The 57,671-nt window shown below is 37.8% G+C and carries 61 protein-coding genes, 1 tRNA gene, 1 other RNA gene and 1 other annotated feature (2 of these 64 cut by a window edge); of the genes, 8 read left to right on the top strand and 55 right to left on the bottom strand.

Going from position 1 to position 57,671, the window contains the following annotated elements:
- From ispE to metG, 9 genes are all read right to left on the bottom strand, one after another.
- Positions 1–809, bottom strand: partial view of a 4-(cytidine 5'-diphospho)-2-C-methyl-D-erythritol kinase gene (gene ispE, locus EDC24_RS12035; RefSeq protein WP_124222934.1) — the 5' portion only. It extends 40 nt beyond the left edge of the window; the window shows 809 of its 849 coding nt (coding positions 1–809); it begins with the start codon at positions 807–809; its stop codon lies off the left edge, out of view.
- A gap of 124 nt (positions 810–933) precedes the next feature.
- Positions 934–1,116 (bottom strand): small, acid-soluble spore protein, alpha/beta type, encoded by a 183-nt coding sequence (locus EDC24_RS12030; RefSeq protein ID WP_124222932.1) that lies wholly within the window; start codon positions 1,114–1,116, stop codon positions 934–936.
- Between the two features lie 106 nt (positions 1,117–1,222).
- Positions 1,223–1,477 (bottom strand): biofilm formation stimulator Veg, encoded by a 255-nt coding sequence (veg, locus tag EDC24_RS12025; RefSeq protein WP_054754934.1) that lies wholly within the window; start codon positions 1,475–1,477, stop codon positions 1,223–1,225.
- Between the two features lie 199 nt (positions 1,478–1,676).
- Positions 1,677–2,567 carry a sporulation peptidase YabG gene (gene yabG / locus EDC24_RS12020; RefSeq protein ID WP_124222930.1) on the bottom strand — a complete coding sequence of 297 codons (891 nt, stop codon included), beginning with the start codon at positions 2,565–2,567 and terminating at the stop codon, positions 1,677–1,679.
- Positions 2,568–2,630: 63 nt separating this feature from the next.
- Entirely contained in the window at positions 2,631–3,512 is an 882-nt protein-coding gene (rsmA, locus tag EDC24_RS12015; protein WP_124222929.1) for a 16S rRNA (adenine(1518)-N(6)/adenine(1519)-N(6))-dimethyltransferase RsmA, read from the bottom strand.
- Positions 3,509–4,063 carry a ribonuclease M5 gene (rnmV, locus tag EDC24_RS12010; protein WP_124222927.1) on the bottom strand — a complete coding sequence of 185 codons (555 nt, stop codon included), beginning with the start codon at positions 4,061–4,063 and terminating at the stop codon, positions 3,509–3,511. Before rnmV ends, rsmA begins: the two co-directional genes overlap by 4 nt.
- Positions 4,064–4,311: 248 nt before the next feature.
- Positions 4,312–5,520: a G5 and 3D domain-containing protein gene (locus tag EDC24_RS12005; protein WP_124222925.1), complete on the bottom strand. Its 1,209-nt coding sequence runs from the start codon at positions 5,518–5,520 to the stop codon at positions 4,312–4,314.
- Positions 5,521–5,746: 226 nt separating this feature from the next.
- Positions 5,747–6,514, bottom strand: coding sequence for a TatD family hydrolase (locus EDC24_RS12000; RefSeq protein ID WP_124222923.1), 768 nt, complete (start codon positions 6,512–6,514; stop codon positions 5,747–5,749).
- A gap of 93 nt (positions 6,515–6,607) precedes the next feature.
- Entirely contained in the window at positions 6,608–8,566 is a 1,959-nt protein-coding gene (gene metG, locus EDC24_RS11995; RefSeq protein WP_124222921.1) for a methionine--tRNA ligase, read from the bottom strand.
- A gap of 266 nt (positions 8,567–8,832) precedes the next feature.
- Between metG and EDC24_RS11990 the strand changes: the two genes are divergently transcribed.
- Complete coding sequence (locus EDC24_RS11990) at positions 8,833–9,111, top strand: transition state genes transcriptional regulator AbrB (RefSeq protein WP_124222919.1); 279 nt, start codon at positions 8,833–8,835, stop codon at positions 9,109–9,111.
- A gap of 38 nt (positions 9,112–9,149) precedes the next feature.
- On the opposite strand, the gene rsmI is transcribed toward EDC24_RS11990, so the two are convergent.
- The 15 genes from rsmI to ffs form a co-directional block, all read right to left on the bottom strand.
- Positions 9,150–10,025, bottom strand: coding sequence for a 16S rRNA (cytidine(1402)-2'-O)-methyltransferase (gene rsmI / locus EDC24_RS11985; RefSeq protein WP_124222917.1), 876 nt, complete (start codon positions 10,023–10,025; stop codon positions 9,150–9,152).
- Positions 9,994–10,782 (bottom strand): tRNA1(Val) (adenine(37)-N6)-methyltransferase, encoded by a 789-nt coding sequence (locus tag EDC24_RS11980; protein WP_124222915.1) that lies wholly within the window; start codon positions 10,780–10,782, stop codon positions 9,994–9,996. The genes rsmI and EDC24_RS11980 overlap by 32 nt, the downstream gene beginning before the upstream one ends.
- A gap of 76 nt (positions 10,783–10,858) precedes the next feature.
- Positions 10,859–11,197 (bottom strand): initiation-control protein YabA, encoded by a 339-nt coding sequence (locus tag EDC24_RS11975; protein WP_425455190.1) that lies wholly within the window; start codon positions 11,195–11,197, stop codon positions 10,859–10,861.
- A 28-nt stretch (positions 11,198–11,225) separates the two neighbouring features.
- Entirely contained in the window at positions 11,226–12,053 is an 828-nt protein-coding gene (locus EDC24_RS11970; RefSeq protein ID WP_124222913.1) for a PSP1 domain-containing protein, read from the bottom strand.
- A gap of 10 nt (positions 12,054–12,063) precedes the next feature.
- On the bottom strand, positions 12,064–13,056 hold the full coding sequence (gene holB / locus EDC24_RS11965; protein WP_124222911.1) for a DNA polymerase III subunit delta': 993 nt from the start codon (positions 13,054–13,056) through the stop codon (positions 12,064–12,066).
- 20 nt (positions 13,057–13,076) lie between these two features.
- The gene (locus tag EDC24_RS11960) at positions 13,077–13,517 is read right to left on the bottom strand and encodes a YaaR family protein (RefSeq protein WP_124222909.1); all 441 of its coding nucleotides are present in this window, start codon (positions 13,515–13,517) and stop codon (positions 13,077–13,079) included.
- Positions 13,518–13,545: 28 nt separating this feature from the next.
- On the bottom strand, positions 13,546–13,875 hold the full coding sequence (locus EDC24_RS11955) for a cyclic-di-AMP receptor (RefSeq protein ID WP_124222907.1): 330 nt from the start codon (positions 13,873–13,875) through the stop codon (positions 13,546–13,548).
- 77 nt (positions 13,876–13,952) lie between these two features.
- Positions 13,953–14,579: a dTMP kinase gene (gene tmk / locus EDC24_RS11950; protein ID WP_124222905.1), complete on the bottom strand. Its 627-nt coding sequence runs from the start codon at positions 14,577–14,579 to the stop codon at positions 13,953–13,955.
- 12 nt (positions 14,580–14,591) lie between these two features.
- Positions 14,592–16,007 carry an aminotransferase class I/II-fold pyridoxal phosphate-dependent enzyme gene (locus EDC24_RS11945; RefSeq protein WP_124222903.1) on the bottom strand — a complete coding sequence of 472 codons (1,416 nt, stop codon included), beginning with the start codon at positions 16,005–16,007 and terminating at the stop codon, positions 14,592–14,594.
- Between the two features lie 66 nt (positions 16,008–16,073).
- Complete coding sequence (locus tag EDC24_RS11940) at positions 16,074–16,265, bottom strand: sigma factor G inhibitor Gin (RefSeq protein ID WP_245998154.1); 192 nt, start codon at positions 16,263–16,265, stop codon at positions 16,074–16,076.
- 135 nt (positions 16,266–16,400) lie between these two features.
- Positions 16,401–16,667: a pro-sigmaK processing inhibitor BofA family protein gene (locus tag EDC24_RS11935; RefSeq protein WP_124222901.1), complete on the bottom strand. Its 267-nt coding sequence runs from the start codon at positions 16,665–16,667 to the stop codon at positions 16,401–16,403.
- 78 nt (positions 16,668–16,745) lie between these two features.
- A complete protein-coding gene (gene recR / locus EDC24_RS11930) occupies positions 16,746–17,342 on the bottom strand; it encodes a recombination mediator RecR (RefSeq protein ID WP_124222899.1) in 597 nt (198 codons plus the stop codon).
- A gap of 12 nt (positions 17,343–17,354) precedes the next feature.
- Entirely contained in the window at positions 17,355–17,672 is a 318-nt protein-coding gene (locus tag EDC24_RS11925) for a YbaB/EbfC family nucleoid-associated protein (RefSeq protein WP_124222897.1), read from the bottom strand.
- Positions 17,673–17,702: 30 nt separating this feature from the next.
- Complete coding sequence (gene dnaX / locus EDC24_RS11920) at positions 17,703–19,403, bottom strand: DNA polymerase III subunit gamma/tau (RefSeq protein ID WP_124222895.1); 1,701 nt, start codon at positions 19,401–19,403, stop codon at positions 17,703–17,705.
- Positions 19,404–19,535: 132 nt separating this feature from the next.
- Positions 19,536–19,803: signal recognition particle sRNA large type (gene ffs, locus EDC24_RS11915), an RNA gene on the bottom strand.
- A 251-nt stretch (positions 19,804–20,054) separates the two neighbouring features.
- On the opposite strand from ffs, the gene EDC24_RS11910 reads away from it, so the two are divergent.
- Positions 20,055–21,707, top strand: coding sequence for a BCCT family transporter (locus tag EDC24_RS11910; RefSeq protein ID WP_124222893.1), 1,653 nt, complete (start codon positions 20,055–20,057; stop codon positions 21,705–21,707).
- A gap of 40 nt (positions 21,708–21,747) precedes the next feature.
- Here the strand turns inward: EDC24_RS11910 and tadA are convergent, their stop codons facing one another.
- Complete coding sequence (gene tadA, locus EDC24_RS11905; protein WP_124222891.1) at positions 21,748–22,197, bottom strand: tRNA adenosine(34) deaminase TadA; 450 nt, start codon at positions 22,195–22,197, stop codon at positions 21,748–21,750.
- A 106-nt stretch (positions 22,198–22,303) separates the two neighbouring features.
- Here tadA and EDC24_RS11900 point away from each other — a divergent pair, with 106 nt between their 5' ends.
- Positions 22,304–23,587, top strand: a complete 1,284-nt coding sequence (locus EDC24_RS11900) for a glycoside hydrolase family 18 protein (protein ID WP_124222889.1) — start codon at positions 22,304–22,306, stop codon at positions 23,585–23,587.
- A 44-nt stretch (positions 23,588–23,631) separates the two neighbouring features.
- Here the strand turns inward: EDC24_RS11900 and EDC24_RS11895 are convergent, their stop codons facing one another.
- The 6 genes from EDC24_RS11895 to acsA all read right to left on the bottom strand — a co-directional run bounded on the left by EDC24_RS11895 (position 23,632) and on the right by acsA (position 30,524).
- Positions 23,632–24,387, bottom strand: a complete 756-nt coding sequence (locus EDC24_RS11895) for a DUF3891 family protein (protein WP_170158576.1) — start codon at positions 24,385–24,387, stop codon at positions 23,632–23,634.
- A gap of 100 nt (positions 24,388–24,487) precedes the next feature.
- Positions 24,488–25,006, bottom strand: coding sequence for a type 1 glutamine amidotransferase domain-containing protein (locus tag EDC24_RS11890; protein WP_124222886.1), 519 nt, complete (start codon positions 25,004–25,006; stop codon positions 24,488–24,490).
- Positions 25,007–25,075: 69 nt separating this feature from the next.
- A complete protein-coding gene (locus EDC24_RS11885; RefSeq protein ID WP_124222884.1) occupies positions 25,076–26,383 on the bottom strand; it encodes a lysine N(6)-hydroxylase/L-ornithine N(5)-oxygenase family protein in 1,308 nt (435 codons plus the stop codon).
- A gap of 22 nt (positions 26,384–26,405) precedes the next feature.
- Positions 26,406–27,731, bottom strand: a complete 1,326-nt coding sequence (locus tag EDC24_RS11880; protein ID WP_124222882.1) for a purine/pyrimidine permease — start codon at positions 27,729–27,731, stop codon at positions 26,406–26,408.
- Between the two features lie 34 nt (positions 27,732–27,765).
- Positions 27,766–28,677, bottom strand: coding sequence for a hypothetical protein (locus EDC24_RS11875; RefSeq protein WP_124222880.1), 912 nt, complete (start codon positions 28,675–28,677; stop codon positions 27,766–27,768).
- Between the two features lie 128 nt (positions 28,678–28,805).
- Complete coding sequence (gene acsA, locus EDC24_RS11870) at positions 28,806–30,524, bottom strand: acetate--CoA ligase (RefSeq protein ID WP_124222878.1); 1,719 nt, start codon at positions 30,522–30,524, stop codon at positions 28,806–28,808.
- A gap of 290 nt (positions 30,525–30,814) precedes the next feature.
- Between acsA and EDC24_RS11865 the strand changes: the two genes are divergently transcribed.
- From EDC24_RS11865 to EDC24_RS11855, 3 genes are read left to right on the top strand one after another with little or no spacing between them, the layout of a single operon-like run.
- Positions 30,815–31,765, top strand: coding sequence for a S66 peptidase family protein (locus EDC24_RS11865; protein ID WP_124222876.1), 951 nt, complete (start codon positions 30,815–30,817; stop codon positions 31,763–31,765).
- The gene (locus EDC24_RS11860) at positions 31,762–32,856 is read left to right on the top strand and encodes a dipeptide epimerase (RefSeq protein ID WP_124222874.1); all 1,095 of its coding nucleotides are present in this window, start codon (positions 31,762–31,764) and stop codon (positions 32,854–32,856) included. The genes EDC24_RS11865 and EDC24_RS11860 overlap by 4 nt, the downstream gene beginning before the upstream one ends.
- Positions 32,849–33,733: a C40 family peptidase gene (locus tag EDC24_RS11855; RefSeq protein WP_245998151.1), complete on the top strand. Its 885-nt coding sequence runs from the start codon at positions 32,849–32,851 to the stop codon at positions 33,731–33,733. Before EDC24_RS11860 ends, EDC24_RS11855 begins: the two co-directional genes overlap by 8 nt.
- Here EDC24_RS11855 and EDC24_RS11850 read toward each other — a convergent pair.
- The 9 genes from EDC24_RS11850 to EDC24_RS11810 all read right to left on the bottom strand — a co-directional run bounded on the left by EDC24_RS11850 (position 33,730) and on the right by EDC24_RS11810 (position 39,908).
- Positions 33,730–34,086 carry a YidH family protein gene (locus EDC24_RS11850; protein WP_124222872.1) on the bottom strand — a complete coding sequence of 119 codons (357 nt, stop codon included), beginning with the start codon at positions 34,084–34,086 and terminating at the stop codon, positions 33,730–33,732. The two genes, EDC24_RS11855 and EDC24_RS11850, sit on opposite strands and share 4 nt — an antisense overlap.
- 49 nt (positions 34,087–34,135) lie before the next feature.
- The gene (locus EDC24_RS11845) at positions 34,136–35,794 is read right to left on the bottom strand and encodes a SulP family inorganic anion transporter (RefSeq protein WP_124222870.1); all 1,659 of its coding nucleotides are present in this window, start codon (positions 35,792–35,794) and stop codon (positions 34,136–34,138) included.
- Between the two features lie 85 nt (positions 35,795–35,879).
- Entirely contained in the window at positions 35,880–37,010 is a 1,131-nt protein-coding gene (locus tag EDC24_RS11840) for an MBL fold metallo-hydrolase (RefSeq protein ID WP_124222868.1), read from the bottom strand.
- Positions 37,011–37,090: 80 nt separating this feature from the next.
- A complete protein-coding gene (locus EDC24_RS11835) occupies positions 37,091–37,660 on the bottom strand; it encodes a sulfurtransferase TusA family protein (protein WP_124222866.1) in 570 nt (189 codons plus the stop codon).
- Between the two features lie 18 nt (positions 37,661–37,678).
- On the bottom strand, positions 37,679–37,978 hold the full coding sequence (locus tag EDC24_RS11830) for a rhodanese-like domain-containing protein (RefSeq protein ID WP_124223003.1): 300 nt from the start codon (positions 37,976–37,978) through the stop codon (positions 37,679–37,681).
- An 18-nt stretch (positions 37,979–37,996) separates the two neighbouring features.
- The gene (locus EDC24_RS11825; protein ID WP_124222864.1) at positions 37,997–38,476 is read right to left on the bottom strand and encodes a DsrE/DsrF/DrsH-like family protein; all 480 of its coding nucleotides are present in this window, start codon (positions 38,474–38,476) and stop codon (positions 37,997–37,999) included.
- Between the two features lie 107 nt (positions 38,477–38,583).
- Positions 38,584–38,811, bottom strand: coding sequence for a sulfurtransferase TusA family protein (locus EDC24_RS11820; RefSeq protein ID WP_124222862.1), 228 nt, complete (start codon positions 38,809–38,811; stop codon positions 38,584–38,586).
- 104 nt (positions 38,812–38,915) lie between these two features.
- A complete protein-coding gene (locus tag EDC24_RS11815) occupies positions 38,916–39,176 on the bottom strand; it encodes a metal-sensitive transcriptional regulator (protein ID WP_124222860.1) in 261 nt (86 codons plus the stop codon).
- A gap of 150 nt (positions 39,177–39,326) precedes the next feature.
- The gene (locus EDC24_RS11810) at positions 39,327–39,908 is read right to left on the bottom strand and encodes a CotY/CotZ family spore coat protein (RefSeq protein WP_124222858.1); all 582 of its coding nucleotides are present in this window, start codon (positions 39,906–39,908) and stop codon (positions 39,327–39,329) included.
- Positions 39,909–40,077: 169 nt separating this feature from the next.
- Here EDC24_RS11810 and EDC24_RS11805 point away from each other — a divergent pair, with 169 nt between their 5' ends.
- Positions 40,078–40,725: a deoxynucleoside kinase gene (locus EDC24_RS11805; RefSeq protein ID WP_124222856.1), complete on the top strand. Its 648-nt coding sequence runs from the start codon at positions 40,078–40,080 to the stop codon at positions 40,723–40,725.
- On the top strand, positions 40,722–41,393 hold the full coding sequence (locus EDC24_RS11800; RefSeq protein WP_124222854.1) for a deoxynucleoside kinase: 672 nt from the start codon (positions 40,722–40,724) through the stop codon (positions 41,391–41,393). The genes EDC24_RS11805 and EDC24_RS11800 overlap by 4 nt, the downstream gene beginning before the upstream one ends.
- 36 nt (positions 41,394–41,429) lie before the next feature.
- Here EDC24_RS11800 and EDC24_RS11795 read toward each other — a convergent pair whose 3' ends face one another.
- The 15 genes from EDC24_RS11795 to dnaA form a co-directional block, all read right to left on the bottom strand.
- Positions 41,430–41,858 carry a bactofilin family protein gene (locus EDC24_RS11795; protein WP_124222852.1) on the bottom strand — a complete coding sequence of 143 codons (429 nt, stop codon included), beginning with the start codon at positions 41,856–41,858 and terminating at the stop codon, positions 41,430–41,432.
- Positions 41,859–41,873: 15 nt separating this feature from the next.
- Positions 41,874–42,812, bottom strand: coding sequence for a M23 family metallopeptidase (locus EDC24_RS11790; RefSeq protein ID WP_124222850.1), 939 nt, complete (start codon positions 42,810–42,812; stop codon positions 41,874–41,876).
- Between the two features lie 464 nt (positions 42,813–43,276).
- Positions 43,277–43,369: transfer RNA gene (locus tag EDC24_RS11785), tRNA-Ser, on the bottom strand.
- 140 nt (positions 43,370–43,509) lie between these two features.
- Positions 43,510–44,787 carry a serine--tRNA ligase gene (gene serS / locus EDC24_RS11780; protein ID WP_124222848.1) on the bottom strand — a complete coding sequence of 426 codons (1,278 nt, stop codon included), beginning with the start codon at positions 44,785–44,787 and terminating at the stop codon, positions 43,510–43,512.
- Between the two features lie 50 nt (positions 44,788–44,837).
- Positions 44,838–45,052 (bottom strand) — a binding site (T-box leader).
- A 27-nt stretch (positions 45,053–45,079) separates the two neighbouring features.
- A complete protein-coding gene (gene pdxT, locus EDC24_RS11775; RefSeq protein ID WP_124222846.1) occupies positions 45,080–45,673 on the bottom strand; it encodes a pyridoxal 5'-phosphate synthase glutaminase subunit PdxT in 594 nt (197 codons plus the stop codon).
- Between the two features lie 12 nt (positions 45,674–45,685).
- On the bottom strand, positions 45,686–46,570 hold the full coding sequence (pdxS, locus tag EDC24_RS11770; protein WP_124222844.1) for a pyridoxal 5'-phosphate synthase lyase subunit PdxS: 885 nt from the start codon (positions 46,568–46,570) through the stop codon (positions 45,686–45,688).
- A gap of 24 nt (positions 46,571–46,594) precedes the next feature.
- Entirely contained in the window at positions 46,595–47,914 is a 1,320-nt protein-coding gene (locus EDC24_RS11765) for a serine hydrolase (RefSeq protein ID WP_124222842.1), read from the bottom strand.
- 181 nt (positions 47,915–48,095) lie between these two features.
- Positions 48,096–49,202 carry an HD-GYP domain-containing protein gene (locus EDC24_RS11760; protein WP_124222840.1) on the bottom strand — a complete coding sequence of 369 codons (1,107 nt, stop codon included), beginning with the start codon at positions 49,200–49,202 and terminating at the stop codon, positions 48,096–48,098.
- Between the two features lie 104 nt (positions 49,203–49,306).
- The gene (gyrA, locus tag EDC24_RS11755) at positions 49,307–51,772 is read right to left on the bottom strand and encodes a DNA gyrase subunit A (RefSeq protein ID WP_124223001.1); all 2,466 of its coding nucleotides are present in this window, start codon (positions 51,770–51,772) and stop codon (positions 49,307–49,309) included.
- Between the two features lie 118 nt (positions 51,773–51,890).
- The gene (gene gyrB, locus EDC24_RS11750; RefSeq protein WP_124222999.1) at positions 51,891–53,810 is read right to left on the bottom strand and encodes a DNA topoisomerase (ATP-hydrolyzing) subunit B; all 1,920 of its coding nucleotides are present in this window, start codon (positions 53,808–53,810) and stop codon (positions 51,891–51,893) included.
- Between the two features lie 50 nt (positions 53,811–53,860).
- Positions 53,861–54,151, bottom strand: coding sequence for an extracellular matrix regulator RemB (remB, locus tag EDC24_RS11745; RefSeq protein ID WP_124222838.1), 291 nt, complete (start codon positions 54,149–54,151; stop codon positions 53,861–53,863).
- An 8-nt stretch (positions 54,152–54,159) separates the two neighbouring features.
- A complete protein-coding gene (gene recF / locus EDC24_RS11740) occupies positions 54,160–55,278 on the bottom strand; it encodes a DNA replication/repair protein RecF (RefSeq protein WP_124222836.1) in 1,119 nt (372 codons plus the stop codon).
- A gap of 18 nt (positions 55,279–55,296) precedes the next feature.
- A complete protein-coding gene (gene yaaA / locus EDC24_RS11735; RefSeq protein WP_124222834.1) occupies positions 55,297–55,521 on the bottom strand; it encodes a S4 domain-containing protein YaaA in 225 nt (74 codons plus the stop codon).
- A 121-nt stretch (positions 55,522–55,642) separates the two neighbouring features.
- Positions 55,643–56,785 (bottom strand): DNA polymerase III subunit beta, encoded by a 1,143-nt coding sequence (dnaN, locus tag EDC24_RS11730; RefSeq protein WP_124222832.1) that lies wholly within the window; start codon positions 56,783–56,785, stop codon positions 55,643–55,645.
- 175 nt (positions 56,786–56,960) lie between these two features.
- On the bottom strand, positions 56,961–57,671 hold the 3' portion of the coding sequence (gene dnaA, locus EDC24_RS11725) for a chromosomal replication initiator protein DnaA (RefSeq protein WP_124222830.1). It continues 636 nt past the right edge of the window; the window shows 711 of its 1,347 coding nt (coding positions 637–1,347); the start codon falls outside the window, past its right edge; it ends in the stop codon at positions 56,961–56,963.

Genomic DNA, 57,671 nt, shown 5'->3' with positions numbered 1-57,671 from the left:
CCTCTTAAGCTGTTATAGACTCTGTCAGCTTTTTCTTTTCGTGATACCAAGGCAAATACTGTCGGACCGCTTCCACTCATTAAAACACCGTCCGCGCCAGTTTTTTGCATACGCTCCTTGATTTGTCTAACCCTCGAATGCATGTCCATGGTTATAGGTTCTAATACATTCCCTAATTGTTGACACATGTTATAAAAGTCTTGTTTTTTAAGGCTTTGAACTAAAGCCTCATTATTAGGATGTGTCATGTTTTGTAAATTAACTTTTCCATAAACATCTTTTGTCGACACCCCGACATCTGGTTTTGCTAATACAACCCAGCAAGGAGGCGGCGAAGGAAGATGCGTGAGCTTCTCACCACGTCCTTTAGCAATGGCCGTCCCTCCCATGACACAGAATGGGACATCTGAGCCAATTTCAGCTCCAATCTCCTGTAGGTCTTCAAGGCTTAAACCTAGGTCAAAAAGTCGGTTTACACCTCTTAGCGTCGCAGCAGCATCACTACTTCCACCAGCTAAGCCAGCAGCAACTGGAATATGTTTATCCAGAAAAATGCGAATGCCTTTCTGAATATTAAAGCGTTCCTTGAGGAGCGTTGCTGCTTGATAAGCTAAATTACGTTTGTCATTAGGTACGAAACGGTTTTCTGAAGCAATTTCTACACGATTTCCATTTATGATTTCAAAAGACAACCGATCTGCTAAATCAATTGTTGTCATAACCATCTCAACCTCATGATAACCATCATCGCGCTTATGTAAAACATCTAAGGTCAAATTAATTTTGGCTGGTGCCTTTTCGTAAATCATCTGCTTCACCTTCTTCAAGTTTTCTCTCAAATTGTATCACAATACACCGCTTCCATAAATAATCCCTTTTATAACCAACAAAAGGTAGTTCAATGGTTTATTTATACTAAAAAAGGATAGGCCATTAAGACCTATCCTTGTTCTGCATTTGCTCTTGTGCCATCTCTACAGCCCTTTTGACCATATTTCCAGCATCTCGAGACTTAATGCCACCCCATCCTTCTTTTTGTACCGTGTCGTAAAAACCTAATTCCTTTGCGATCTCTTCCTTAAAACGATCTGACATAATGCCTCTTCGTCTTCCCATCGGAAATCACAACTCCTTTGTCGTGTTTTACGACACTCTTAGTATATGTAGTTGCTGCAAAAGAATAATGGAAATGGATGGGGAAATTGTTTTTAAATGCTATGGGTTATGCCATCTTGGTGACTTCGTCTGTGAAGGTAATTTCAACTGTTTCAGTTAACACATCTGTGTAACTGTAAGAAACTCTTTCGAAGTTGTGCTCTTCTTGGTCGAGCTCAACAATAAAAACGGAAGGATACGTTTCAGCTAAAACACCTGAACGTTCAATCGTTTTACGACGTCCTCCGTTAGCTTTAAGCGTTAAACGCTCACCTATTCTGTGATCCAATACTTGTTTAATTTCAGCCAATGTTTTTCCCATTAGACTCCACCTCACTAAGAATAATATACCACACCAACGGCCAAAAAGTCAAATAAAGATAAATATTATAACAACTGCCATGAGTGCATGTCAACAAAATTTTAATCTTTTTTTAATTTTACCTAGTTTTCTAAAATCATACATCTATTTTCCAGAAACTTTCCCGCCATATTGGTGTATAAAAAGCACTTACTATAGTCTATTCATCTTTTGTTTTTTCGTTAGTTTTTGGTAATTCCTTCATGTAAGGTAGCCCAACTCGAAATAACCCCTTTGTTTCAATGCCTCCGATGCCTTTTTCACGAGTGATGGTTTTGTTAAGCACATCAAAAATATCTACTTTTTCTAAAAATGGTGTATAGCCCACTTTCGCTACGACATAAACCGGATCTAACGCGTGAATATTAACCCTCGTTGGTGAACTGGCAAAATTCGCTCCTGCTTTAATTAGGGATTCGAAATGCGATTGACAAGCGCCCGCAAAAATCACTAGTTGGTCTAGGTTAGCTTCAATTTTCCTTGCTTCTCTTACAGCCTCCACAAAATATTTGCTATTACGATAAGCTCTAATATCGGATTCAGTACCTTTTTGTTTTGAATAAGAATCATGACCTGTGATCACTAAAATATCTGGTTGAACTTTTTGCATTAACGGTTTGATTTTCTCAGGCATCTCTGATTCTTCAACATACATACCATGTACTTGTAGCCCTAATCTTTTATACAACTGTATACATTTCTTCAAAAACAGTGAATCACCGTCGATGTGCAATACTTTCGGGCAAATTCGAAACTGAGAAATGGATTGTTCTTTCTCAGACGTAGGCTGTGAATAATCACGAAATGAGCGCAAATAATAATCTTGACGAAACATTCGATAGGATAAGTCTTCTTCCATTTTCATTTCTTTGCGTCTTAGGAAACGATCGCTCTCATTAACCAGCTTTAAATCACTTAATGGCGCGTCCGCTCTAAGACGAAAATCTTCGCCAAACAAAATGGCGTGCTTTTGATCAACTCGCTGAATGCGAAATAATAAATCGTGATCGTATGAATGTCTAGTTACAACATCACCTTTTTGCCACTTCATAAAAAGAATCCCCTTCTCAATATCCTTCTCTTATACGATATTGAAAAAGGGGATGAAATGTGCCTATTCAGTTTGAATTAAATCATGGCAAGCGTTAGCTAATACAGCAAATTCATCAATAGATAGCGACTCTCCTCTGCGAGAGGGTTCAATGCCTGATTTTTCAAACCACTGTTGAATCATATCTTTGGAAAACCGGTCTATAAATGCGCGTTGCAAATTATTTTTTATCGTTTTTCGACGCTGGCCAAAGCTGGCTTGGACAATTTCAAAAAATAACGCTTCGTCTTTAACGTTGGCTAGCGGCTGATCGCGTTTAATTAATCGTAAAATAGCCGAGTCTACATTCGGTTGCGGGATAAAACACGTCTTAGGGACAGTCATGACCACTTTTGAATCGGTATAATATTGGACCGCAATCGATAATGAACCGTATTCTTTCGTATTAGGAGATGCCGCCATCCGGTCGGCGACTTCTCTTTGCATCATAACCGTCATAGAATGAATCGGTAATGGCTCTCTTAATAACTTCATTAAAATAGGTGTCGTAATATAGTACGGTAAATTGGCAACTACTTTAACAGAATTTCCCTCTTCAACATGCTTGTTCAAAAACGGTAAAAGATTAGCCTCTAAAATATCTTGGTGAAAAACTTCGACGTTGTCATATGGATTTAACGTATCATCTAATACGTCAATAAAACGTTGATCAATCTCAAACGCCAACACCTGCTTAGCTTTCAAAGCCAATTGCTCCGTTAATGCACCGATTCCAGGACCGATTTCAACAGCAACCGTATGTTCATCAATCCCTGCTTGGTCAACGATTTTTTTTAAAATATTAGCATCAATAATAAAATTTTGACCTAAACTTTTCTTAAACCCTAATTCATACTGCTTCATAATCTCGCGTGTTCTAGATAACGTTGCAATCGGCTTACTCACTTGGGTTCCTCCTTTAAGATTTCCTCCATAGCATTAATAAACGTTTGTTCCTCTATTTGAAACATATGTAGACGTTTCGATAGCTGTTTAGCATTAGCATAACCAATATTTAAACGTTCGCCTAGCTTCTCACGTCTATCCTTGGCCTTCGCACCACCGATCAGGCCATAATGTAATAATAAAGGTTGCCAGTCAGTCGTCTGCTCAGAGTCATCCGAAAGATGATACACCTGTTGAAGTGCTTCTCGAATATCTTGAACAGAAGCATGTTCAATTCCAACACCATTTTTACCTAACGCTTTTCGTTTAGGCAAAAAAGCATGCTTGCAGCCTGGAACATGCTCATCAATTAAACGCCTCAACCGCTCACCAGGATAATCTGGGTCGGTAAACACAATGACACCACGTTTGTCTTTGGCATGGCGAATTTGGTTATAGACGGATGTATTAATCGCTGAACCATTTGTTTCAATTGTATCAGCCTCAACCGCAAGCTTAATCCGAGCCGTATCATCACGACCCTCAACTACAATAACTTCTTGAATTTTCATTATTATATACTCCTAATAAGGTGAGAATAAAGTGCTCAGTTGTTGTTTAGTGATGAGCGAAGATGGCGACTCCTGCGGGAACAGCACGAGCCGAAAATCACGCAAAGCGAAACGGCAGTGAGCTTTGGGAAGTTGAGGCCGTGCCCGCGGAAAGCGCCACCGAAAGCGAATCACTATACAACAACGGGTTTTAACAAACAAAAATTAAGGATAATCCTTAGTATAGCAGGATTATCCTTAAAGTTTAATTATCCTTCTTTAAGCATTCTTACTTGGACGGATCGGTAACCCCAATTCCAAGCTTCTTGTTTGGAATCTACTAATATATCAATCTTCTTACCTTTAATGGCACCACCTGTATCTTTAGCAATAGCTTTAAAAGTATTATTACCAACTTTAACTTCTACGATTGAATCCAAAGGAATAACACTCGGGTCAACTGCTATAATGCGCATGCCATTATAATAAATCGTGTTAGAAACATCGACACCCGTAGCAGTACTTCCTGTGCAACCATCACAGAAAGCTGTATACTTGGTAGAAGTGAAATTCATCCATTCACCCTTAGAATCGACTAAGGTCACTGGAGCTTTTGTTCCAACAGCGACTACTTGGTTAACACTGTCTTCAACCACTTCTTCATCGACAAGCTCTCTTGAGACAACTTCGCCATTTTCCTTGGTCACTTCATACGTTTCAACTTTTTTACCTTCTTTACCAGACTTAACGACTTCCTGGTTTCCTCTTAACAAGTCAGAATCATTTTCTCTAACTGTTTCATAAGGTATTTCTACTTCTTCTGTAACTTTTTCCTTTGTTACACGTACTATATCTATAGAGCTTTGATTTTGAACTGAGTCATCTAATTCGGCATTGATTTGATCATGATCGCTCAGTTCAATGTTTAAATCCTTTAATAATTCACCGACACTTTGGTTCGTGACCATAGCTGTATGCTCTTCTCCGCCATCGTTCACGGTGACTTCAAAAGCTCGGTCAATGTCAATTTTTAAACCGTCTTTAATCTCAGCATTTAAATCTACTGACACTTGGTCATGGTCTGATAAGTCAATTGACTCTTCTTCTAAAAAATCTTTTACTTGTTCTTGAGTCGTGTAATACGTCTCTTCTTGATCGTCAATTGCTACATTGACTTCTTGTGCCTCTTTATACTCAATGACCATTCCATCTGTCAATTCATCTTCAAGACTGACAGACAATTCATCATGTTTAGATACATCTATTCCTAACTCATCCATTAACTCATTAACATTATTAGCAGCTGTTGTTTTCTCAACTTCTTCACCGTTTTGTACGACTGTAACTTCTGCTGTGATCGTCTCGTATGCTATGTAACTCGTTATGCCGACTAAAACGACTGCAGTTAACAAGATTAATAGAGTCTTTTTAATGTCAAACCGCTTCTTCACTGGGTTCGCACCCCCTGTGACGCTCATAATTAAGCCTCCTTATCTAGGTTTTGATTATATGGACGTTTGTCCTGAAAGTCAATTCATACCCAACTATTTTCATAGATTCTGTAGCTACATCCCTTGATACATCAGGCTTAAGGCGGAATATTAAGAAAATATTACAAAAAACACGCGTTAGGTATGTATCAGCATTGTAGTCAAACGATGCCTCTTTTATACCTACGCGTGTAAAAAATATTTATGTCCACATCTAACTAATTGAGAATACTTTTTTAGCATTTTGAGTCGTATGACTCGCCACTTCCTCTAAAGAAATACCTTTTAGCTCAGCAATTTTTTCAGCTACTAATTTGACATATGCTGGTTCGTTGCGTTTTCCTCGATTTGGGTGAGGGGCTAAAAATGGACAATCCGTCTCAATTAACAGTCGATCTAAAGGTACTTCTTCAGCAACGACTTTAGGATCTTTGGCATTTTTAAACGTCACAGGTCCACCTAAGGAGATGTAAAAACCGAGGTCTAAACACTCCTTCGCATAATCTACAACATCATTATAACAATGCATGATGCCGCCACATTCCTCTGCATGTTCTTCTTTTAAAATTTGGACAATGTCTTCCGTTGCTTCTCGATTGTGAATAATGATCGGCATATTTACTTTTTTAGCTAGTTGAATTTGTTTACGAAAGACTTCTTTTTGAACATCATGGGGTGATTTATCCCAGTGATAGTCCAGGCCCATCTCACCAATAGCAACTACTTTTGGATGGTCGCTTAACTCTTCAATCCAATCTAAGTCCTCATCGGTCATATCAATCGCGTCTACCGGGTGCCAGCCAACAGCGGCATAAATAAAATCATATTGCTCTGCAATTTCAAGCGCAAGCGGAATCGTTTTACGGTCAAAGCCAACGACAACCATTTGAGTTACGCCTGTATCAAGCGCACGTTGAATAACTTCGTCTCGGTCCTCCATAAATTGATCTGCATTTAAATGGACGTGTGTATCAAATAACATTATGTTCACTCCTATATCCTTTGAGTATCTACAGGTTTTTCAGCAGGTTTTCTGAATAAAAAGGGACGAATAAATCCGCCCCCTGTTTAATGTCTATTTAACTTTTGAACCATTTGGTAAGGTTTGATCGACTGATGTTAATGATAGGTTACCTTCATCATCTTCAGCTGCTAACACCATACCTTGGGATAATTCGCCACGTAATTTAGCTGGCTTAAGGTTTGCTACTAGCACGACTTTACGTCCAACTAACTCTTCTGGCGTATAATGTTCTGCAATTCCAGAGATGACTTGTCGTTTTTCATCCCCAACATCTAATTGAAGTTTTAACAGTTTATCTGCTTTCTTAACTTTTTCCACTTTTACTACTTCAGCTACACGAAGGTCTACTTTAAAGAAATCATCGATTGTAATTTCTTCAGACTCTTCTTCTTTTGATTCTTCTTCCTCAGCCTTAGGTTTAGCGTTTTTAGTCATCATATCTTTGATCGCTTGAACTTCTTCATCTGTATCCAAACGAGGGAAGATTGGTTTACCTTTCTTAACGACTTTTCCATTCTCAATGACACCAAATTGATTTAAGCTTTCCCATGTTTGTAGCTGTTCATCTTGAATACCTAACTGTTCAAAAATCTTATTCGGTGTAGACGTTAGGAATGGTTGTAACATAATCGCGATTTGACGTAAGGATTCAACTAGGTGAGCCATGACGTTTCCAAGACGTGCTTTCTTAGATTCATCTTTTGCCAACACCCAAGGTTCATTTTCATCAATATATTTATTCGTTCGACTGACGAACTGCCATAGCGTTGATAACGCAACTGAGAATTGCATATGTTCCATCGCTTCTGCAACCTCATCACGTGTTTGCGCAGCTAACTGTTTAAGATTCTCATCGTATTCTGTTTCATTCGGCTTAATTGCTGGGATCTCCCCGTCAAAATATTTATTAATCATCGCAACTGTACGGTTCAGCAAGTTCCCTAAGTCATTCGCCAAGTCATAATTGGTACGTTCAACAAAGGCTTCAGGTGTGAAAACCCCGTCAGAACCGAATGGCACTTCACGTAAAAGGTAATAACGTAAAGCATCTAACCCATAGCGGTCGATTAAATCAACCGGATCCACTACATTACCTTTCGACTTCGACATTTTACCGTCTTTCATAAGTAGCCAACCGTGAGCAAACACTTTCTTAGGTAACGGTAAGTCTAATGCCATTAACATAATTGGCCAATAAATCGTATGAAAGCGAACGATTTCTTTACCTACTAAATGTACGTCAGCTGGCCAGTATTTCTGGTAAAACTCATCATTGTCTGTGTTGTAACCTAATGCCGTTATATAGTTTGTTAAAGCATCAATCCATATATAAATCACATGTTTAGGATCTCCAGGAACTTTTATTCCCCATTCAACTGTTGTACGCGAAACAGCTAAATCTTCAAGCCCTGGACGAATAAAGTTATTCAACATTTCGTTTTTACGCGCTTCCGGTTGAATAAACTCAGGATTTTCATCGTAAAACTCAACTAACCGATCCACGTATTTGCTCATTTTAAAGAAATAAGATTCTTCTTTAACCTTTTCAACTGGACGTCCACAATCCGGGCAATTGCCGTCTTCTAATTGTCGGTCCGTGAAGAACGACTCACACGGTGTACAATACCAGCCCTCATACTCATCAAGATAAATATCTCCTTGTTTGACTAACCGATCAAAAATCTTTTCAACAACCTGTTTATGACGATCTTGCGTTGTACGAATGAAATCATCATGAGAGATGTCTAACTTATCCCACAATTGTTGGATACCAGTTACAATGTTATCCACGTACTCCTTAGGTGTAACACCATCCTCTTCTGCTTTCCGCTGAATCTTCTGACCGTGTTCGTCTGTTCCTGTGAGATACATGACATCGTAGCCTCTTAATCGTTTATAACGTGCCATTGCGTCTCCTGCAACAGTCGTATAAGCATGACCAATGTGTAAGTTTCCACTAGGATAATAAATAGGTGTAGTGATATAAAACGTGTTCTTCTCTTCGGGCATTTTGTGTGACCTCCTTAAAAATATTTAGTATGTATTTATTTTTTATTTTTCAGATATTTGGTAAACTATTGTATAGATGCTAGATACTATTGTAACTATTTCATTTTATTATTTCCATAACAAAGAAAAAATTCAACTGTTGCTGCTTTTAAAAACAGATATAGATACTTGACAGTAATGGAATTTTTTTGATTGACTTCCAAATTAAACAATGGTAATCTATCATCGAAAAGATAGCGAAACTATGATCGAGAGGAGAGAAAAAGATGAAATCTACTGGCATTGTAAGAAAGGTAGACGAACTGGGGAGAGTCGTTATTCCGATTGAATTACGTCGTACACTAGATATTAACGTCAAAGATTCCCTAGAAATCTATGTTGATGACGACAAAATTGTCCTCAAAAAGTACAAGCCTTACATGGCATGCGACATTACAGGTGAAATTTCTGATAATAACGAACCTGTAGGTGAAGGCAATATTGTTTTAAGTAAGGAAGGCGCACAACAATTAGTTGAAGAAATACAAAAGAAATTCAACTTATAAATGATTAAACCAGGTTACAGCTTTAGGCTGTAACCTTTTTATTTTTGGTGAAAACGTTGATATAGATCATTCTTAGACTCCCCACGTTCTTTTGCAACCATTTTAATGGCATCTTTCGTTGACTGACCTTGATCTAAGTAATGCTGGACATGCTCATGTAACGTTAAATCATGCCACCAAGCACTTTCTTCATTCTCAAACTCTTTCATACCTTCTACAATGATGCAGAACTCCCCTCGCAATTCCGCTTCATTCGATTGCATGTACGCATAAACTTCATCTAATGTTCCGTATATATATTCCTCAAACTTCTTCGTCAACTCTCTAGCTAGCGTTACCATTCGCTCTTTCGAATATACTTGATGTAAATTTTCTAAGGTTTGTTTAATCCGGTGTGGCGATTCATAAAAAATTAATGTGTGATCAACGTGACCTAGTTTCTCTAATTCTGCAATCATGTCTTTTTTCTTCCGAGGTAAAAACCCATAAAACGTAAACGTTTCAGATGGAAGGCCTGAACCGACTAAAGCGGTTAAAGCTGCATTCGCCCCTGGTAGTACGGTAACATCGATTCCTTCTTCTCTTGTCCGTCTAACGAGCTCGTAACCAGGGTCTGATACAATTGGCATGCCCGCATCGCTGACTAATGCGACGGATTTTCCTTCTTTTAAGTTTTCAATCAACGATTCTTCTCGTTGGTACTTGTTATGTTCATGATAGCTTACTAACGGCTTTTCGATGTGAAAATGCTGAAGTAACTTTTTCGTTTGCCGAGTATCCTCACACGCGACTAGGTCGACCAATTCTAACGTCTTAACGGCTCTAAACGTCATATCATCTAAGTTGCCAATAGGTGTAGGTACGATATATAACTTAGGCTCATCAGAGTCGAAACTTTTTTGAATTTGGACCATGCAAACGACTCCCTTCTTCGCCATATAAGATCTTGGCGACTTTCTCTGTATAGTTACCATCCTCATCATGTATATAAATCGGCGGCAACACTTTCATCTCTGGGCTTCCGTCACGGATAAACTCGATTAAGACAATATTCGCCTCACGTCCTTCTTTCGGATGGACAAGTTGCATCCGCTTCGGTTCAAGCTTATACTTTCTAGCCGCTTCAAAAATCTCCGCTAATCGGTTTGGTCGATGAACGATGGATACTTTGCCACCTGACTTCACTAGCTCACTACAAGACTTTAAAACATCATCTAACGTACAGTAAATTTCGTGCCTAGCGATAGCCAAGTGTTCATTATTATTTCGCTTGTCTAAATCAATCGTTTTAAAATATGGCGGATTACACGTTACTAAATCAAAGCGGTGATACCCCATTTTCTTTGCAAGTCCGATTAAATCTTCATTTAGCATTGTAATTTGGTCTTCTAATTGGTTGAGCTTCACATTGCGAACAGCCATATCATAGAGTCGTTCTTGCAATTCAACCCCGGTCATCGGGACTCTTGATTGTTTCGATAAAAATAAAGGAATAACGCCATTACCGGTGCATAAGTCTAAGATTTTTCCACGATTAATCGGTAAATATGTAAAATGTGCCAGTAATACCGCATCGATCGAGAAGGAAAACACAGACTGACTTTGAATAATTCTCCTTTTATGATCCGCTAATAAATAATCAATACGCTCATCATCTTTTAACTGAACCATTATCTTTTTCCCTTTCAAACTAAATTTAGACAAAAATGAAACACACCGTTAACCCGGTGCGTTTCCCCTTTCTTTCTTATCCAAAAAACTTTAAACAAAAGATGCAATCTTCTTCTTCTCTCGGCGTACCAAAATAAACATGGCAAATATGAAAGCCTTCTTCATATATACGTGCCAGGTTATCATAACCTTCTCCAACTGAGGATTGGCCATCTCCTTTTTGATCATCATTCGTTTTAATCTCTTGCTTCTTTTCTTCTGGAGTTAAATTGTCTAGCCGCTGACGTAAATGATGATTTTCATGTGCTAACTGATGATTTTCCTCAACTAGTTGGACTAAATCTTTTTTCAACGTCCCAAAATCTTCTTGGAGATCTTGAAAACGTTTTTCTAAATATGAAAAGCGTTCTAACATTTCTTTTTTATTCACGTCATCCACCTCGTTATTCTGTGGCTGGCACGGAAATGGCTCCTTCATCAATAAGCTCATCTAATGTGTATTCCACAACACGTTCAGGCTCTTCTAATTCAATTTGAACTAATTTCTCTAACATATTAAGTCCTACCACTTTACCTTTGCCACTAGAAGTCGTCACAGTATCACCGATGTCTGGTAGTTCACGTTTTGCATCTTCATACATATCATTCTCATATTTAAGGCAATACATTAAGCGACCACAAAGACCTGAGATCTTCGCTGGGTTTAAGGATAAATTTTGATCCTTTGCCATTTTAATTGAAACAGGTTCAAAATCGCCTAGGAAAGTCGAGCAGCATAACATACGACCACAAGGACCAATACCGCCTAACATTTTCGCTTCGTCTCGAACTCCAATTTGTCTAAGCTCTATACGTGTTTTAAATATCGCAGCTAAATCTTTTACTAAATCACGGAAATCGACTCGACCATCTGCCGTGAAATAGAAAATGATTTTATTTCGATCAAACGTGAATTCAGCTTCAACTAAATTCATATCAAGATCATGTTCTTTAATCTTCTCCACGCAAACACGATAAGCTTCTTCTGTTTTCTCTTTATTTTCCGTTACCGTAAGCTTATCTTTTTCATCTGCTAGACGAATAACTTTCTTAAGCGGAAGAACGACATCTTCTTCATCCACCTGCTTATTGGCAATGACAACTTTGCCGAACTCAATGCCACGGACTGTTTCCACAATGACATAGTCTTCAGTTGTCATCTTAGTATCTCCTGGATCAAAGTAATATATTTTACCCGCTTGTTTAAAGCGGACACCAATAATTTCTACCAAAACGTTCACCTCACCTTTGTAACTGAAGTATTAAGTATTCCATTGCCAATGTCGGATGTACGTTTTGTGCTAGTTTTCGTTTTGTGTTTAAAATTTCATAAATAAGTGTCTTGGCTTCCGACAACGATACGACATAATGGAATTGTTCCAATCGGTCCATTTGATCCGTTAAGACAATGGACTCATTTTTATCAAGATGGAGCGACACCAAATCTTGAAACCAGATTAGTAACAAATCTAACCCGAAATCTAGCTGTTCTCGCCCCTGAAAATGTTTTAAGTACATCTGATGTAAATAAAGATATCCATCTTCACTTGGATTCATGACCTTATCCATTAATTGTATCACTATTTTTCGTGCTTCGGCAAACCAATCATCTTCGTTTAATTCGAGAGATTGTTGGACGTCTAATTTCATCGATGCAAACATATTAGCAGTCGATTCAGGTAATCCTTGATTCAGCAGCTGCTCGTATAATTTCTGGTTCGATAAAGTATGAAACTGAATCCGTTGACACCTTGATACAATCGTATCCAACATTTGACTAATATGTTCCGTTATTAAAATAGCCACCGTCTCACGGCTCGGCTCTTCTAAAAACTTAAGAAGTCGATTTGCTGCATTAATGGTCATCTTTTCCGCTTCACGAACGACATAAACTTTTTTGTTCGATTCAAGACCTGTATACGTGAACTCTTTCTGCAAATACTCAATTTGTTCTTTTTTAATCGATTGCCCCTCCGGTTCAATCCAATGAAGGTCTGGATGATTCCCAGACTCAATTCGTTTACACGTAGGACACGCATTGCATGACTCTGCCGAAGTGTCATGGAGCTCTTCACAAAAATAACGTTTCGCAAACAAAAGACTGGCCTCTTGCTTGCCAGTCCCAGGTGGCCCATGAAATAAATAGGCGTGTGCGATTCGTTGTCTTGTAATACTATTGTTTAACATTTTTACAGCGACTGGTTGGGATTGTTTTAACTCCGTCCACGAGGTCATCTTCGTTCACCCTATCTATATTAAGCCTTTAAATTAAGTAATAAACCTTTGATTTCTCCGATTACACCTAGAACATCAATAGAAGACTTTTGTTCATCTAAGACATCGTCCGTCAGTTGAATTAATTTCTCATCTACTTGTTTGACAAGCATATGCTTTCTATGATCACCATTTAAATTCCAACTTCGAGACTGCTCAAGGTCAAGTCCATATTGAACAGCCTCGTCCACAAACTGTTGAACCATTTTCTTATAGCGTGCCAAATCCTTAAACGACCGGACACGCGCTACTTTTTCGCCTTGAAGCTGTAAGTTATTTAATAACTTATTTAGCTGGGCTTCCTGCATCTTATGCTTTTCTTGGCTCACGGCATGTTGAAAAGAATTAGCTTTCCCGTTATTCGATTGTGCGTTTGTTTTGGTTGGGTCAACTTGAGTTTTTAAATCTTGACTAATTTTCATCTGCCGTGCACCTCGCTTTAGTTAGATCTTAGAAATGATGAAAAGCTTCGACTGGTAAAACAAAGACTGTCGCACCGCCAACTTCAACTTTAACTGGCTTCGGAATATAAGAATCCGCATTACCACCCATTGGTGAGATTGGAGCTACCATTTGTTCACGTTTACTACAATTATCCTGGATGATTTCTAAGCAAGGGTCTACCTCTTCATCGTCAACACCAATCATCAACGTTGTATTTCCTTCCTTTAGAAAACCTCCACTGGATGCTAATTTCGTAGTCTTAAAATCATGTTCAGTTAAAGCATCCTGTAAACGTGTGACATCTTTATCTTGTACGACTGCAAGGATTAGTTTCATCCTTTTCCTCCTTCAAACGTTCTTTAATACTATTATAACAAGTTGTCAGAAGATTTAGCAGTATTTTAATCAGGAAATTACGATAAATATGATTGAACTAAATCTAAGCACTCCTGTTGAACATCTTCTTGTGGCTTCTCAGCACTGATTGTTCGGATGCGATCTGGAAACCTGTTTTTAAGCATTTGATAAGCATCTGCTACTTTTCTATGAAAATTGATGTTCTCTAAATCCAATCGATTTTGCTCGCGACCTTTATGGTCATCAATCCGTCTTAAGCCGACTTCTGGATCTAATTCAAATAATACTGTTACATCTGGCATGCAATTTTCAATCGCAAATTCATTAACTTGATAAACTTCATCAATGCCCAAACCGCGCGCATACCCTTGGTAAGCCAAACTACTGTCAATAAAACGGTCACACAAAACAATTTTCCCTTCATTTAAGGCCGGGATTACCCGCTCCACTAAATGCTGTCTCCTCGCTGCAGCATAAAGCAAAGCTTCTGTTCGACCATCCATTGCCGTATGTTCAGGATTTAATATAACCTCGCGAATTTTCTCAGAAATTTCAATGCCTCCGGGTTCACGAGTATGTATGACATCATAACCCTGCCGATGAAGTTCTTCGTAAATATAGTTTAGAACAGTCGTCTTACCTGCTCCCTCCACACCTTCAAACGTAATAAATCGTCCACTCAATGCGATAACTCCTCACTCGATATAAATTTCAATTCCTTCTTTTAAATTTCTACCATTATATTGAATTGATGCATGATATTTTTGAGCTTGTTCAATAGCCTTAAGGTGATCTTCCTCAATACGTTCACCTTTTATTAATACTGGAATACCAGGTGGGTAAGGGGTTATCGATTGGGCTGCTAGTTTTCCAACCGCTTCTTCCCATGTTGCCCACGAAGTTTTAAAACGCTTTAAGTCTTGATAACTATATTCTAATGATTGCTTACTTAAGATTTTAACACTTGTCATTGTATCATGTTTATCTATGGTTTCGATTAGTAAAAGTGAATCTTTTAATGAAAGAATCCAATCCAAATTTGGCTTTTTCAACCTAAGCCCCACCATCAAAAGTAATTGATGCTGTTCGACCATCTCTGGAAAAACCCTATGATCATGTAAAGCTTTCTCTACTTGTTTTATATGATTTGGAGTAGAACTCAAGGTGATTTTTAATGGGTCATCAACACCTTTTAAAATTGGCATCACTTTAACACTAGGAAGGTTATTTAATGCCTCCCTGATGGACTCGATATGTTTAACAACCGTCTTAAAATCATCTCCTGACAGTTCACTAACATATTGTCTAGCTAAATCTAAGGATGCCATGATTGGATACGATGGACTACTTGATTGCAACATTTGCAGGAAATGTTTAACTGTTTCATATGAAACATGCTCGTTATTCATATGTAAAAAGGACCCCATTGTCATCGCAGGGAGCGTCTTATGCGCTGAATGAACGACCAGGTCAGCCCCTAATTCTAATGCCGATTGAGGAAATTGATCCGATAATGGAAAGTGAGCTCCGTGCGCTTCGTCCACTAAAACAGCCATTCCAACTTGATGCGCTTTTGAAATAATTGGTTCTATTTCATACGTTGTTCCAAAATAATCAGGATATGATAAAAAAACCGCCTTTGCATGAGGATGATTTTCGATGACGTTAGCCACAACGTCTGAATCAAGATAGGAAAACCGCTCTGTTCGCTCATCATAGTTTGGCGATACAAAAATCGGTTTTGCTCCAGCTAGCTCTAAAGCATTAAACACCGATTTATGGCTATTGCGTTGAACAATAATCTCATCACCTGGCTGACACACACTCATCACCATAGCCAAATTACCAACTGTCGACCCATTCACTAAGAAAAAAGTATATTGTGTTTGATACAACTCAGATGCGAGTTGCTCTGCCTGCAAAATAACCCCCTCTGGTTGATGGAGGTCATCTAAATGAGGTAATTCGGTTAAATCATAAGATAATAGGTTTGAAAAACTTGATTCTGAAAAGACCGAACCATTTTTATGCCCAGGTACATGAAATGAAATAGGATTTTGTTGAACATGTTTTCTTAAGGCTTCAAACAATGGCGCTTTTCGTTGATCCATCTATATTCTCCTTAAACTATGTATTGATTTCATTTTATCACACAAAAAAAGAGCGCACTTGACGCTCTAATGAGTTAATAGATTTGAGATATAGCTTCGCTTTAAACGTTCCACATAATATTGGTAGTGCTCATCTCCTGGTTCCGTCTCTAACATTTCTTTCTCACAACTTGTACAAATAAATGAAATTAATAAATAAATGCCTTCTTCTTTCCATTCCTCACAAATTTTACACTGTTTCATAGATTTAGATTGCACTCATCCCACCTCCATCAACTAGGATGGACTAATTAATCTAGTTTTATACTATAAATCTATGAAATTTTCATTGTGAATATAAGGTTTTACGAACATAAATAAAGCCAAGCTGTCTTAGCTTGGCGTCGTAACTTTTTAAGGAATGATGAGGAAATGTATGAGCACTAGGGCCCCTACCCCAAATAAACCAAGAAATCCTGCAATTGCAGATGTAATTAAGTTAATCGGAATGTGTAATCCAAACATCGAACCAAAAACATTAGCAAAAAAGATAAATAATGCCCCAATAACAAGTTTAATGACTCCTACAGATGTTAACTTCATAATCTTTAACGGTGGGCCAAAGAATAGTAACAATACTAACACAGCCACAAAAGCTAAAATGACGACTAATGGATCCATACTAGAATCTCCTTTCGCTTGTCCTACTTTACCCTATGCATTTAATAGTTAAAGTAGAACTAAGAAAAAAGAGATTTTCTATAAATCACGTCGACCCTCTAATGCCTTAGATAATGTCACTTCATCCGCATACTCTAAATCACCGCCAACAGGAAGACCGTGGGCAATGCGCGAGATTTTTATACCGGATGGTTTAACTAAACGCGATATATACATCGCTGTTGCCTCACCTTCGACATTTGGGTTCGTTGCTAGGATTAGTTCTTCTACTTCTTCATCTTTTAATCGTTCGATTAGCGATGGCACATTAATATCTTCAGGACCAATGCCGTCCATCGGTGAAATGGCACCATGAAGGACATGATACTTCCCTTGATAGTCTTTCATTTTCTCCATCGCAATAACGTCCTTAGGGTCTTGAACCACACAAATGACCGTGCCGTCTCGTTCCTGATCTTCGCATATACGACAAGGGTCTTTATCGGTTATGTGACCACAAACACTACAGTGCGTTAGCTCACGCTTAGCGTTTGCTAAGTTCTTCGCAAAATCTAGCACGTCATCTTCTTTCATATTCAGCACAAAAAAAGCCAGGCGCACTGCCGTTTTTGGCCCTATTCCTGGCAATTTTGTAAAACTGTCTACCAGTTTGGAGATCGGTTCTGGATAGTACATGATGCAAGCCTCCTAGAAACCTGGTATATTCATCCCTTGCGTGAATTTACCCATTTTATCATTCGTCGTTTGGTCTACTTGACCAAGTACATCATTTGTCGCTGCAAGGATTAAATCTTGTAGCATATCAACATCATCTGGGTCGACGACTTCTTCATTAATTTCAACGTCTGTAATTTCTTTCTTTCCATTAGCAACTACTTTCACCATGCCACCGCCGGCTGTTGCTTCAAACGTCATTTCATGAAGCTCTTCTTGAGCCTTCATCATTTTCTTTTGCATCTTTTGCATTTCTTTCATCATATTATTCATGTTACCCATGCCTTTCATTGTGCATCCTCCTCTTATTAGTCAAAATAATTACTCTTTAATTTCTAACAATTCATCGCCAACTAATTTTCTCGCCTCAGATACTAATGGTTCTTCTTCCTGTTTAGCTTCTTCTTCTTGTTCTTGAGAACCTTCATCAGACGACTCTTGTTGATTTAAGAAATCTTCCCGAATGGATTGCCACTCACTATCAGGGATTGGAATGATCGTTAATTTAGTACCAATATATTCAGCTAAAGCTGTTTCGATCATCTCCTGGTTTTCTAAAACTAGGGAACAATGAATTTCATATTTAAATGATAAAATTAATGATTTTGGCGAAGCTGCTCTAGGCGTGCTATCTACTAACTTTGCACGAGCAGGTGGACTTGTTTTCTTTAAACCTTCTAAGAAATTTGGCCAGTTCGCCTTAACATTCTTAATATCATCTTTCGTAGCCTCAGCTAGGGTGTAGCGCACTTTCTCATAAGGTATTTTATAACGATTACTTCGTGATTGAGGTGCTTTTCGTTTCGGTTGATCGTCTTGATTTTGAGTCGGAACACCTTGTTGTTTTAACTGATTCAACTCTTTTTCAAGTTGAGCTATTTGCTGAACCAATTCATGAGACACAGAAGCCTGACCTTCTGTATGGTCTTGTTGGTCTTGAATCTCTTGTATATTAAGTAAAGCTATTTCTAATAACACCTTCGGACTATTGGTCCATTTCATATCTTGTTGCGTTTCATTTAAGATATCAATGGCTTTTTCAAGCCAATGACTTGTTAGATTTTGTGCCACTTCCTTAAAATGCTCATCCGGAATCGCCCGAACAAGAGTATCTTCCATGTTTTCTGAACTGGAATACATATATAAATCACGTAAGAAATGGATGAAATCAAACACAAATCGATTTGGGTCTTTACCCTCTAACATGCTTTCTTCTAGATCGTTCAGTGCTTCTTTAACTTCGCCATTTCTCAGTGCTTCAACCATCTTTAATAATCTTTCCTGAGGAATCGAACCTGTAACAGCTAATACATCTTCCATTTCAATTTTGGCATCATCACTATACGCAATCGTCTGATCTAATAAGCTTAGCGCATCACGCATACCGCCTTCAGCTGTTAAAGACACGTGAATTAATGCATGTTCGTCATACTCAATGTTTTCCTCATCTAAAATATGTTTAATCCGATCGACGATAATTTGGTGCGTAATACGTTTAAAATCAAACCGCTGACAACGTGAGATAATCGTTAATGGGATTTTATGAGGCTCCGTTGTTGCTAATATAAAAATAACATGCCTCGGAGGTTCTTCTAACGTTTTAAGAAGGGCGTTAAAAGCACCTTGGGACAACATATGAACCTCATCTATAATATAAACCTTATAATCCACAGCACTCGGTGCATACTTCACTTTATCACGAATCTCTCGGATGTCATCTACACCATTGTTAGACGCCGCGTCAATTTCGATAATATCTGAAATAGACCCATCCTGAATGCCAAGACAAGCATCACATTCACCACATGGCTCTTTTACAGGAGCATGTTTACAGTTAATCGCTTTAGCAAAAATTTTAGCCGCACTTGTTTTCCCCGTCCCGCGAGGCCCTGAGAATAAATAAGCATGGGCGACTTTTTGTTGTTCCATTGCATTTTGCAAAGTTCGTGTAATATGTACTTGTCCAACGACATCCTCAAACTTTTGCGGACGCCATACTCGGTACAATGCTTGATAGGCCATGGACACACTTCTCCTTTTGGTTTTCTTCTCTATTATAACCGATTCAGAAGTGGGATTTCAAAACTAATTATGTAAGATCATGACTTGGATTGAATGAGAGAGAAGTAATTAGGGGTTGGGGAAATATGTAAACTGCGCACCTACCCTCGATGAAGTGATTCATAAGCGGTACGTAAGTTCACAGCTCGGTCTAGGTTGCCCTACGACACACCGGAATGACCGCTTACTGCTGCTTCCTTCCGGACCTGACAGGGTTCACGGGTTCCCGTTGCATAGGACCCAAACGTCAACACTGCTTACTTACGGCAGTCCTTAAAATCACTTCACCTCAGATAGGATTTCAGCCCCACTATAGCGGATTGTGGGTTACAGGGCACCGCTACCTCCCCACCTAGCACAGCAATTACAAGTATACGAGGTTTTTTTCTAAAATGCAATAATTGAATCATTCCATATTCTGTAACTTATTTAAATGTTTATTTAACCCTTAATAGGGTAAGTGACTTATGTATGTCAAACTTTAACTTGAAATCATCATCAATATTCGTTACATTGGCTTATGGCTTGTTTTTTGGAGAGCTGGCTTATGATGTTCAATTTAGTTAATCACAAATTGTCCGAATAAAAACAATATACGAAAGGGAGAGTGTTATGAAGGATCAAAGAAAGGGGATTCAGACTTTTGGTAAAGCTGTCAAAACCCCTGCGTTCGTTGGATCTTTAATTATAGCAGGTATATTTCTTATTTTTGGTACCATTTGGAACTCTACATTTAGTAAGTACGTTAATATAACATACGATTGGATTGTAGCAAACTTGGGGTGGTCATTCATCTTAGGTGCAACAGCCTTCTTAATTGTTGCCATTTACTTAATGATTAGTCCACTCGGCGAAATCAAGCTAGGTGATGATGATGAAAACCCAGCTTACTCAACTCCTGCTTGGTTTGCGATGTTATTCAGTGCTGGTATGGGAATCGGACTATTATTCTGGGGTGTTTCAGAGCCAGTATCTCACTTTATGACTCCTCCAGTTGGAGACGCTGAAACAGCTGGAGCCGTTCACACCGCAATGCAATATTCCTTTTTCCATTGGGGATTACACCCGTGGGCCATTTATGCAGTCGTAGCTGCAGCATTAGCCTATTTCTCATATCGTAAAAACTTACCGATGTTATTAAGCTCAACTTTAGAACCTTTACTTGGTCGAGATAATTTATTCGGTTTTTGGGGTAACACGGTTAATATTATTGGTGTTATTTCAACACTTTTTGGTATTTCGACTTCACTAGGTTTAGGCGTTATGCAAATCGGTGGAGGGTTTGAAATATTATTCGGTATACCAAATAATACAGGTCTTTGGTTAATAATTATCGTTGTTATAACTGGCTTAGCTATTATTTCGACAACTTCAGGTATAGATAAAGGGATTAAATGGTTAAGTCAAGGTAACTTAGGTGTTGCCGGGTTATTAATGTTGTTTGTGTTAGTTTTAGGCCCAACTTTATTCATCCTAGAATTATTCACACATTCAACAGGGTCTTACATTCAAAACTTCTTTAACATGTCTCTAGGTATGGATGCTGCTGGTGAACATGCTGAAGACTGGTATGATGGATGGACCATCTTCTATTGGGCTTGGTGGATTGCATGGGCTCCATTCGTTGGTTCATTTATCGCGCGTGTATCTAGAGGACGTACAATTCGTAGCTTTACAGTTGGTGTTTTATTAGTTCCGACCGCTGTAAGTATGGTTTGGTTCAGTATCTTCGGTGGTGCTGGTCTATTTAACCAATTCCTTGGTGATGGTGGTATCTATAATGCAATGTTGAATCAGGATGGAACAATTGACGAAGCGAAAGGGTTCTTCGCTATGCTAGAAATGTTCCCATTCTCTGAGGTACTAATTGTGATTGCGATGATTTCATTAACCATCTTCTTCATTACATCTTCTGACTCCGGTACTTATGTAATCGGAATGTTTACGTCAAGAGGTAATGAGAACCCACCACTTGGATTACGCATCATCTGGGGTCTTATTGAAGGTGGATTCGCAGCTGTTCTATTAATGGCTGGCGGTTTAGCGGCTCTACAAACTGCATCCATTATTGGAGGCTTCCCATTCATGATCATAATGTTCATCATGATTTACTGCCTCATTTGGTCGCTGCGTAAAGAAGTACGCGATGGGTCTTTGCCTCAGGAACGTGCTAGAATCTATGCCGCTTTAGAAGATTTACGAGAAGAAAAGAAAATTCGTAAAGGTATCATTCAAGAACAAAATCCTAATAATAAGGACCAATAGAACCTCATAATAAAAGCTCCCACCAATGTTGGTGGGAGCTTTACTTTTGCCTTAACCGTTTGAAGAAGTCTTTCAACAATTTGGCACATTGATCTTCTAATACACCTCTAATAACAGATGCCTGGTGATTAAATCGTGATTCATCTAACAAATTCAATAATGTTCCTGCACAACCTGCCTTGGGGTCACTTGCGCCATATACAACTTCTGGTATTCGTGATTGGACGATAGCACCAGCACACATCGGACATGGTTCAAGCGTGACATACAGCGTACAATCTTCTAATCGCCAGCTTCCTACAACTTGATTAGCCTCTTGAATGGCTAACATTTCCGCATGGGAATCACTCTTTTGCGAGGTCTCACGTTGATTAAACCCTCTAGCTATGATTTCCCCATTTAAAACAATCACAGCCCCTATTGGCACTTCATTCATTTCTTCAGCTTTTTTAGCTTCTAAAATAGCTTCGTTCATAAACTCCTCATGCATAACAGTCACCTCTTATCACCTGTATCATACCATAATTATGGAGGCATAAGCCTAATACACCTTACATATGGTGTATATAGGAGATTTTAGAAAGGAGTGCACATCATTGATTATCCACACCGTACAACAAGGCGATTCCGTTTACTCTATTGCCAATCAATATCAAACAACTATTGACGAACTCGTTCAAATTAATGGCTTAGATCGTCCAGAAGATCTCGTCATCGGGCAAACTCTAGTAATTCCAACCAACACATATACCGTTCAAAGCGGAGATAGTTTATACCAGATCGCCAATCGTTTTGGAGTTACGTATCAAGAACTTGCACAATTCAATAACCTCAACATTAACACACCACTACAAATAGGTCAGGTGCTTCAAATACCACAGCCGTCAAAAACGGATATCACCAGTAACGCTTATATTGAACCAATCGGAGATACCGTTAGTCAACAACTTCAACAGTCAGCAAGAGCCAGGTCACCTTATTTAACGTACCTTGCCCCGTTCAGCTATGAGATCAATCGTGACGGTTCAATCGTACGACCGCCTTTAGATGATTTTGCGTCCATTGCGGCAGAAAACAATACCGCTTTGATGCTTGTCGTGACAAATATTGAAGATGGAGAGTTCAGTGAAGAACTTGGCCGATTAATTATGACGGATGAAAACGTTCAAAACAGATTACTTGATGAAATTATTCAAGAAGCTAACGAAATCGGTTACCAAGATGTTCATTTTGACTTTGAATTTTTACCGTCTGACACACGTGAAAACTATAATCAGTTTCTACGAAAAGCAAAGGAACGTTTAAGTGCTGAAAATTTAATGTTATCTACTGCGCTTGCTCCTAAAACAAGTGCTGAGCAGACAGGTCAGTGGTACGAAGCACATGATTATCAAGCCCATGGTGAAATTGTTGATTTTGTTGTGTTGATGACATATGAATGGGGTTATAGTTACGGGCCACCAATGGCGGTATCCCCAATTGAGCCCGTGCGTGGTGTCGTCGAATACGCATTAACTGAAATGCCAGCAAATAAAATTTTATTAGGGCAAAACCTTTATGGCTACGACTGGACACTTCCATTTGAAGAAGGTGGTGACCCGGCAGAAGCTCTAAGTCCAAATCAGGCTATTCAGCGAGCAAGGGAAAACAATCAATCGATTGAATTTGACGAAGAAGCCCAAGCACCGTTTTATAACTACTGGGATGAAAACGGTAATCAGCATGAAGTATGGTTTGAAGATGCACGGTCAATTAAGGCCAAATTTGATCTAATCCGTGAGTACGGGCTGCGTGGCATAAGTTACTGGAAATTAGGTCTCGCATTCCCTCAAAATTGGTATATGTTAAACGACCAGTTCAACATCCGTAAAATAAGTTAAAAAAGTGTCCCATCGTCATGTTGAATGACTTTGGGACACTCCTATTAAACACGATTAATGAACACCTTTCGCTCTTTCCATTCCGCTTGGTTATATGATTTAATTAAACCTTGATCCTCAACCTCTTCCTTCGTAAGCTCACGGTACGGAACCGTCACTTGAAAAGACTCGTTAAACGGAAACGGTTCTACTAAGATTTCATGTTCATTTTTCCAGTGTGCCTGTATTTTTTGACCAAGGTGATTAAAATCTTGCCTAAATCCATCCTTAAACATAAAGTGTTCATCTTCTTTTGGAACACCCGGTTTATTGAGACAAATGTATAATGATAAGTCATCACAAAACTGCAGAAGTTTGTAATGATAATCGATATCCTGCTTATTCAAAAGATGTTCTTCCAATTTATATTGCCTGTCAATTTCCCGGGAAATGAAACGAGAAATATCTGGATCTGTCGAATTTTGGTTAAAGAAAGACAGGAAATGTAGGCTGTTTAAGTAGCCTGCATAGGCTGACATGTCCTCAACTTCATTTATTCCCCGAGCATAAGCTTCTATCTTAGGCTTCATTGGGTAATCCATAAATGAGTGTGGCATCCCCTTTTCATCATTCCAAAGGGGTTCTTGATCTAAAGGAATCCAAGCCCGGTCATGCTCCTCAATCGCTAATTTTATAGAGGGATAACAGGTATCTTTATGCAATTCAGAATCGTTCCAATAAGGGACAAATTGACCGCTTAATTTAGAGTGATTATACTGTGTGAAAAGTTGAAATCGTTCGTGATGATTCGAAACAATCATTCTCATCATCCTTTTATGTGATAATAGTTATTATATTACCATGTAGATTAATTCATGAAAATAAAAGGCCCAAACACATTGGTTTGAGCCTTAACGATTATTATTTTTCTAACACTCGTAGTGTTTCTTTATTAAAGGCTGGTAGATCATCTGGTGTTCGACTTGTAATTAATTGGTCGTGACATGAGACCACTTCTTGATCTTTATAATTTACACCGGCGTTTTCCATATCAACCTGTATGGATTTAAACCCTGTCGCCATTCTGCCATCTAATGTTTTGGCTGTAATTAACAACTGTGGTCCATGGCAAATCGCAAAAACCGGTTTATCTTCTTCCATGAAGTGTTTGGCAAACCAAACAAAGCGTTCATCCGCACGTAATATATCAGGTGAAAATCCACCTGGAATAAATAATGCATCAAATTCTTCTGGCTGAACTTCATCTATACTTGCATCAATCTCGACATCCGCTTCACCTTGTTTTCCAGTAACAACTTTTCCTTTTTCCTTTTCAATCGTAATGACTTGATGCCCTGCTTCTCGGTAAGCGTTGGCAGGTTCTGTGTACTCACTATCTTCAAACATATCTGTTAATAAGCATGCGATTTTTTTACTCATGAAGAACGCCTCCTTTAATGAATCGTCTTACATAATTAAACATTCCCTTTGCACAAATCTTTAAACACACTATGATTTCATAGAAAATTGTTGAAAGATCTGTTTGCGATTGGTATTAAAGCGTTCCTCGCCTATTAAGTCATTTATAATCTCCATATTTCGCTGTACAGCTAAACCTAAATTAGTCGCTGCCGTTCCATGAGAATGCTCGAGGTTCGTTACGACATAAAACTTATTTTCCTTTGGTTCTTTAAACGTCAATTCATAGTTTCGTTTTACTTTAAATAACTTTTCGTCTTCCCACTCAATCTCATCTTTAAAACGCGATAAAAACCAGTCAGGAATATTCGGTTTATAGCCTGTTGCTAAAATGACCTTTTCTGTTTGATAATCAAAGTTCTCTTCTTTTTGCCATTGATGGCACTTAAGAGTATAGCCTTCGTCAGCTTTTTCGATCTGTCGAACCTCTGTTAATGGCTGAATCGTCACACGTGGGTCTTCTCCACCCACAGAATAATGATACAGCATATCATAAATCCCATTTAATGTACTGTAATCAATTCCATTTCGAAGTGGATCCAAAGTTTCTAAAGCTTCTTTGCGCTTTTCTAATGGCAGATTGTGAAAGTAATTCACATAATCAGGCGCAAAAAACTCTTGCCCAACCTTGGCCGCTTCTAATTGAAAAATCCCTTCGGACCTAGTTAACCACGTCAAATGAAATTCTTGGTCTTCACGTTCTTCTAATAAATCATAGAAAATCTCAGCAGCACTCTGACCCGAGCCAACAATAGTGATGTGATCAGATTTTTTAAGAGCTTCTTTTTCATACAAATAACGACTCGTATGAAGGATATCTTCATTCGGAAACCCTTGCATACTATCTAAGATTAATGGCTCACTCCCCGTCGCCATGACGACATGTTTTGCATAATAAGATTCTGTTTTATGCGTATCGGTGTCTAATATCACTAATTCGTAATAAGGTTCCGGTTCGTCATGCTCCACCACATCAACAACTTCTTTTCCGAAATAGAGTCCACTGATTTGATCCGTTGCCCACTGAAGATAATCATTGTATTCATTTCGTGGGATTTCAAGTTTTTGAAAAAAGAAAAATTTATATAGTCGATCAAAATGTTTTAAGTAGTTTAAATAACTATAATGACTCGTTGGATCAGCAAACGTCACTAAGTCTGCCATGAATGGCACTTGAAGGTCAGCACCTTCAATCAACATCCCTGGATGCCACTCCATTTTCGGCGTCTGATCAAAGAAGATCCGATCGATGTCTTTCATGTCTTCTGTTAAAGCCGCCAAACTTAAGTTATATGGCCCAATCCCAATTCCGATAAAATCGTATATCTTCTGATCCAAACCCATCACCCTCTTTACAAACTTATTCCTTATTATGTGCGGTTCCTGAATTTCTATCTTGATTTTTCCATAATTGTTCTAATAACACAGCCAATACGGTACCCACTAATAAACCATTACTAATCACTTGTCTTAACGTTCCTGGAAGCTGTGAAAATGCTTCTGAAGGAATAAACATTAAGCCTGACCCTAATAGTAATGAAATTGTGATGATAGATAACCTGCGATGATCTAAACCATCAGCAAATAAGTTACGTAATCCTAATCCCATCAGTTGAACAAATGTTGCAAGAAGCGCAGCATTCGCAATTGGCGATGGTATTCCAGCCAAGAACGCAATAATAGGCGGGAAAAAGGCTACGATTACAAGTAATAATGAAGCCCACATAAACGGACTTTTCCTTTTCTCACCTGTTAACTGAATAAATCCGGCAGAGGATGCTAATGGTACAACGGCAACGCCTGAGAATACACCTGAAATACCATGGTTCATCCCAAGCATAAAGGTGCCACGATTCATTTGAGAAATTGAAAAGCGCGAATGACCATCAATCACTTCGGTTGCTGCTGAAAGTGATGCCACAACGTTCGATAATAAAATCAATGCTGTTAACACAGCTACAGGTACAACACTCCAGTCAAATTTTGGCGTTCCCCAAGCAAACCATTCAGGCATCGAGATCCACTGACTGGTCGTCACATTTTCAGGTATATCAATGAATAGTGCGTATAATAGCCACCCTATACCGATTCCTAATAAAACAGCGTAGCTTTTAACCCAGCCACTGAAAAAATTAGAAAACCACAAGACGGAAGTAAACGTTAACAAAGCAACGAGGAACCCATCCATTTGGGCAACCTTAACATCTTCAGATAACCCAAACATTCCTTGAAGAAAAGTTCCACTTAGCTGAAATGTGAGTAATGTAAGAAAAACGCCCGTCACTAACGGTGTAAAATATGATATAACTTTACCTGCTACTTTAAATACCCCAAATATCATTAATAAAACACCAGTTAAGATCATAGCCATCTCAAGAAGTCTCAAAGCTTCAACTCCAGCAGACCCTGCAGTTCCTATACTAGCCGCAAACACCGCAAACGTGCTCACCCAAAGCCCAGCTGGTCCGTCAACTATAGGTAGCTTATGACCTAACCAGCCTTGCAAGAAACAGGCTATACCAATTATAAAGAACGTTCGCTGCATAAGAAGTGTAATTTCCATAACATCCATATGAAAAATAGAACCAATGACGATTGGAATTGCAACGGCATTCGCTAATAAAAATATAAACCATTGTAAAATTGATAACATATGATCACTGCTTTCTTTCTTGTTGTTTAACATACTAAAACACCCTTAATTTAAAGGGTGTTCTAAATTATAGACCTTTTTCTTGTTCTTCGGTTCCAGTTGGATAAACATTGAACGACTCTTGATAATTCAAATAACGCTCATATGCTTGGTCATAATTATCCATCATTTTATCATAGTATTCATTAGAATAATCAATATAATGTTTCAAATCAGCTTCTTTTGATTCAATGATTTCTAAGTAAATATCATGTTCAGTTGATGAGGCAGTATCCTCAGCCAATTGCTTAAATTCTTCAATTTCCGTTTCCAGTTCTGATATAGTCTGATTCGTCTCAACATACCTTTTTTCACTTAAAACGGCTTCTTTCTCATCGGCAAGGAAATACCCTCTCTTTAACAGACCATATTTGAACTCTTTTTTAGTTTCAGCCAATTCTTCATCAACTTCGAAATCATCTAATTCCTGAACTAATTGATCATTTTGGACTTCAAGTTCTTCAAAAACCAACTTGGCTTCATCTAAATAAACACCATTTTCAAGGTAATCATTAATATGATCTTCTAGTTTTTGGCTTTTTAAATAGACGATATTTAAATTTGTCGCACTACGATTTAATTCATCTAACTTTGATTCAATGGAAGTTAGCCCTAAATCCTCTAGACGTTTCTTTTCTCTTAATAGCACTGTATATTTATTTTCTTGATTAAGGGTATGAAGTGAACTCTCAAACGTATTTTGATCAACAAGAGATTTATAATAATTGATGGTTACATCGATCTCTGCATCCTCTTTAATCAAACCTCTTTCTACCTTCTTTATGTATTCATCACTTGCTTGTTTGATTTCTAGAAAATCTTCGTTGTATTGAGTGGCTAAATGATTTTGTTTGACGTTATACGTAACGGAATAAATAATAGCCATTAGTAGAATTAAACTTATGATATATACGATAAATTTCTGCCTGACTGATGCCACATAATCCCCCTCACTCAAAATGAAAGTTTTACTTATTTTACTATAAATTGGTTTTGTTTGCTATATTCTAAAATTAATATACTTGAGCATAAAAATCCCAACGACTTTAAAGTCGTTGGGATTTTCTATTATTCTTCTAATGTTGACGTATCGCCTTCTGGAAGGCCTAATTCGCGTGCTTTAAGCAAGCGACGCATAATCTTACCACTACGCGTTTTTGGAATAGCTTTCGTGACTGAAATTTCACGAGGTGCGGCGTGAGCGGCTAATCCTGTCTTAACAAACTGACGAATTTCCTCTAGCAATTCATCCGATTCTTCATATCCTTCATTTAAGGAGATGAAAGCTTTAATGATTTCGCCACGTTCTGGGTCAGGCTTACCAATAACACCAGCCTCAGATACCGCTTCGTGCTCGATTAATTTACTTTCAACTTCAAACGGTCCAACACGTTCGCCTGAAGTGTTAATGACATCATCTAAACGCCCTTGGAACCAGAAGTAGCCATCTTCATCACGGTAGGCACTATCTCCTGAAACATACCAACCATTTAAGAAGTAGCTTTCAAACTTCTCAGGGCGTTTCCAAATTGCGCGCATCATCGATGGCCAACCTTTTTTAATCGCAAGGTTCCCCATACGATTTGGCGGTAGTTCATTACCTTGATCGTCTACAATGGATGCTTCAATACCTGGGATCGGTTTACCCATTGAACCAGGACGAATGTCCATAGTTGGATAGTTACAAATTAATTGCGCACCCGTCTCTGTCATCCACCATGTATCATGAATGCGAAGATCGAACGCATCTAAGCCCCAGTAAACAACCTCAGGGTTTAACGGTTCACCAACACTTAAAACATGGCGAAGAGAGGATAAATCATGTTTTTTCGGAATTTCTGCACCTGCACTCATTAATTTACGGAAGGCTGTTGGCGCAGAATACCATACCGATACATTGTACTTATCTAAAGCTCCATACCAAGCATCTGGCGTAAAACGTCCACCGACAACAACGTTTGTGACACCAGCTAACCATGGCGCAAAAACACCATAACTCGTTCCTGTTACCCAGCCTGGATCCGCTGTACACCAGTAAACATCTTCTTCTTTTAGATCCAAGACCCATTTGCCTGTTTGATAATGTTGGATCATTGCATTATGCACGTGGTAAACCCCTTTAGGCTTCCCCGTCGAACCTGATGTATAGTGAATGACCATGCCATCTTCTAAATCAACCCACTCGATGTCAAAGTCTTCACTTGCTGAATCCATCTCTTTGAAATAATCAATATACCCATCTTGAATATCGCTAGAGTCACCGACTAACACGACTTTCTTTAAGTCAGGTAATTGATCTTCCGGTACTCGGTGAAGCAAATCAGGCGTTGTAATTAACATAACCGCTTCACTATCTTCTAAACGGTCATGAACCGCTTGCTCCATAAAAGCTTCAAATAATGGACCTGCAATCGCGCCGACTTTTAGAATTCCTAAAAAGCTAGCATAGAACTCAGGCGATCTCGGCATGAATAAAAATACGCGGTCACCTTTCTCAATACCTTGATTTTTCAATACGTTAGCAAACTGGTTACTTTGTTTACTTAGTTCTTCAAAAGTTAATTTTTCTTCACGATCTGGCGATGCATAATGTAGTGCTACCTGATCTTTTTTATTCGGGTTCTCAGCATGACGGTCAACGACTTCGTATGCCATGTTGACTTTTCCTGTTTCGTACCAAGAGAAAGCTTTTTTGGCTTCTTCCCAGTTGAAGTTTTGATAAGTCTGTTCGTAGTTGTCCAAGTTGTGTTTTCCGCTTGATGCCTGTAGTTCTTTTACCTCTGTCATATGATCACCTCAACTATTTATTTTCACCTTGATTACAAGGCTTTTTAAAACTTTGATATATCTCTAAACTCGGCTTAAGTCCAAGCTTAGTATCACTCTTTCACTCAAAAAGTAATTAAAGTTTGAAAATTCTGTTACTGTATATTGTAAATGAGAAAGCGCTTTTTTAAAAGTATTTTGCCATAATAGAATTTTCCAAACTGCTTACATAAAACTCATAAATCCCATAAGGCAGGAATATAAAAAGATAGAGTCATCTTTCTACAACTATATGAACATACTGTGTAATTATGATTAAGGGAGCGGATAATATGTTACCCCAAGCACTTCAACCAGGTGATCAAATCGGAATCGTAGCTCCTGCAAGTCCTCCTAATCTTTCCCATTTAAATTCATCACTAACTTTTTTCAAAAAATTGAACTTAAAAGTTAAATTAGCACCAAACCTCAAATGTGTCGATGGGTATTTGGCAGGCTCTGATGAAGTGCGGATAAGTGATCTGCATATGATGTTTGAAGACCCTGACATAAAAGCAATATTTTGTGCCTGTGGCGGTTATGGCACCAGTCGTCTAGTTTCAAATCTTGATTACAATCTTATATCCCAAAACCCGAAAATATTTTGGGGATATAGCGATATTACCTACCTCCATACAGCTATCAGGCAACAAACTGGCCTTATCACCTTCCACGGCCCTATGCCCGCTTCAGACATTGGAAAATCTAACTTCAACCCTCAATCAGAGCTGTTTTTTAAACAACTTTTTCTACCTACCAATGTGACTTATGATGAATCGATTAGTCCACTTACTGTGATTCATGAAGGCGAAGCAACCGGCGAACTCGTTGGCGGTAATCTATCGCTAATCGTAAGCTCGCTTGGCACACCATATGAAATTAATACCCAAAATAAACTTCTCCTAATCGAAGATGTGGATGAACCACCATACCGGATTGATTCCTACCTATCACAGTTAAAACATGCCGAAAAATTACAAGTAGCTAATGGAATTGTGATTGGTGATTTTCACAACTGTACACCTAAAGACCAACGTCCTTCGTGGTCTTTAACTGAAGTTTTTCAAGATTATTTTCAAGAGATAGGAATTCCTGTTTTAAAAGGTTTTAAAATCGGCCATTGTCAGCCTCATATATCAATTCCGCTTGGCACTAAAGCTATTCTATCAACTCACACCAAATCACTAATAGTGCAACCTGGCGTTAAGGAGGGCCAAGTATGAACATAAAATCCCTAGAGAGTTACAAACATACCGTTCCGTTAAAAAAACCATTTAAAACAGCATTACGGACCGTTATGAATCTAGAGACGATCATCGTCCATATGACACTTGAAGATGGAACAGTTGGCTACGGAGAAGCTGTTCCTACACCAGTCATTACAGGGGAGACAATCGAAAGTATTGAATCTAGTATCCTTCATATCTTAAAACCTCAAATCATTGGCCAGTCTATTACAGAATACGAACAACTTTTTACAAGGTTAAACAAAAGTCTAGTCAACAATACGAGCGCCAAAGCCGCAGTTGATATGGCGATCTATGATTGTGTGAGCCAACTAGCTAACCTTCCATTAATAGAATTTCTCGGAGGAAAGAAAAAATCGATTCGAACCGATTTTACCGTTAGTATTAAGCCCCCTAATGATATGGCACACGATGCCCAACAACTAGTTCAAGATGGATTTCAATCGCTTAAAATTAAAGTAGGGCAAGGCCAAATCCAACAGGATATCGAACGTCTTAAAGCCATTCGGGAGTCAGTTGGAGAACATATCATCTTACGACTAGATGCAAATCAGGGCTGGAATGTAAAAGATGCGATTTACGCTATAAATGAAATGGAAAGGTTAGGGCTTAATATAGAGTTAGTCGAACAACCCGTTATGGCAAACGATCTTAAAGGACTTCAGCAAGTAACTCAACATACCCACACACCCATCATGGCAGATGAAAGTGTTTTCTCATTGTACGATGCTAGACTAGTCTTAGAACAACGAGCAGCGGATTTAATTAACTTGAAATTAATGAAAACTGGTGGCATTCATGAAGCTCTTAAAATTATTCATTTGGCAGAAGCTTTTAATGTGGAGTGTATGATTGGCAGTATGATTGAAACCAAACTCGGCATTACAGCAGCTGCCCATTTAGCCTCTAGTCAACCAAATGTTACGCGCTATGATTTTGATGCACCTCTTATGCTTAAGTACGATTTAATAGAGGGCGGAATTCAGTATCAGCAAGACAAAATCATTTTTTCAAATGACGTCGGTTTAGGCATTAATAATATTAAAAGGGGGAGTCAATTTGTCTGAGTTTATGTGGGTGGTCGATGTGCCAGTCGCAACGATTTGGACCTCACCTCAGTCACCTAGAGACATTGACTACCCTGGTTTAACTAATCCCCTGCACATCGAATTATGGTATAAAATTTTAAACCACAACTTAAGACTTGAATTAAGTGATAAGCAATTAACACAATCACAGGCTTTATTAGGTGAAGAGGTCATCATCGATAATTTTGAAAAGGAATGGGCACACATAATAGCGGTTAATCAACCTACCCGAAAAGACCCAAGAGGTTATCCAGGATGGATTCCCATTCAACAAATCACACAAGTTGAAAAAAATGAGTGGAGAACAAAGCAACAAGTGGTGGTTATAAAACCACAAGCGACGTTGTATAACAAAGACAAACAGCCGCTTATGAAACTGAGCTTTGCCACTACCCTTCCGTTTATTAAAGATTCAATCAATCTAGTAGAAGTTAAACTTCCAAATGCGATAGGTTACTTATCTAAAGATGATGTAACAATTAACCGCGAAAATTTAGATATAATTGACTTGGGGATGCAATTTATAGGACTGCCTTATTTTTGGGGCGGGATGAGTTCCTATGGTTATGATTGCTCTGGCTTTACTTACAGTATACATAAAGCTGCCGGAGTCATAATACCACGGGATGCATCAGATCAAATTAAACAAGGTAAGCGTATATCACTTAAACATATCTCTCAAGGGGATTTATTGTTTTTTCAAAATAAAAAAGGCAACGTACACCACGTTGGATTATATGTAGGAGAGGGGAGAATGCTGCATTCCCCTCATACAGGAAAATCTTTAGAAATTATTAAGATAGATAAAACTAAATACGAACAAGAATTATGTGCGGTTAGAAGGTATTTGGATTAGTAGACTAAAAAGTATAAGAAAAACAATACAATAATAAAAAACGTAAAGATCGAAACCATCCATACCACTCGGTTTGAAGGTTGAAATGTTTGTTCATTAATCTGTTTTTTCTTAATTAAATAACTAATCGTCGCAAATACAATAATAATTAACCCTAATATGACAGAAAATATACCGATTAGTTCAGCAATTTGATCCGATATCATAGACGTGGAATTGGTTGAGAAGTGTATGTTTACAATCAGAAAGCCAATACCAATCATTGCTAAGGCGGTTCTAATCCATGCTAAATACGTTCGTTCATTAGCTAAGTGTTGTTGAATATATTTAGAATCAATGGTCGTCTTAGCCATACAGTTGCACCTTCCTCCTTAAAGAAATAGAAATAGAGACATGACGTCTCTATTTCTCTGTTTCCACAATTTCTTTAATTGAATCATATTTAATACGGTCACCATATTTTGCTCTCCAGCCAGATTTATCAGTTAAATCACGAACTGGCCCTTTCATATTTGCTATAACAATGGTAACACCGTAATCATCATATTCTTGGATAATACGATCCAGTTCATCTACTGCGACAGCGTCCATATCGTTGACACTTGAAAAATCTAGGGCGATTCGTTTTATATCATTATGCTTATCGATTAATTTTCCAAGTTGATCTTCTAAGAACGCGATATTTGCGAAATATAAGGACGCATCCACTCGGAAGATAATCGTATCACCATAAGTTTTTGCATTAGGGAAACGATCGACATTTCGGTAAATACCTTTATCTTCTAAATAGCCTAGTTCAGCTACATGAGGATAAGCACTTCGCCATATAAATACTAATAGTGAGAAGGCAATACCGACAACAATTCCTGTTTCAATAGAAGTGGCTAGTGTTGCAATAAATGTTACGAGTAATGTCCAACCATCAATTTTCTTTACCTTAAACAAATGAACGGCTTCTTTATAATCAATTAAGCCATACACCGCAACCATAATAATCGCCGCTAATACGGATTGTGGTAAATAGTAGAACCAGTCTGTAAAGAATAGTAAAGTAATAATAATTAGGACAGCTGTGATGACTGCTGCAAAGCCTGTTCTCGCACCCGCTTGGTAATTAACGGCTGACCTTGAAAATCCACCGGTTACCGGATAAGCCGAGAAGAAAGAACCGACAATATTAGCTGCACCTAAACCATTTAGCTCTTGGTTGGAATTAATTTTGTAGCCTTCTTTAGCTGCTATAGCTTTTGCAACGGCTACAGATTCCATGAAGCCAACAAATGTAATAGTTAAAGCAACAGGTAATAATTCTGAAATTGAATTCCAATCAAATGCAGGTAACGATACAGTCGGGATACCAGATGGTACTTCACCAACGATCCCAACACCTCGATCTTGTAAATCAAATAAATAAACGACTAAACTACTTGCTACAACAACTACTAAAGGTCCTGGAATCTTTGGGACATATTTTTTAAAGATAATTAATGTAATAATACTTGCTATACCAATTGTTAGTGTATAGTAATTAATATTTGGAATACTTAAGAAAGCATTGTATAAAATTTCAAAAACGTTTCCTTTTTCAATATTGGTACCTAGTAAATTTTTTAACTGAGATAAACCAATAATAATCGCCGCTGCTGATGTAAAACCACTAATTACAGCGTGCGATAAAAAGTTGACTAAAAACCCTAACTTAAATAAACCTAACGCAAGTTGTAGGACACCTACCATTAAAGCTAATAGTAATGCATAGGAAACAAATTGATCAGATCCAGGCTCAGCTAACTGTGATACCCCTGAAAAAACCAGTAATGATACCATAGCCACGGGTCCCACAGCTAACTGTCTTGAAGATCCTAAAAATGCATATATAATTAACGGAATCGTTGAAGCATAAAGTCCAATTACTGGTGGTAAACCTGCTAACATAGCATAGGCCATGCCTTGAGGGATTAACATAATTGCTACAATTATTCCGGCAATCATATCTCCTTTAAAGTCCATACGATTATAATTTTTTAACCAATCAACTGCTGGAAAATAATCTTTTAACATCTTTTCACCCCTCTTGATGCCTATCACCATAATAAGAAGGAGCAATAATTGCTCCTTCTTATTATGGTGATTTAAAAATTAATTATTACTTAACTGCACAACGGTTAGGGCCAATTTCCATTTCACGTTTCTTTTCAGTTTCTGGTGAAATTTTACCCATATTTGTTTCACGGATTTCTTGATAAGCGTTTGGTTGTGGTGGTAAGTTTTCCGTAACCATACGACGAAATTCTTGTTCATCCTCAACATTTAGTCCGTGGTTATCTTGATAAAGTTCACCTAGTTTTTTGCCAACTGAACCGTCTTCGTTTAATTCATCATTTGTCATATAGTGTGCTGGTAGAACGATCAATTCATCTGATAATTCTTTATAACGTTTGTATAATGTTTCGCGTAAGTCACCAACCCAATCGTCCGCAAGGCCTGCTAAGTCAGGACGTCCGATTGAATCAACGAATAAGATGTCACCTGACATTAGATATTGGTCGTCTACGATGAATGATGTTGAACCGATTGTGTGACCTGGTGAATATAGTGCTTGAACACTGATTTTAGAAGAACCAATGTGTACATCTTCACCGTCTTCTAATGGTTTGTAGTCAAATTGTAATTCAGTTGCATCTTTTGGAGGTAACCAATAAGTTGCACCTGTTTTCTCAGCAATTTCACGGCCACCTGAGATGTGGTCTGCGTGTAAGTGCGTATCAAATGCATGTGTGATTTTTGCACCTTTTTCTTCAGCAAAGTTAATGAAGACATCTGCCATACGAACAGCGTCAATAGTTGCTGCTTCACCATCAGAGATGACCATATAAGATAGGCAACCTTTACCTAGGCGTACGAACTGATAAAGCTCACCGCCGTCTTTTAAGTCTGCTACTTTAACTGGCTCTAGGTGTTCACTCCAAGCCTTCATACCGCCTTCTACTGAATAAACATTGTCAAAACCAGCTTCAACTAATTGTTCCGCAACAAATTCTGAAGATCCACCTTTTGCACAAACTACCGCTACATCACGATCTGTAGGAACTTGATCTTGAATTGGTTCAATGCCTTCAATTAAATCGAAGTACGGAACGTTTAAATAATTAAAGTTTTCACCTTCAACTTTCCAATCTTGGAAAGCATCTTCGTTACGAACGTCTAATACGAATAAATCTTCATTATTTACTACTCGCTTTGCAATTTCCTGAACATTCATTGTTTTAACTGACATCTTTCTATACCCCCTGTGGTATTATTTTTATGGTAATAAAAGAACTTGGAAATCGGACCAAGTCCTCTTTATCGGCATGTTTACTGACTATTAACGTCTCCATCCCATTCGCTCATACCAGGGACAACGTTATAAACGTTTTCGAATCCTTTTTCGCTTAATAATTTTGCAGCCATATCACTACGATTACCTGTACGGCAAACAACGTAAATTTCGTCATCTTGATTAAGTTCAGATACACGATCCTCTAATTCACCGAATGGAATTGAAATTGCATTTGGAATGTGACCAAAAGCGTACTCTGCTGATTCACGTACGTCTAAAACTGTCACTTGATCTGAATCAAGCTTTTGCTTTAATTCATCATTGTTAACTTTTTGATCAAATGATACATCTTCTTCAGTTTCACCTTCAGATGCCTTACGAACATAGTGTCTTAAAACGTCATCTTCTTCAACAGTACCTAAATACTGATGACCACTACGCTCTGCCCAAGCTTTTAAGTCTGCTTTAGAACCTTGGTCAGTCGCTTCAACTAATAACACTTTTCCGCCTTCAATATTTTCAATTTCTTTACGTGTTTTCACAATCGGCATTGGACACGCCAAGCCTTTTGCATCTAAGACGTGATCTGCTTTAATATCAGTCATTAGAATCCCTCCGTTTTATTATTTTTCAACAGGGCCTACCCAATCAAGCATGCCGCCCGTCATGTTGGTGACATCAAAACCGCGACCTTCGAGATATTGTGTCGCTTTTCCACTACGGCCACCTGAACGACAAACCATGATATATTCTTTTCCTTGATCTAATTCATTTTCGCGAAATTCAATTAAACCAAGTGGAATGTTTTTCGCACCAGGAATTTTTCCTTCTGCTACTTCATCCGTTTCGCGAACATCAATAATGTTTAGCTCTTTGCCATTCTCTAATTTTTCAGCTACAGTTTTTGCGTCAATGGATTTCATCATCTATACCCCCATTCATTAGATAAACAAGTTGATTGCTCCGTCTTCACCTTCTGCAATATATGCTGCAACGCCACCATATTCAATATCATCAAGTAGTTCTTCTTTCTTAAGACCTAAAAGATCCATTGTCATTGTACAAGCAAGTAATGTGATATCTTGCTCTTTTGCCATATCAATTAAATCTGGTAAAGGCATCGCATTATGCTTTTTCATAACACCTTTAATCATTTTTGGCCCCATACCTAAGAACTGCATTTTAGATAATGGCATGTTGTCTGCCCCACGAGGCATCATTTTACCGAACATTTTCTCCATGAAAGATTTCTTCGGTTGTAATTTTTCATTTTTACGTAACGCGTTTAACCCCCAGAATGTGTGGAATATAGTTACGTCATGATCATATGCAGCTGCACCGTTTGCAATGATGTATGCTGCCATTGTTTTATCGTAATCACCACTGAATAGGATGATATTCGTCTTTTTCTTTTCAGCCATTTTAAAGCTCCTCCCTTTTTGTTGGTTAGTAGAGATCCTATATTAACCAGGATCCCTACTACAATTACCCATACCCGTATAGGTATATTCTAAAACAAAAAAATATATTATGCTTTTTTAATATAGAAAGTGAATACGCCGTCATCTTCATTCGTGTCAACTAACTCATGACCTGAAGATTTGCACCATGCTGTTAAGTCGCTTTTAGCTCCAGCATCTGTTGCAACAACTTCTAGAACTTGACCACTGTCAATGTCCTCAATTGCCTTTTTAGTTTTTACAATTGGCATTGGGCATGCTAAACCTTTTGCGTCTAATGTTTTATCAATATTCATGAAATATTCCTCCTAAAATTTTTAAGTTAGTATTTTTAATACCCTATGGGGTATATTACAATATAAAATGAACTTCGTCAACAACTTTAATCTTTTTGAAAAGATTAACGGCTTTTTACTAGTAAATTAACCGCTTCTTTTACTCTTTCTTCAGTCTCTTCACCATTTTCATTCGAATCTTGAACGCATTCAATTAAGTTATTACTAACAATAACTCCAATTGTGCGATCTAAAGCTGTTCGACTGGCAGAAAGCTGAGTGATGACTTCTTTACAATCCTCGCCTTCTTCCATCATTCGAAGGACACCGCGTAATTGACCTTCTAAACGTTTAATTCTATTTTTAACTTTTTCATCATATTCCATGACGGCTCCTCCTTTCTCCTTCAACAAAACGTATATTTATTTTGTCTTTTTTAATGTTACACATACATCATATACCCCGTAAGGTATTTTGTCAAACATAAAAAAATAAAAGCCGGTATCAAAAATGATACCAGCTTTACAACGAATTAACTAGTCGTTTTTCATACCTCTTGCATCGTCTGATACATTTAATTCAGACACTGGACGAGGACGTGTTGGCTCTAGACATGCAATACCTGAGAAATCACATAAATCAACTGTTATACAAAGACCTGTGCGTTGTAATGTTGCAATTGAGTTACCTGGGAAGAAGTCACAAACCGTGTCTCCACCTCCACCTGGTGTTGAACCACCTTGGGAAACAGGTAGCAGTAATTCAATTTCAGCACAGCAGTTTTTCTTCACTTTGCTGACACGGAAAATTGGTGATTCGAAGCAACGTAGGACTGAGCGTCCGCCACCTCCACCACCAGTTGTGCCTTGTAAAATACTGCTTCCAAAGAACGGATGACAAGTTCCTTTACAGTATAAGATAAACGGTACTGTGTCGTTGCCATTTCCATTAGCAGTTGGAGATAAAAGATCTCTTACGGATTGTTTACAACTGACATCACAATTGTCATCTGTTAGGCCTGCAACTTCATCCTGAGCTTCTGCAATTTTTCTTACCGTTTTACATACACATTTGTTATTTTTGCAATCAAAGTCATCATGGTAGTTATCATCAAACATTTATTATCACCTCTCTTTTCGTCGTTAGTATAAAATATGTCTATAAGAAAATTGTGTATAGGTTATTGATAGATATTTTCCAAATTTAAAATCTAAAATATTACCCAATTTAGTGTCGAAATTTGTTATCATGGAAGAATAGTATTGAACAGTTATGGGAGGAATTTGAATGGGGGATTATCAAGTACCTTTTATTGCAGTGGAGGGGCCAATTGGCGTCGGAAAAACCTCTCTTTCAAATAAAATTGCTAAACACTTCTATTTTCATTTATTAAAAGAAATCGTAGAAGAAAATCCTTTTTTAGGTAAATTTTACGACAACATAGAAGAGTGGAGCTTTCAGACAGAAATGTTTTTCCTTTGTAATCGATATAAACAACTTGAGGACATTGAAAAGCATTATTTAAAGCAAAATAAACCTGTCGTTTCGGATTATCATATTTATAAGAATATGATTTTTGCTAAACGAACTTTAAGTGATGATCAGTTTAATAAGTATGAGAAGATTTTTCATATTTTAACGGATGATCGACCAAAGCCAAACGTGATGATTTATCTACACGCAAGTCTTGATACGCTATTAAATCGCATCCGCATGCGTGGTCGTGAGGTTGAGAAAAATATTCAGCCTGAATATTTAGAGCAATTATCCAGAGACTATGATCAATTTATGGACGACTTTGAAAGAGACAATCCAGATATCCCAGTGATCCGTTTAAATGGTGATGAACTTGATTTTATAAAACATCAAGAAGATTTGGATTATATATTAGAGGTTGTCGAGAAGCATATAGAAAAAGGGGAAGTTGTGACATGAAGGCCAATAATAAATATGGAATTCCTAGCGATGCCGTCATTACCATCGCGGGTACAGTCGGTGTCGGTAAATCATCGATGACACACGCTTTATCTAATGAACTTGGATTTCGTACATCACTCGAAAAAGTTGACGGAAACCCTTACCTTGATAAGTTTTACAGAGATTTCGAACGCTGGAGCTTTCATTTACAGGTGTACTTTTTAGCAGAACGTTTTAAGGAACAAAAACGCATTTTCGAATACGGTGGAGGGTTTATTCAAGACCGTTCCATCTATGAAGATACTGGCATTTTCGCCAAGATGCATTATGAAAAAGGAACAATGAATGAAACGGATTATAACACGTATAAAAGTCTTTTCGATGCCATGGTGATGACGCCGTATTTTCCACATCCAGATCTACTCATTTATCTAGAAGGGTCATTTGATGATGTGTTAACTCGTCTGAAAAGTAGAGGAAGACAAATGGAACAAGACACACCTATCGAATACTGGCGTGAGATGTATGACCGCTATGAAGAATGGATTAATAATTTTAATACTTGTCCTGTTATGCGCATTAATATTAATGATTATGATTTATATAACGACGAGGATTCCATCGAGCCAATTTTAGAAAGAGTTGGTAACTTCATTCAAACATCCAGAAATTTAATCAAGGCATAAAACAATCCGGTACGTTTACTCGTACCGGATTTATTATTATGAAGCTTGTTCTTTTTTATTTTGTTTGTCTTTTTTCTTATTTTGATTGTCGTTCTTTTTATTACTAGATTCATTGGATTCTTGTTGTCCCATTGAACTGCGACCATCAAATTGACCGCCTTCATCGATGACCAAGGTACTCATGGATGCATCTCCGTGGAGTTTACCAGATGATTCAACCTTTAACATATCTTGAGATGTCACATTACCTTTCACCGTACCTGCAACGATGACATTACGACCTTTTACCTCTGCTTCGATTTTCCCTTCTTGTCCGATCTCAACGTCTCCTTGACAAGCCACTGTACCAGAAACCGTCCCGTCAACACGAATACTAGCTTCAGATTCTAAATCACCTTTAATGGTCGTGCCGCTACCGATAATTGTATCCACATTATTTAATTGCTTTTCTTGTTTCGATCTCATAAAACGTAACCACCTTTATTCATTTAATACGCGTTGAACAAATGTCATATAAGGATAAGGATCAATGCGTTCACCATTGTGATATATTTCGTAATGTAAATGGACACCAGTGCTCCGACCTGTTGAGCCCATACCACCAATTAAATCACCTTGTTCAACTTGATCTCCTTTTTCTACCATTACCTGACTTAGATGAGCATACTGTGTTTTATATCCATTACCATGATTAACAACAACTGATAAACCATAAGAGCCATCTCGTCCAGCTAATTCAACGGTTCCTTCAGCGGTTGAATAAATCTCCGTTCCCCATGGGCCTGCTAAGTCTAATCCACCATGAAAGGCTTTTGTTCTTGCAAAAGGATCATCTCGATGACCAAATTCTGAGGTGATTCGTTCAGTATCAGCGGGCCAAGCAATAGGAACTTGTTTAAGCTCATCTTTCATATGAGATAAATCATCGACTGCCATTTTATATCGATCTACTAACTCAGGAACGTGTTCACGTAAAGACGAGTAATCTTCTAACCCTTGTTCTTCTTCATAAGATACTAACTTAATGTCATCATTCAATAGGCTTTGTCCACCTTGTGGTCCTTCATCAAAATGAGCTAATCGGTCAGGATTAAGTGAAGACATCATTTCTTTCAATTGTTCCTCTAAGGAACGTAATTCAGTTAATCGACCTTCTATTGCCAGACGATCTTCTTCAAATTGGGCAAGCTTCTGATCCTTTACATCTATCTCTTCTTGAGCGTTTTCTAAACTAGCTGTTAACTCTTGTTGATCATGAGAAAGAGTCTGGATTATACCAATCGTTACAGCAACACTGGCTAAAGATACGAAAAAAATCGCTACAAGACCAAATCCCACAAGTTTATGTAGTGAAAACTGTTTTATATTCTGTTGTGCATCTGACATAACCACAATACGCCATCTTTTAAATAACTTCATAAACACTCGTACCCCAGGTTAGTTAGTAATTTATCTTTTTAAAATAGATGTTGTTAAATATGAATCATTAAGGGAGTTGTTGTAATGTGATGAGCGATAGGCGGCGACTCCTAGGTCGGCTAAAATCGGCCACGTCCTGTGGCCAACGCCGACACTAGAACGTCCAGTTCGTCGTGGAATAGCGCGAAGTGAAAATCACGCAAAGCGAAACGGCAGTGAGCTTTGGGAAGTTGAACTCGCGCCCCCAGGAAAGCGTCCGCCGGTAGCGAATCACATTACAACAACAGAGCTAAATATAGGTAATTCCTTTAACAACACCTAATATTCGCAATATCTTTTTTATCATACATTCTACGACAAATTATATATTAATTTCGAAATATTTTCTATTTTTCTCTTAAAAAAAGATATAAAAAAAGGTTACGTATGTAACCAATCCTGTTATATTGTCATGTTTTAAATAATGGCGGAGGAGGAGGGATTCGAACCCCCGCGGGCCGTGAAGCCCCTGGCGGTTTTCAAGACCGCTCCCTTCAGCCGGACTTGGGTACTCCTCCGTATGAGCTGACAAAAATTAATATACCACACGATCTGACAGGACGCAACAAGTTGTTGCGATTTTTTTATTTTCTGTAAATTCCATAAAAACAGTTCAAATGATAGGGTGCTCTCATTTAAATGAGAACACCCTGCAATATTAAGCTTCAATTTTCTCACGATTACCCATATAAGGACGTAACGCTTCTGGGATCACAACACTGCCATCTTCTTGTTGATAATTTTCTAAAATCGCAGCCACAGTACGTCCAACTGCTAGACCTGAACCATTTAACGTGTGTACAAATTCAGGTTTAGCCTTAGCATCACGGCGGAATCGAATTCCAGCACGTCTTGCTTGGAAAGCTTCGAAATTTGAACAAGAGGAAATCTCTCGGTAGGTATTGTTACTAGGCATCCATACCTCAATATCGTATTTTTTAGCAGCTGTAAAACCTAAATCGCCAGTACACATGCTCATTACGCGATATGGAAGTTCTAATAATTGTAGAATTTTCTCAGCGTGACCTGTTAATACTTCTAACGTCTCATAAGAATCTTCTGGCTTAGCTATGTGAACTAGTTCAACTTTGTTAAATTGATGTTGACGAATAAGGCCTCTTGTGTCACGACCCGCAGATCCTGCCTCTGAGCGGAAGTTGGCACTATATGCTGCAAATTTCTTAGGTAAATCTTCTACTGCTAATATCTCATCACGATGATAATTCGTTACAGGCACTTCAGCTGTCGGAATTAAATAGTAACCCCAATCCTCAAGCTTAAATACATCTTCAGTAAACTTTGGAAATTGACCGGTACCTTTTAAGCTTTCGGTATTGACCATTTGTGGTGGCATCATTTCATGGTAACCATGCTCATCCACTTGGTAATCCATCATAAAGTTAATTAGCGCGCGCTCTAGTCGAGCACCAATGCCTTTATAAAAAGCAAAACGGCTACCAGTGACTTTAGAAGCACGTTCAAAGTCAACTAAGTCTAAATCTGTTGCAACATCCCAGTGAGGCTTTTCTTCAAAATCAAATGAAGGAACTTCTCCCCATGTGCGAACTTCAACATTATCATCTTCTGACTCTCCAATAGGTGTAGATTCATGAGGAATATTTGGAATTGATAGCATCAGTTCATTTAACTTTTCTTCAACCGTTTTTAACTGTTCATCAATTTCTTTAATGCGTTCGCCAACTTCGCGCATCTCTTTAATTAAGTGATCAGCATCTTTCTTTTCTTTTTTAAGTTGAGAAATCTCCTTTGATACCTCATTACGACGAGCCTTTAGCTCTTCTGACTCCTGAATATATTGTCTTCTTTTTTGATCCCAATCCTGAAACTGGTCTAAATCAGTTAAATCCTCTCCACGATGCTGTAATTTTCCTTTCACGTCTTCGAAATTCTGGCGTAAATACTTAAGATCTAACATCTGTGATCCTCCTTTAATCGTTTATATACAAAAAACTCGCCCCTTATTTCATAAGGGACGAGTTATATACCCGCGTTACCACCCTTGTTGAAGAAAATCATTCTTCCAACTCGGAAGCGTTAACGGTGCTTGACCGGATTAACCTACTGATGATTTCAGTTAATCTGCTCGGGGATGGATTCATAAATAACTTATACTAGTTCACAGCAACCACTAGCTCTCTGACATAAACTTATTTATTACTAGTTCCCGTCAATGCATTTAAATGATTAATATTAATATAAAGGTTTTTTTAATTTACTGCAAGTTTTAATTTATATTGTTTAACTAATTCAATAAAATATTCTACTAAACGATTGTCATCTGTCAACTCAGGGTGAAAAGCAGCAGCTAAAAATTGACCTTGTTGAGCAGCTACAATTTTTCCATCGTAAGTAGCTAAAACTTCTGTATCTTCATTGACTTCAGCAATATAAGGTGCACGTATAAAAACTGCTTCAAAATCATTTGCGACCCCTTGGACCTTTAGTTTGGACTCAAAGCTTTCCTTTTGACGACCGAACGCATTACGCTCAACTTTCATATCCATTAGTTGTAAGTGGGCAGATGAATTACCTTCAATTTCAGTCGCTAAAAGAATCAGACCCGCACATGTACCAAAAATCGGCTTTCCTGATTGACCAAAAGTACGAAGCGCATCGAAAAAGTCATAACGGTCAATTAAACGTCTCATAGTAGTGCTCTCACCACCAGGCAAAATTAAACCATCAATCTCTTCTAGTTCTTCTTTACGTTTGATAATTTTTGCCTCATGGCCACATGCTTCAATGGATTGCTTGTGTTCTCTAAAGGCTCCTTGTAACCCTAAAACGCCAATGGTTAGCATGGACATACCCCTTTACTCACTACGATCTTGCATACGATCGTGTTCTTCTAATGTTGTCATTTCAATACCAGGCATAGCTGTACCAAGACCTTTAGACAACTTAGCAATTAATTCATAATCATCATAATGCGTTGTTGCTTCAACAATGGAACGTGCAAACTTTTCTGGTTGATCTGATTTAAAAATTCCAGAACCGACGAATACTCCGTCTGCACCTAACTGCATCATTAGTGCTGCATCTGCAGGTGTTGCAATACCGCCAGCTGCAAAGTTGACGACTGGTAAACGACCGTTTTCACGAATATCTAATAACACTTCATAAGAAGCGCCGTTTTCTTTTGCATAAACCATTAACTCATCTTCTGCCATATTTGTTACTTCTTTGATTTGTTTTTGAACTTCACGCATATGACGAACAGCTTCCACAATATTACCTGTTCCTGGTTCACCTTTAGTACGCAACATCGATGAACCTTCGCCAATACGACGTACAGCTTCACCTAGATTGCGGCAACCACAGACAAACGGAACTGTATATTCACGTTTATTAATGTGGAATACCTCATCTGCAGGTGTTAGTACTTCACTTTCATCAATATAATCAACACCCATTGATTCAAGTACACGCGCTTCTACAATATGGCCGATACGAGCTTTGGCCATTACTGGAATTGACACAGCATTCATCACTTCTTCAACAATCGTTGGATCAGCCATACGAGCGACTCCGCCTGCTGCACGAATGTCAGCTGGTACACGCTCTAAGGCCATTACTGCAACAGCCCCAGCTTCTTCTGCAATTTTTGCTTGTTCTGCGTTAACGACGTCCATGATGACGCCACCTTTTTGCATTTCTGCCATACCTCTTTTAACACGATCAGTACCTACATGACTCATGAAATGAACCCCCTGATATTCTATTTAGGAAAATATTCCTTTAATACTCGCAAATAAATCAACGAAAAAATCACCTATTGCTTGTAACATTAACATAAACCAATTTGATTTTTCTACATCATGGGAAGTAACAAGTGGAACAGATGCTTCATCACTATTAATTAAATGCCCATAATCTTCGTTACCATCATAATTTAATACCATTTCTCCAACTTCAGTACCTTCTTCAATTGGAGCTTCTAACGAACCGTTATCATTTATTAATTCTTCGTTTATTTCATATGTGACAGTGTAATTCTCTTGTTCACCGTTTTTAATCACTTTCGTAATCGCTTCGCTAGATTCAATTTCAACGTAATCCTGTTTACCTTTACTTACAGGAATAGTCGATTCATCTTCAATTTGATGTCCCGCGTCAAATAACGTAACTTTCTCAAAGTTATTAAACCCATAGTCTAATAGATTAGCTGTTTCATTGAATCGTTCAGCTTTGCTTTCGGTTTTCATCACGACAGTAATTAAACGTTGGCTATTACGCTCTGCTGTCCCTGTGAAGGTATAGCCTGCTAAGTTTGTATGTCCCGTTTTTAACCCATCTAGTCCTTCATAAGTAAAATGTGCGACACCTTCACCCATGCCAGGTAACATCCAGTTATAGTTTTCAATGGATTGATTCTCAAATTCTTTACGAGGAATACTAGAAACGTCTAAAACTTCAGGGTAATCATGAATTAAATGATAAGCCAATTTAGCTGTATCACGTGCTGACATCAGGTTTTCACCTTCAGGGTCTGTCCCTTCAGGTCTATTTTCACCTAAGAACGAGTTATTCAGCCCTGATGAGTTGACGAACTTATAATCTGTCATGCCAAGTTCTTCGGCTTTCTCATTCATCATGTTAACAAATTCGCCTTCACTACCTGCAATAAATTCTGCTAAAGCGATTGTTGTTGCGTTATCAGAATTAATCACCATAGCATCGTATAAATCTTTAACCGTATACTCATGATCTAAACGCAAACCTATACCTGATGATAGATTGTTTGCAGAGATTTCATAAGCATATTCACTAATCTCAACTTTTGAGTCCCAAGACAAATCTTCGTTATGAACCGCTTCTAACACTAAGTATTCAGTCATCATTTTCGTCATACTTGCTGGTGGTAGAGCTAGATCAGCATTTTTGGATAATAAAACATCGCCTGTTTCAAAATCTACTATAATCGCAGATTCCGCTTCGGTCTCAATCGCAGCTTCTGTTTTATATGGATTTATAAATAAAGTACTTAAAAGTAACAACGTTGCTATTGTTAATAGATTAATCTTTTTAAATGTTCTCTTCATCTCGTTCTTCCCCCATAATCTCTTGATAGCTTTACAGTTTTATTATACACGATTCTATTTGTAATCTCATTGGTAATTTAGACATATTCTTTAAAAATATATGTAAATAATAGACTTAAACTTGTAATCTAAAAAAACCATTAGCCAAGTACTTTTTACTTAACTAATGGTTTTTGTAAACCTAATTAAAAAGAACTTCTTCAATATACAATTCCCGGTGGTTAACTAAATTAATAATGTCTTGATCTCCGTCTTTTTTCACCATTGGTCTAGTCGGATATTTTTGATCTACAAAGACAATCTCACCTGTTTCATTATTGGTTAAACGGACTTTTGTGCCTGCTGAAAAAAATACGACAGCATTCACTAGTGTTTTAACAATTTTCATATCTAACTTACCAAATTGCCTATTAAGCAATTCTTCAATAACTTTAAATGGTGACTGTTTCTTTCGGTAGTGACGCTCAGATGTCATAGCATGAAACATGTCGCTTACAGCAATAATTCTAGCATATGGGTGTAAATGATCATGCTCTACACCAAGTGGATAACCTGTACCATCTAATCGCTCATGGTGTTGTAAAACGGCAATTTTTGTATTCTTACTTAAGTATGGTTCGTGTTCAATCATTCGATAAGACAATATAGGGTGTTTTTTAACGCGTTCGTATTCAGTAGCTGTTAAAGCACCGTCTTTTTTATACAAATGCCAGTCCTCTTTCAACATTCCAATATCACTAAGGTAAGCGGCTAAAGCGATTTGCATTCGTTCATTTTGATTATACTTTAGTTTCTTAGCGATAAAAGCAGATAGAACTGACATCGCTACGATGTGATGATAAAAATAATCATTTTTATCCGTATAATGATGGAGCTCCATTAAGACATTTGAGGAAGATTCTCCTTTTTCGATTAATGGATGGATTAATTGTCTGATTTTGGAAAGATCCAATTCTGGACGTTGTGACCAGTTTGAAAATAATTGTTTTGTTTCTTTTACAACATGAACATATTGTTCATAGAACGTAAGGAACGTCTGTTTTGTACTTGTTTGACGCTCTGTTGACTCTTCTTCTGATTCCTCTTTGGAAACCTCTTGAGCTTTAAACAATTCGCCATTCACTAACCTAGAAGCGACTTCTACATAAGAGATTTGAAAATCGGTTAAAACTTTAATATGAATCGGCTCGATCACTGTATTCTTAGGAATTAACGGAAATATCGTTTGACCCATCACATCTTTCGTGACTAAACAACCGGGGACTAGTTTTTCTGGATGAACCCTCATGTTTAAAACTCCTCTCACCCAACAAAAATTCTAAAGTTCTATAATTGATAAAGATAAAGCCCGTCTAATGAGACGAGCTTTAATTGTATAAGAATCAGCAGTCATTATGATTCATCATCATCATGAGGTTGTTCTTCCGTTGCATCTTCTAATTCTACGTTTTCGTCTTCCTCAGGTTCTAGTTCTTCATCTTCCTTTTCAACTCTTGCAACTGTCGCTACTTCTTCCTCATCGGCTAAACGAATTAATTTAACACCTTGTGTATTACGACCTGTACGTGAAATGGATTCAGAAGACATACGAATTAAAACACCACTTGCGGTCATTAGCATGAGGTCCTCTTCACCTGTGACAGGTTTTACAGCTACGACATGGCCGTTCTTTTCGTTTAACTTACACGTTAAAATACCTTTACCACCACGGTTTTGTAAACGATACTCTTCTTCAGGCGTTCGCTTACCAAACCCTTTGGATGTCACGGTTAATACATCTACATCCGGGTTTAGGATTTCCATTGAGACGACTTCATCATCTTCTTTTAGCGTAATCCCTTTAACACCAGAAGCTGTACGACCCATAGAACGAACATCATCTTCATTAAATCGAATTAATAGACCATTCTTCGTACCAATCATGATATTTTTGTTTCCATCCGTTAATCGAACGGAAATTAACTCATCATCTTCACGTAGGTTAATAGCTCTTAGGCCACCTCGCCTAATATTCGCGAAGTTATCAAGTGTTGTACGTTTGGATAGACCGTTTTTCGTCGTAAAGAATAAATACCAATCAGCTACAAATTCATTGACTGAGATCATGGCGTTGACCCATTCATCTTTTTCAATTTGTAGTACATTAACTAAAGGAATTCCTTTGGCTGTACGACTAAATTCAGGGATTTCATACCCTTTCGCACGATAAACTTTTCCTTTATTCGTAAAGAATAACAAAGTATCATGTGTTGAGGTAGATAATAAATGCTCAACAAAATCTTCATCGTTTGTACCCATACCTTGAATGCCTCGACCACCACGACGTTGAGCACGATATGTGGTTGCTGGCAGACGTTTGATATAACCTCTATGCGTCAAGCTAATAATAACCGTTTCCTCAGGGATTAAGTCCTCATCTTCAATAAAGTCCATACCACCGACGGTTATTTCAGTTCGACGTGTATCATTATACTTCTCTTTAATTTCAAGAAGTTCTTCTCTAATGATTTCTAACACTTTATCATCATTGGCCAAAATAGCTTTAAGTTCAGCAATTAACTCTTTAACTTCTTTATATTCGCTTTCAATTTTCTCACGTTCTAAACCGGTTAAACGCTGTAAGCGCATATCTAAGATCGCTTGAGCTTGTTTTTCTGATAAACCAAAACGCGTCATTAAACCGTCGCGAGCTTCATCAGTCGTTTGAGATTTTCTGATTAACTCAATCACTTCATCTAAATGATCAAGTGCTATCTGTAAACCTTCTAAAATATGAGCTCTTGCTTCAGCTTTTTCTAAATCATATTTCGTTCTGCGAATAATGACTTCTTTTTGGTGTTCTAGATAGTGATGCAGTGTTTGTTTAATATTTAGAACTTTTGGTTGGCCATCCACTAACGCCAACATATTAATCCCAAATGATGTCTGTAAAGCTGTTTGTTTATACAGGTTATTTAAAACCACGTTCGCGTTGGCATCTTTACGAAGTTCGATAACGACCCGTAATCCTTCGCGGTCTGATTCATCACGTAAGTCTGTGATGCCATCTAATTTTTTATCTCGGACAAGCTCTGCAATTTTCTCAACTAATCTAGCCTTATTAACCTGAAAAGGAATTTCAGTGACGACAATTTTGGATTTACCATTTGATTCTTCAACGATATCAGCTTTCGAACGAATCGTAAGTGATCCCTTACCCGTTTCATAAGCTTGGCGAATACCGCTTCTGCCTAAAATTTGTCCACCTGTCGGAAAGTCTGGTCCGTGCAGGTAGTTTTCCATAATTTCTTCAATCGTAAGATCAGGGTTTTCACTAATGGCTAAAACAGCATCAATTACTTCACCTAATTGGTGAGGTGGAATATTAGTAGCCATTCCAACCGCAATTCCGGATGCCCCGTTGACTAAAAGATTTGGGAATTTAGCCGGTAAAACAACAGGCTCTCGTTCTGTCCCGTCATAGTTATCATTATAATCGATCGTATTTTTATTAATATCTCGTAATAATTCCATTGAAATCTTAGACATACGAGCTTCTGTATAACGCATGGCTGCTGCAGAGTCTCCGTCGACAGAACCAAAGTTTCCGTGACCATCAACCAACATGTTACGGAAGTTAAAGTCCTGTGCCATACGCACCATGGCGTCATATACAGCTGAGTCACCGTGTGGGTGATATTTACCGATAACTTCACCGACGATACGTGCTGACTTTTTATAAGCTTTATCTGCATGCATTCCTAAGTCGTGCATCGCATATAAAATACGTCTATGTACGGGTTTTAACCCATCACGAACATCTGGTAAAGCACGAGACACAATAACACTCATGGCATAATCTAAAAAGGATGTTCGCATTTCATTACTAATATTAATTTCTTCAACTCTTGGTCGTTGTTCCAACCGTCATTACCTCCCTAAATGGTCAAACGAGCACAAGTAACACCATAAAAGGTGTCTTGCGCTCTACCAAACACTAAATATCTAAGTTCTGTACGTACTTGGCATTCTGTTCTATGAAATCACGTCTTGGTTCAACTTGATCTCCCATGAGTATTTCAAAGATCTCATCCGCTTCCATGGCATCTTCTAAATTAACCTGAAGTAACGTACGAGCTTCAGGATTCATTGTTGTCTCCCACAGCTGTTCTGGATTCATCTCACCTAAACCTTTGTAACGTTGTATGTTCGGTTTTGGTGTTTTTGGTAATTCAGCTAACAACTTATCAAGTTCTTGGTCTGTATAAACATAATTCAGGTTTTTATTTTGCTTAATTTGATATAAAGGTGGCTGTGCAATATACACATAACCGTGTTCAATTAACGGACGCATATAACGATAGAAGAATGTTAATAATAACGTTCGGATGTGAGCACCATCGACATCAGCATCTGTCATAATCACAATCTTGTGGTAACGAGCTTGTGTTATATCAAATTCTTCACCAATCCCTGTACCTAAAGCTGTAATCATGGCACGGATTTCGTTATTAGATAAAATTTTATCTAAACGAGCTTTCTCAACGTTTAAAATTTTACCGCGTAAAGGCAAGATAGCTTGAAAGTGACGATCTCGGCCTTGTTTAGCAGAACCGCCTGCAGAGTCCCCCTCTACAATATACATCTCACCAACCGACGCATCCTTAGAAGCACAATCGGCTAGTTTACCAGGTAAACTCGAGACTTCTAAAGCCCCTTTACGACGCGTTACTTCACGTGCTTTTTTCGCTGCAATACGAGCACGAGATGCCATTAAACCTTTCTCAACGATTTGTCTTGCTACTTTAGGATTTTCAATTAAAAATGTAGAGAACTTCTCTGAGAAAATTTGATCCGTAATTGTACGAACTTCACTATTTCCTAGTTTCGTCTTCGTTTGACCTTCGAATTGTGGGTCTGGGTGTTTGATTGAAATAATTGCTGTAAGACCTTCTCGTACATCATCACCAATTAAATTTGGATCATTTTCTTTATATAGATTATTTTTACGCGCATAATCATTAATGACACGTGTTAACGCGGTCTTAAACCCTGATTCATGCGTTCCACCTTCAGCAGTGTGGATATTATTTGTAAACGAATAAATATTGCTGGCAAAACCGTCGTTATACTGTATCGCAAATTCAACCGTTACATCATCCGACTCATTTTCACCGTAAATAGGGTCATGTAATGTTTCACGCGTTCGGTTTAAATGCTCAACATACTCCGCAATACCGCCTTCATAGTAAAAATGTTCAGGTTCTTGATCAACGCGATTATCTTCAATGGAAATACGTAATTGTTTGTTTAAATAAGCTAATTCTCTTGTACGGTTGAGTAACTGATCATAGTCAAATTCTTGTGTTTCTGTGAAAATTTCAGTGTCTGGCTTAAAGTTAGTCTTCGTTCCTGTGATTTCTGTTTCACCAACCATTTTAACTTCATCATCAGGAATACCGCGTGTGTAACTTTGATAATAAAGTTTGCCATCACGATGTACATAAACTTCACAGCTTTCAGATAATGCGTTTACGACTGATGCCCCAACACCATGTAAACCGCCAGACACTTTGTACGACCCACTATCGAATTTACCACCTGCGTGCAGGACAGTCATAATAACTTCTAGAGCTGGCTTATTAGCTTTTTTATGCATATCAACTGGAATACCACGACCATCGTCTATCACGGTAATGCTATTATCTTTTTCAATAATAATTTGAATATGGTCACAATAACCTGCTAAGGCTTCGTCAATACTATTGTCTACAATTTCCCAAACTAGATGGTGTAAACCTCTTTCACTTGTTGATCCAATATACATACCAGGGCGTTTTCTAACAGCCTCTAAGCCTTCTAATACTTGTATTTGACTTGCACCATAATCCGATTGTTCATTTATATGTTCTTCCATCGCCATGTTCTCACCTTCATTTTCTATTGAATTACTAGCTCTTTAAACCTTCACTCTTCTAGTTCATACGTATCCGTAATATCATCTACTTTATCCAGTTTGTAAGATAATTGCGCTCTTCGATTTAACGTCGAGACAGATAATGAGCTGAAATAAATATGGTTAACTGTTATGACAATTGATTTTGCTTCTTCATACGATGAATCTGATACATTACCTTTTTCACGCTGCTTAAAAATCATCTCTTCGATAATCGATGAGGAATGAAATAAACTATAATCTATAATCGAAACCACATCTTTAGAACGAATAACGTTTTCATCACCAATATGTATAAACATCTTCATCCTCACCTTTCTTCCGTTAATTGGCCATTATGGACTGTAAATATTTCTGCCTTACTAATTGTTTCATGATCTATACCATCAACGCTTGTTGTCGTCACAAATGTTTGTACCTTTCCTTGTATGGTATTTAACAGATGAGACTGTCTATAATCATCTAACTCACTTAACACATCATCTAATAAAAGAATCGGATATTCCCCAACTTCTTCATAGATTAATTCTATTTCGGCTAGTTTAAGCGACAATGCTGTTGTTCGTTGTTGACCTTGTGAGCCAAATGTTTGAACATTCTTTCCGTTTACATAAAAAAGCAAATCATCTCGATGAGGTCCAACTAGTGTGGTACCTCGCTCAATTTCTTTTGATTCGAATCTTTCAAAATGGTTTTGTAATTCTAGTCTTATTTTCTCCGAATCCATGTCTTCTGATACGTTTACACTCGCATCATAATCGATGTTTAACGTTTCATGTCCGCGACTAATTCCTTCATGGATCGGTTGAGCCCATTTTCTAAGCTTTTGTAAAAAAATAAAGCGTCTTTCTAGCAAAATACTTGCATGCTCAACTAATTGATCAGTATAAACTCTGAGCATGGTTGGATCTGGTTCTTGGCTTCGTTGTAAATCTTTTAAAAGAGCATTTCGTTCTTTTAAAATGCGCTGATATTGTCCCAGATGATAAATATAAATGGGCTGAGTTTGCCCGATTTCCATATCAATAAATTTCCGCCGTTCCTGTGGGCTTCCTTTTACAAGATTTAAATCTTCTGGCGCAAACATAACAACATTGATTGCACCAATGTATTCACTTAAACGTTTTTGTTCAACGTGGTTAAATTTGGCTTTTTTTCCTTTGTTTGAAAAAACAACTTCTAAAGGGAAGCTCTGATTTCGTCTAAAGACTCTACCTTCTATTTTACCATACTCTCGATCCCATTTGATTAATTCTTTATCTCTTGGGGTTCGATGAGACTTCGTGAAGGCTAAAACATAAATGGCTTCCATCATGTTCGTTTTACCTTGCGCATTTTCACCAATAATGACGTTAATGGACTGATCAAAGGAGACTGAAAAATGATCATAATTTCTATAATTGGTCAGTTGTATTTCTTCAATATACATGGAGTGACTCCTTAAACCTTAATCTTTGGCTTTTCCGACTTGAAATGCTCCTACTTCATCAACTTCAACTACATCGTTAAGTTTTAATTTTCTTCCACGACGATCATCTAACTCGCCATTAACGTATACGTCAAATTCTTTTAGAAATACTTTCGCCATTCCGCCAGAGTCAATAATATTAGCTAATTTAAGAAATTGGCCAAGCGTAATTTCATTCGTATCTATTTCAATTATTTCAGGCATTTTGTCACCTTCTTTAAAAAATTCCTTCCACTATTCTATTTTACTAAATATTTGGCTATAAGAAAAGAAACTGAACGATTTGAAGTGTTTCCCCTAAAATCGTTCAGTCTCTCTGTCTTTCTTAGTACGTTCTTACTGGTGTTATTAGCTGTAAAATTGGTTCATCGTCTTCATCAGGTTGCATAATAAATGGTCGCATAGCTCCAGTAAAGTTAATGGATACTTGATCAGTTCCGATGGCTTTTAATGCATCAATCATATATTTGGCATTGAAGGAAATTTTTAGCTCTTCCCCTTCAATAGCGTTTGTTTCTAAAGTTTCCTCTACATAACCTATTTCTGGTGAGTGACTTGTAATTTGTAATATATTTTGCCCTTGTGTAACTAATTTAACAATATTATTTCGATTATCTTTAGCTAACAAGCTAGCACGGTCAATGGATTCAATAAGATCTTTTGAATTAACGTTAACGACTGTTTTACTTTGATTTGGAATTAATCTTGATGTTTCTGGATAATTGCCGTCTAATAATCGAGATAAGAAATATAAATGCTTCGTTCTAAATAAAATTTGATTATCCGTGACACTGATCTGAATCGGTTCTTGCGTATCGTCTAAGATTTTATTTAATTCGCTTAAACTTTTTCCAGGAATGACCACATTGTTAAATGTTAATCCATCTGTATCTGTCATATTAATTTTACGTGAAGCTAATCGGTGGCTGTCTGTTGCCACTAATTCTAATTGTTCGTTTTCTAATTTTAAATGTACTCCAGTGAGAATGGGACGTGTTTCTGAAACAGATACAGCAAAATTCGTTTGACGAATTAACATTTTAAGTAAATCAATTTGTAAATGAAAGCTATTGTCTGTTTGTAAAACTGGCAATTGTGGATATTCCTCAGTGTCTTGTCCATTCAATTTAAATTCTGCGTGTCCTGATTTAATTAAAACATTCATATCATCATCAACTGATAATTCCACTTGATTCTCAGGTAGTTTACGAATAATCTCAGGCAGAAATTTAGCTTGAATGACAACTGAACCAGGGACAATCTCATGGATATTAACGACTCCGTCTTCCTCACTTGGAATGATGGATTCGATTGTTATATCTGAATTACTTCCTGTTAAGGTCACTTCTTGTTGGTTGGCTTCAAGTTTTATTCCTGAAAGTATTGGAATTGTCGGTTTTGACGAAATTGCTTTCATAACGTTTTGGATACTTGCCATTAACGGTTCACGTTCAATTAAAATTTTCATAATGCCCTCCTATTAATCGTTATTATATATTTATTTATTTTTTATAAAATACAGTCTTAGTAATAGTAGGTGTTGTGAATTTGTGTATAACTGGAGTTAATACTGAACAACAAAAGTTATTCACATGTGGATAACGTGTTTATAAGTGTGTAAGGTTTATACACATGTTCACAATTTAAGATGACTTAATGGATTCGGTTAAATCATCAATTTCTCGTTGTAGTTGTAAATCATCAGACATCATTTTAGAGATTTTTTCATGAGCATGTATGACAGTTGTATGATCACGCCCACCAAATTCTTCACCGATTTTAGGAAGAGAAAAATCAGTTAATTCTCTTGATAAATACATCGCTATTTGTCTCGGGAAGGCGACTGACTTCGTTCGTTTCTTAGCTGCAAAATCCTCAATTCGAATATGATATTTTTCTGCCACAATTTCCTGTATGCCTTTAATTGTAATTTCTCTTGGTTGACTATTAGGGATGATGTCTTTTAATGCATTAGCTGCTAAAGCGGCGTCGATATCCTCATTTACGAGTGATGAATACGCAACAACTCTTATAAGAGCACCTTCTAATTCACGTATATTTGTATCGATCTGATTCGCAATATAAAGCATCACTTCATTAGGGATATCTAGTCCATCTGCTTTTGCTTTTTTACGTAAAATCGCAATACGTGTTTCTAAATCAGGAGGTGTAATATCGGTAATTAATCCCCATTCGAAACGGGAACGTAAGCGATCTTCTAAAGTAGGTATTTCTTTAGGTGGTCTGTCACTTGAAATAACGATTTGTTTATTTTCCTCATGAAGTGTGTTAAACGTATGGAAAAATTCTTCTTGAGTTTGTTCTTTTCCAGCTAAAAATTGAATATCATCAAT

This window comes from Aquisalibacillus elongatus (assembly GCF_003843875.1).
Classification (GTDB): domain Bacteria; phylum Bacillota; class Bacilli; order Bacillales; family Alkalibacillaceae; genus Aquisalibacillus; species Aquisalibacillus elongatus.
This window is presented reverse-complemented; position numbering and strand designations above follow the sequence as displayed.

Excerpts from the sequence above, each read along its gene's own strand:
- EDC24_RS11865 (WP_124222876.1), top strand. The coding sequence starts at position 30,815 with ATGATTAAGGGAGCGGATAATATGTTACCCCAAGCACTTCAACCAGGT.
- EDC24_RS11945 (WP_124222903.1), bottom strand. The coding sequence starts at position 16,007 with ATGGATCAACGAAAAGCGCCATTGTTTGAAGCCTTAAGAAAACATGTT.
- EDC24_RS11830 (WP_124223003.1), bottom strand. The coding sequence starts at position 37,978 with ATGAAATCCATTGACGCAAAAACTGTAGCTGAAAAATTAGAGAATGGC.
- recR (WP_124222899.1), bottom strand. The coding sequence starts at position 17,342 with ATGTACTATCCAGAACCGATCTCCAAACTGGTAGACAGTTTTACAAAA.
- holB (WP_124222911.1), bottom strand. The coding sequence starts at position 13,056 with ATGACCTCGTGGACGGAGTTAAAACAATCCCAACCAGTCGCTGTAAAA.
- EDC24_RS11800 (WP_124222854.1), top strand. The coding sequence starts at position 40,722 with ATGAAGGCCAATAATAAATATGGAATTCCTAGCGATGCCGTCATTACC.
- EDC24_RS11880 (WP_124222882.1), bottom strand. The coding sequence starts at position 27,731 with ATGTTAAACAACAAGAAAGAAAGCAGTGATCATATGTTATCAATTTTA.
- EDC24_RS11825 (WP_124222864.1), bottom strand. The coding sequence starts at position 38,476 with ATGGCTGAAAAGAAAAAGACGAATATCATCCTATTCAGTGGTGATTAC.
- dnaX (WP_124222895.1), bottom strand. The coding sequence starts at position 19,403 with ATGGCCTATCAAGCATTGTACCGAGTATGGCGTCCGCAAAAGTTTGAG.
- rnmV (WP_124222927.1), bottom strand. The coding sequence starts at position 4,063 with ATGAAAATTCAAGAAGTTATTGTAGTTGAGGGTCGTGATGATACGGCT.
- EDC24_RS11820 (WP_124222862.1), bottom strand. The coding sequence starts at position 38,811 with ATGAATATTGATAAAACATTAGACGCAAAAGGTTTAGCATGCCCAATG.
- EDC24_RS11925 (WP_124222897.1), bottom strand. The coding sequence starts at position 17,672 with ATGAAAGGCATGGGTAACATGAATAATATGATGAAAGAAATGCAAAAG.
- recF (WP_124222836.1), bottom strand. The coding sequence starts at position 55,278 with ATGTATATTGAAGAAATACAACTGACCAATTATAGAAATTATGATCAT.
- EDC24_RS11980 (WP_124222915.1), bottom strand. The coding sequence starts at position 10,782 with ATGGTTCAGTTAAAAGATGATGAGCGTATTGATTATTTATTAGCGGAT.
- EDC24_RS11810 (WP_124222858.1), bottom strand. The coding sequence starts at position 39,908 with ATGTTTGATGATAACTACCATGATGACTTTGATTGCAAAAATAACAAA.
- EDC24_RS11910 (WP_124222893.1), top strand. The coding sequence starts at position 20,055 with ATGAAGGATCAAAGAAAGGGGATTCAGACTTTTGGTAAAGCTGTCAAA.
- dnaN (WP_124222832.1), bottom strand. The coding sequence starts at position 56,785 with ATGAAAATTTTAATTGAACGTGAACCGTTAATGGCAAGTATCCAAAAC.
- EDC24_RS11760 (WP_124222840.1), bottom strand. The coding sequence starts at position 49,202 with ATGAGGGTTCATCCAGAAAAACTAGTCCCCGGTTGTTTAGTCACGAAA.
- tadA (WP_124222891.1), bottom strand. The coding sequence starts at position 22,197 with ATGCATGAGGAGTTTATGAACGAAGCTATTTTAGAAGCTAAAAAAGCT.
- EDC24_RS11850 (WP_124222872.1), bottom strand. The coding sequence starts at position 34,086 with ATGGCTAAGACGACCATTGATTCTAAATATATTCAACAACACTTAGCT.
- EDC24_RS11805 (WP_124222856.1), top strand. The coding sequence starts at position 40,078 with ATGGGGGATTATCAAGTACCTTTTATTGCAGTGGAGGGGCCAATTGGC.
- EDC24_RS11845 (WP_124222870.1), bottom strand. The coding sequence starts at position 35,794 with ATGTTAAAAGATTATTTTCCAGCAGTTGATTGGTTAAAAAATTATAAT.
- gyrB (WP_124222999.1), bottom strand. The coding sequence starts at position 53,810 with ATGGAAGAACATATAAATGAACAATCGGATTATGGTGCAAGTCAAATA.
- EDC24_RS11935 (WP_124222901.1), bottom strand. The coding sequence starts at position 16,667 with ATGGATCCATTAGTCGTCATTTTAGCTTTTGTGGCTGTGTTAGTATTG.
- EDC24_RS11890 (WP_124222886.1), bottom strand. The coding sequence starts at position 25,006 with ATGAGTAAAAAAATCGCATGCTTATTAACAGATATGTTTGAAGATAGT.
- yabG (WP_124222930.1), bottom strand. The coding sequence starts at position 2,567 with ATGAAGTGGCAAAAAGGTGATGTTGTAACTAGACATTCATACGATCAC.
- EDC24_RS11790 (WP_124222850.1), bottom strand. The coding sequence starts at position 42,812 with ATGAAGTTATTTAAAAGATGGCGTATTGTGGTTATGTCAGATGCACAA.
- EDC24_RS12005 (WP_124222925.1), bottom strand. The coding sequence starts at position 5,520 with ATGAGCGTCACAGGGGGTGCGAACCCAGTGAAGAAGCGGTTTGACATT.
- rsmI (WP_124222917.1), bottom strand. The coding sequence starts at position 10,025 with ATGGTCCAAATTCAAAAAAGTTTCGACTCTGATGAGCCTAAGTTATAT.
- EDC24_RS11835 (WP_124222866.1), bottom strand. The coding sequence starts at position 37,660 with ATGACTGATATTAAAGCAGATCACGTCTTAGATGCAAAAGGCTTGGCG.
- EDC24_RS11795 (WP_124222852.1), bottom strand. The coding sequence starts at position 41,858 with ATGAGATCGAAACAAGAAAAGCAATTAAATAATGTGGATACAATTATC.
- veg (WP_054754934.1), bottom strand. The coding sequence starts at position 1,477 with ATGGGAAAAACATTGGCTGAAATTAAACAAGTATTGGATCACAGAATA.
- EDC24_RS11990 (WP_124222919.1), top strand. The coding sequence starts at position 8,833 with ATGAAATCTACTGGCATTGTAAGAAAGGTAGACGAACTGGGGAGAGTC.
- gyrA (WP_124223001.1), bottom strand. The coding sequence starts at position 51,772 with ATGCGAACATCCTTTTTAGATTATGCCATGAGTGTTATTGTGTCTCGT.
- acsA (WP_124222878.1), bottom strand. The coding sequence starts at position 30,524 with ATGACAGAGGTAAAAGAACTACAGGCATCAAGCGGAAAACACAACTTG.
- EDC24_RS11960 (WP_124222909.1), bottom strand. The coding sequence starts at position 13,517 with ATGAAAATTAGTCAAGATTTAAAAACTCAAGTTGACCCAACCAAAACA.
- pdxS (WP_124222844.1), bottom strand. The coding sequence starts at position 46,570 with ATGAGTCATGTAGGTACTGATCGTGTTAAAAGAGGTATGGCAGAAATG.
- pdxT (WP_124222846.1), bottom strand. The coding sequence starts at position 45,673 with ATGCTAACCATTGGCGTTTTAGGGTTACAAGGAGCCTTTAGAGAACAC.
- EDC24_RS11765 (WP_124222842.1), bottom strand. The coding sequence starts at position 47,914 with ATGAAGAGAACATTTAAAAAGATTAATCTATTAACAATAGCAACGTTG.
- EDC24_RS12030 (WP_124222932.1), bottom strand. The coding sequence starts at position 1,116 with ATGGGAAGACGAAGAGGCATTATGTCAGATCGTTTTAAGGAAGAGATC.
- EDC24_RS11955 (WP_124222907.1), bottom strand. The coding sequence starts at position 13,875 with ATGAAACTAATCCTTGCAGTCGTACAAGATAAAGATGTCACACGTTTA.
- EDC24_RS11895 (WP_170158576.1), bottom strand. The coding sequence starts at position 24,387 with ATGATTGTTTCGAATCATCACGAACGATTTCAACTTTTCACACAGTAT.
- EDC24_RS12000 (WP_124222923.1), bottom strand. The coding sequence starts at position 6,514 with ATGTTATTTGATACACACGTCCATTTAAATGCAGATCAATTTATGGAG.
- yaaA (WP_124222834.1), bottom strand. The coding sequence starts at position 55,521 with ATGCCTGAAATAATTGAAATAGATACGAATGAAATTACGCTTGGCCAA.
- serS (WP_124222848.1), bottom strand. The coding sequence starts at position 44,787 with ATGTTAGATCTTAAGTATTTACGCCAGAATTTCGAAGACGTGAAAGGA.
- EDC24_RS11840 (WP_124222868.1), bottom strand. The coding sequence starts at position 37,010 with ATGTCAGTTAAAACAATGAATGTTCAGGAAATTGCAAAGCGAGTAGTA.
- EDC24_RS11860 (WP_124222874.1), top strand. The coding sequence starts at position 31,762 with ATGAACATAAAATCCCTAGAGAGTTACAAACATACCGTTCCGTTAAAA.
- EDC24_RS11815 (WP_124222860.1), bottom strand. The coding sequence starts at position 39,176 with ATGGAATATGATGAAAAAGTTAAAAATAGAATTAAACGTTTAGAAGGT.
- EDC24_RS11975 (WP_425455190.1), bottom strand. The coding sequence starts at position 11,197 with ATGTTAGAACGCTTTTCATATTTAGAAAAACGTTTTCAAGATCTCCAA.
- metG (WP_124222921.1), bottom strand. The coding sequence starts at position 8,566 with ATGCCCGAAGAGAAGAACACGTTTTATATCACTACACCTATTTATTAT.
- remB (WP_124222838.1), bottom strand. The coding sequence starts at position 54,151 with ATGTTTATACATATTGGTGATGAAAACGTTATTCGTTCTAAAGATGTG.